At 76.9% G+C, this 57,514-nt stretch carries 53 protein-coding genes (1 of these 53 cut by a window edge); 30 read left to right on the forward strand and 23 right to left on the reverse strand.

The window, feature by feature from the left end; genetic code table 11:
- Positions 1 to 54: 54 nt before the first annotated feature.
- Positions 55 to 819, reverse strand: coding sequence for a class I SAM-dependent methyltransferase (locus ACRYM2_RS06035; protein ID WP_432520665.1), 765 nt, complete (start codon positions 817 to 819; stop codon positions 55 to 57).
- Positions 820 to 915: 96 nt separating this feature from the next.
- Here ACRYM2_RS06035 and ACRYM2_RS06040 point away from each other — a divergent pair, with 96 nt between their 5' ends.
- The 9 genes from ACRYM2_RS06040 (at position 916) to ACRYM2_RS06080 (ending at position 11,585) form a co-directional block, all read left to right on the forward strand.
- Positions 916 to 1,875 (forward strand): glycosyltransferase family 2 protein, encoded by a 960-nt coding sequence (locus ACRYM2_RS06040; protein ID WP_432520666.1) that lies wholly within the window; start codon positions 916 to 918, stop codon positions 1,873 to 1,875.
- Complete coding sequence (locus ACRYM2_RS06045; protein WP_432520668.1) at positions 1,872 to 3,875, forward strand: glycosyltransferase; 2,004 nt, start codon at positions 1,872 to 1,874, stop codon at positions 3,873 to 3,875. Before ACRYM2_RS06040 ends, ACRYM2_RS06045 begins: the two co-directional genes overlap by 4 nt.
- Positions 3,876 to 3,905: 30 nt before the next feature.
- The gene (locus ACRYM2_RS06050) at positions 3,906 to 4,874 is read left to right on the forward strand and encodes a lysylphosphatidylglycerol synthase domain-containing protein (RefSeq protein WP_432520669.1); all 969 of its coding nucleotides are present in this window, start codon (positions 3,906 to 3,908) and stop codon (positions 4,872 to 4,874) included.
- A gap of 130 nt (positions 4,875 to 5,004) precedes the next feature.
- Complete coding sequence (locus ACRYM2_RS06055; RefSeq protein WP_432520671.1) at positions 5,005 to 6,546, forward strand: ABC transporter substrate-binding protein; 1,542 nt, start codon at positions 5,005 to 5,007, stop codon at positions 6,544 to 6,546.
- A complete protein-coding gene (locus ACRYM2_RS06060; RefSeq protein ID WP_432520672.1) occupies positions 6,543 to 7,484 on the forward strand; it encodes an ABC transporter permease in 942 nt (313 codons plus the stop codon). Before ACRYM2_RS06055 ends, ACRYM2_RS06060 begins: the two co-directional genes overlap by 4 nt.
- 44 nt (positions 7,485 to 7,528) lie before the next feature.
- Positions 7,529 to 8,440 carry an ABC transporter permease gene (locus tag ACRYM2_RS06065; protein ID WP_432520747.1) on the forward strand — a complete coding sequence of 304 codons (912 nt, stop codon included), beginning with the start codon at positions 7,529 to 7,531 and terminating at the stop codon, positions 8,438 to 8,440.
- Positions 8,437 to 9,513 (forward strand): ABC transporter ATP-binding protein, encoded by a 1,077-nt coding sequence (locus tag ACRYM2_RS06070; protein ID WP_432520673.1) that lies wholly within the window; start codon positions 8,437 to 8,439, stop codon positions 9,511 to 9,513. Before ACRYM2_RS06065 ends, ACRYM2_RS06070 begins: the two co-directional genes overlap by 4 nt.
- An 83-nt stretch (positions 9,514 to 9,596) precedes the next feature.
- Positions 9,597 to 10,622 carry an ABC transporter ATP-binding protein gene (locus ACRYM2_RS06075; RefSeq protein WP_432520749.1) on the forward strand — a complete coding sequence of 342 codons (1,026 nt, stop codon included), beginning with the start codon at positions 9,597 to 9,599 and terminating at the stop codon, positions 10,620 to 10,622.
- Between the two features lie 51 nt (positions 10,623 to 10,673).
- On the forward strand, positions 10,674 to 11,585 hold the full coding sequence (locus ACRYM2_RS06080) for a hypothetical protein (protein ID WP_432520674.1): 912 nt from the start codon (positions 10,674 to 10,676) through the stop codon (positions 11,583 to 11,585).
- 28 nt (positions 11,586 to 11,613) lie between these two features.
- On the opposite strand, the gene ACRYM2_RS06085 is transcribed toward ACRYM2_RS06080, so the two are convergent.
- From ACRYM2_RS06085 to ACRYM2_RS06100, 4 genes are read right to left on the reverse strand one after another with little or no spacing between them, the layout of a single operon-like run.
- Positions 11,614 to 13,140: a Mur ligase family protein gene (locus ACRYM2_RS06085; RefSeq protein ID WP_432520675.1), complete on the reverse strand. Its 1,527-nt coding sequence runs from the start codon at positions 13,138 to 13,140 to the stop codon at positions 11,614 to 11,616.
- A 3-nt stretch (positions 13,141 to 13,143) separates the two neighbouring features.
- Positions 13,144 to 13,920, reverse strand: a complete 777-nt coding sequence (locus ACRYM2_RS06090; protein ID WP_432520676.1) for a prolyl oligopeptidase family serine peptidase — start codon at positions 13,918 to 13,920, stop codon at positions 13,144 to 13,146.
- Between the two features lie 48 nt (positions 13,921 to 13,968).
- Positions 13,969 to 14,481, reverse strand: a complete 513-nt coding sequence (locus tag ACRYM2_RS06095) for a hypothetical protein (protein ID WP_432520677.1) — start codon at positions 14,479 to 14,481, stop codon at positions 13,969 to 13,971.
- Positions 14,482 to 14,524: 43 nt separating this feature from the next.
- Positions 14,525 to 15,478: a LysR substrate-binding domain-containing protein gene (locus ACRYM2_RS06100; protein WP_432520678.1), complete on the reverse strand. Its 954-nt coding sequence runs from the start codon at positions 15,476 to 15,478 to the stop codon at positions 14,525 to 14,527.
- Positions 15,479 to 15,528: 50 nt separating this feature from the next.
- Between ACRYM2_RS06100 and ACRYM2_RS06105 the strand changes: the two genes are divergently transcribed.
- On the forward strand, positions 15,529 to 16,452 hold the full coding sequence (locus tag ACRYM2_RS06105; protein WP_432520680.1) for a DMT family transporter: 924 nt from the start codon (positions 15,529 to 15,531) through the stop codon (positions 16,450 to 16,452).
- Positions 16,449 to 17,459: a DNA-3-methyladenine glycosylase family protein gene (locus ACRYM2_RS06110; RefSeq protein ID WP_432520681.1), complete on the forward strand. Its 1,011-nt coding sequence runs from the start codon at positions 16,449 to 16,451 to the stop codon at positions 17,457 to 17,459. Before ACRYM2_RS06105 ends, ACRYM2_RS06110 begins: the two co-directional genes overlap by 4 nt.
- Here ACRYM2_RS06110 and ACRYM2_RS06115 read toward each other — a convergent pair.
- The 3 genes from ACRYM2_RS06115 to cofD are packed head-to-tail and all read right to left on the reverse strand — an operon-like array spanning position 17,424 to position 20,166.
- A complete protein-coding gene (locus ACRYM2_RS06115; protein WP_432520682.1) occupies positions 17,424 to 18,071 on the reverse strand; it encodes a cyclase family protein in 648 nt (215 codons plus the stop codon). The genes ACRYM2_RS06110 and ACRYM2_RS06115 overlap by 36 nt on opposite strands.
- Before the next feature lie 11 nt (positions 18,072 to 18,082).
- Positions 18,083 to 19,180, reverse strand: a complete 1,098-nt coding sequence (gene cofE, locus ACRYM2_RS06120) for a coenzyme F420-0:L-glutamate ligase (RefSeq protein ID WP_432520683.1) — start codon at positions 19,178 to 19,180, stop codon at positions 18,083 to 18,085.
- A complete protein-coding gene (gene cofD, locus ACRYM2_RS06125) occupies positions 19,177 to 20,166 on the reverse strand; it encodes a 2-phospho-L-lactate transferase (RefSeq protein ID WP_432520751.1) in 990 nt (329 codons plus the stop codon). The genes cofE and cofD overlap by 4 nt, the downstream gene beginning before the upstream one ends.
- Before the next feature lie 237 nt (positions 20,167 to 20,403).
- On the opposite strand from cofD, the gene ACRYM2_RS06130 reads away from it, so the two are divergent.
- Entirely contained in the window at positions 20,404 to 20,781 is a 378-nt protein-coding gene (locus ACRYM2_RS06130; protein WP_432520685.1) for a WhiB family transcriptional regulator, read from the forward strand.
- Positions 20,782 to 20,892: 111 nt separating this feature from the next.
- Here the strand turns inward: ACRYM2_RS06130 and ACRYM2_RS06135 are convergent, their stop codons facing one another.
- Positions 20,893 to 21,327, reverse strand: coding sequence for a metallopeptidase family protein (locus tag ACRYM2_RS06135; protein WP_166615152.1), 435 nt, complete (start codon positions 21,325 to 21,327; stop codon positions 20,893 to 20,895).
- Positions 21,328 to 21,446: 119 nt separating this feature from the next.
- On the opposite strand from ACRYM2_RS06135, the gene ACRYM2_RS06140 reads away from it, so the two are divergent.
- From ACRYM2_RS06140 to glgX, 8 genes are all read left to right on the forward strand, one after another.
- On the forward strand, positions 21,447 to 21,857 hold the full coding sequence (locus ACRYM2_RS06140) for a DUF3499 domain-containing protein (RefSeq protein WP_432520688.1): 411 nt from the start codon (positions 21,447 to 21,449) through the stop codon (positions 21,855 to 21,857).
- A 133-nt stretch (positions 21,858 to 21,990) separates the two neighbouring features.
- On the forward strand, positions 21,991 to 22,254 hold the full coding sequence (locus ACRYM2_RS06145) for a hypothetical protein (protein ID WP_432520689.1): 264 nt from the start codon (positions 21,991 to 21,993) through the stop codon (positions 22,252 to 22,254).
- A 98-nt stretch (positions 22,255 to 22,352) separates the two neighbouring features.
- On the forward strand, positions 22,353 to 23,813 hold the full coding sequence (locus ACRYM2_RS06150; protein ID WP_432520691.1) for a phosphomannomutase/phosphoglucomutase: 1,461 nt from the start codon (positions 22,353 to 22,355) through the stop codon (positions 23,811 to 23,813).
- Complete coding sequence (locus tag ACRYM2_RS06155) at positions 23,810 to 23,983, forward strand: Trm112 family protein (RefSeq protein ID WP_432520692.1); 174 nt, start codon at positions 23,810 to 23,812, stop codon at positions 23,981 to 23,983. The genes ACRYM2_RS06150 and ACRYM2_RS06155 overlap by 4 nt, the downstream gene beginning before the upstream one ends.
- Positions 23,980 to 25,137 (forward strand): SIS domain-containing protein, encoded by a 1,158-nt coding sequence (locus tag ACRYM2_RS06160; protein ID WP_432520693.1) that lies wholly within the window; start codon positions 23,980 to 23,982, stop codon positions 25,135 to 25,137. The genes ACRYM2_RS06155 and ACRYM2_RS06160 overlap by 4 nt, the downstream gene beginning before the upstream one ends.
- Positions 25,138 to 25,272: 135 nt before the next feature.
- Positions 25,273 to 26,736, forward strand: a complete 1,464-nt coding sequence (gene ahcY, locus ACRYM2_RS06165) for an adenosylhomocysteinase (RefSeq protein WP_432520694.1) — start codon at positions 25,273 to 25,275, stop codon at positions 26,734 to 26,736.
- A gap of 69 nt (positions 26,737 to 26,805) precedes the next feature.
- Positions 26,806 to 27,048 (forward strand): hypothetical protein, encoded by a 243-nt coding sequence (locus tag ACRYM2_RS06170; RefSeq protein ID WP_432520696.1) that lies wholly within the window; start codon positions 26,806 to 26,808, stop codon positions 27,046 to 27,048.
- A gap of 55 nt (positions 27,049 to 27,103) precedes the next feature.
- Complete coding sequence (gene glgX / locus ACRYM2_RS06175) at positions 27,104 to 29,146, forward strand: glycogen debranching protein GlgX (RefSeq protein ID WP_432520753.1); 2,043 nt, start codon at positions 27,104 to 27,106, stop codon at positions 29,144 to 29,146.
- Between the two features lie 117 nt (positions 29,147 to 29,263).
- Here glgX and ACRYM2_RS06180 read toward each other — a convergent pair whose 3' ends face one another.
- The 3 genes from ACRYM2_RS06180 to ACRYM2_RS06190 all read right to left on the reverse strand — a co-directional run bounded on the left by ACRYM2_RS06180 (position 29,264) and on the right by ACRYM2_RS06190 (position 31,644).
- On the reverse strand, positions 29,264 to 30,091 hold the full coding sequence (locus ACRYM2_RS06180; protein WP_432520698.1) for an alpha/beta fold hydrolase: 828 nt from the start codon (positions 30,089 to 30,091) through the stop codon (positions 29,264 to 29,266).
- Positions 30,092 to 30,104: 13 nt separating this feature from the next.
- Complete coding sequence (locus ACRYM2_RS06185) at positions 30,105 to 30,665, reverse strand: hypothetical protein (protein ID WP_432520700.1); 561 nt, start codon at positions 30,663 to 30,665, stop codon at positions 30,105 to 30,107.
- Positions 30,666 to 30,831: 166 nt separating this feature from the next.
- A complete protein-coding gene (locus tag ACRYM2_RS06190) occupies positions 30,832 to 31,644 on the reverse strand; it encodes an RDD family protein (protein WP_432520702.1) in 813 nt (270 codons plus the stop codon).
- 49 nt (positions 31,645 to 31,693) lie between these two features.
- Between ACRYM2_RS06190 and ACRYM2_RS06195 the strand changes: the two genes are divergently transcribed.
- Positions 31,694 to 32,692 (forward strand): stage II sporulation protein M, encoded by a 999-nt coding sequence (locus tag ACRYM2_RS06195; protein WP_432520703.1) that lies wholly within the window; start codon positions 31,694 to 31,696, stop codon positions 32,690 to 32,692.
- A 159-nt stretch (positions 32,693 to 32,851) separates the two neighbouring features.
- Here ACRYM2_RS06195 and ACRYM2_RS06200 read toward each other — a convergent pair whose 3' ends face one another.
- Positions 32,852 to 33,892 (reverse strand): LacI family DNA-binding transcriptional regulator, encoded by a 1,041-nt coding sequence (locus ACRYM2_RS06200; RefSeq protein WP_432520705.1) that lies wholly within the window; start codon positions 33,890 to 33,892, stop codon positions 32,852 to 32,854.
- Positions 33,893 to 34,031: 139 nt separating this feature from the next.
- On the opposite strand from ACRYM2_RS06200, the gene ACRYM2_RS06205 reads away from it, so the two are divergent.
- Positions 34,032 to 34,907, forward strand: coding sequence for a phytanoyl-CoA dioxygenase family protein (locus ACRYM2_RS06205; RefSeq protein WP_432520706.1), 876 nt, complete (start codon positions 34,032 to 34,034; stop codon positions 34,905 to 34,907).
- Positions 34,904 to 36,358 carry a sugar porter family MFS transporter gene (locus ACRYM2_RS06210; protein WP_432520708.1) on the forward strand — a complete coding sequence of 485 codons (1,455 nt, stop codon included), beginning with the start codon at positions 34,904 to 34,906 and terminating at the stop codon, positions 36,356 to 36,358. Before ACRYM2_RS06205 ends, ACRYM2_RS06210 begins: the two co-directional genes overlap by 4 nt.
- A gap of 46 nt (positions 36,359 to 36,404) precedes the next feature.
- Here the strand turns inward: ACRYM2_RS06210 and ACRYM2_RS06215 are convergent, their stop codons facing one another.
- The 10 genes from ACRYM2_RS06215 to ACRYM2_RS06260 form a co-directional block, all read right to left on the reverse strand.
- Positions 36,405 to 37,784, reverse strand: coding sequence for an AAA family ATPase (locus ACRYM2_RS06215; protein ID WP_432520710.1), 1,380 nt, complete (start codon positions 37,782 to 37,784; stop codon positions 36,405 to 36,407).
- A gap of 94 nt (positions 37,785 to 37,878) precedes the next feature.
- Positions 37,879 to 39,732 (reverse strand): ABC transporter ATP-binding protein, encoded by a 1,854-nt coding sequence (locus ACRYM2_RS06220; RefSeq protein WP_432520711.1) that lies wholly within the window; start codon positions 39,730 to 39,732, stop codon positions 37,879 to 37,881.
- Positions 39,729 to 41,270, reverse strand: coding sequence for an ABC transporter transmembrane domain-containing protein (locus tag ACRYM2_RS06225; protein WP_432520712.1), 1,542 nt, complete (start codon positions 41,268 to 41,270; stop codon positions 39,729 to 39,731). Before ACRYM2_RS06225 ends, ACRYM2_RS06220 begins: the two co-directional genes overlap by 4 nt.
- 48 nt (positions 41,271 to 41,318) lie before the next feature.
- On the reverse strand, positions 41,319 to 43,136 hold the full coding sequence (locus tag ACRYM2_RS06230; protein ID WP_432520714.1) for an ABC transporter ATP-binding protein: 1,818 nt from the start codon (positions 43,134 to 43,136) through the stop codon (positions 41,319 to 41,321).
- Positions 43,133 to 44,857 (reverse strand): ABC transporter ATP-binding protein, encoded by a 1,725-nt coding sequence (locus ACRYM2_RS06235; RefSeq protein WP_432520716.1) that lies wholly within the window; start codon positions 44,855 to 44,857, stop codon positions 43,133 to 43,135. Before ACRYM2_RS06235 ends, ACRYM2_RS06230 begins: the two co-directional genes overlap by 4 nt.
- Before the next feature lie 70 nt (positions 44,858 to 44,927).
- Positions 44,928 to 46,232, reverse strand: a complete 1,305-nt coding sequence (locus ACRYM2_RS06240; protein ID WP_432520718.1) for a DUF58 domain-containing protein — start codon at positions 46,230 to 46,232, stop codon at positions 44,928 to 44,930.
- Between the two features lie 58 nt (positions 46,233 to 46,290).
- Positions 46,291 to 47,289: an AAA family ATPase gene (locus tag ACRYM2_RS06245; protein ID WP_432520755.1), complete on the reverse strand. Its 999-nt coding sequence runs from the start codon at positions 47,287 to 47,289 to the stop codon at positions 46,291 to 46,293.
- Positions 47,290 to 47,348: 59 nt separating this feature from the next.
- Positions 47,349 to 48,542: a DUF4350 domain-containing protein gene (locus ACRYM2_RS06250; RefSeq protein WP_432520720.1), complete on the reverse strand. Its 1,194-nt coding sequence runs from the start codon at positions 48,540 to 48,542 to the stop codon at positions 47,349 to 47,351.
- Positions 48,539 to 49,162, reverse strand: a complete 624-nt coding sequence (locus ACRYM2_RS06255; RefSeq protein WP_432520722.1) for a DUF4129 domain-containing protein — start codon at positions 49,160 to 49,162, stop codon at positions 48,539 to 48,541. Before ACRYM2_RS06255 ends, ACRYM2_RS06250 begins: the two co-directional genes overlap by 4 nt.
- 10 nt (positions 49,163 to 49,172) lie before the next feature.
- Positions 49,173 to 50,300: a glycerophosphoryl diester phosphodiesterase membrane domain-containing protein gene (locus ACRYM2_RS06260; protein WP_432520724.1), complete on the reverse strand. Its 1,128-nt coding sequence runs from the start codon at positions 50,298 to 50,300 to the stop codon at positions 49,173 to 49,175.
- Positions 50,301 to 50,417: 117 nt separating this feature from the next.
- Here ACRYM2_RS06260 and mtrA point away from each other — a divergent pair, with 117 nt between their 5' ends.
- The 7 genes from mtrA to ACRYM2_RS06295 all read left to right on the forward strand — a co-directional run.
- The gene (gene mtrA, locus ACRYM2_RS06265; protein WP_166615844.1) at positions 50,418 to 51,095 is read left to right on the forward strand and encodes an MtrAB system response regulator MtrA; all 678 of its coding nucleotides are present in this window, start codon (positions 50,418 to 50,420) and stop codon (positions 51,093 to 51,095) included.
- The gene (mtrB, locus tag ACRYM2_RS06270) at positions 51,092 to 52,816 is read left to right on the forward strand and encodes an MtrAB system histidine kinase MtrB (protein WP_432520725.1); all 1,725 of its coding nucleotides are present in this window, start codon (positions 51,092 to 51,094) and stop codon (positions 52,814 to 52,816) included. The genes mtrA and mtrB overlap by 4 nt, the downstream gene beginning before the upstream one ends.
- Positions 52,813 to 54,597, forward strand: a complete 1,785-nt coding sequence (locus ACRYM2_RS06275) for an LpqB family beta-propeller domain-containing protein (protein ID WP_432520726.1) — start codon at positions 52,813 to 52,815, stop codon at positions 54,595 to 54,597. Before mtrB ends, ACRYM2_RS06275 begins: the two co-directional genes overlap by 4 nt.
- A gap of 131 nt (positions 54,598 to 54,728) precedes the next feature.
- Entirely contained in the window at positions 54,729 to 55,421 is a 693-nt protein-coding gene (locus ACRYM2_RS06280) for a ComF family protein (RefSeq protein ID WP_432520728.1), read from the forward strand.
- Positions 55,422 to 55,686: 265 nt separating this feature from the next.
- Positions 55,687 to 56,457 carry a ribosome hibernation-promoting factor, HPF/YfiA family gene (gene hpf / locus ACRYM2_RS06285; protein WP_432520730.1) on the forward strand — a complete coding sequence of 257 codons (771 nt, stop codon included), beginning with the start codon at positions 55,687 to 55,689 and terminating at the stop codon, positions 56,455 to 56,457.
- A 125-nt stretch (positions 56,458 to 56,582) separates the two neighbouring features.
- Positions 56,583 to 57,269, forward strand: coding sequence for a response regulator (locus ACRYM2_RS06290; RefSeq protein WP_432520731.1), 687 nt, complete (start codon positions 56,583 to 56,585; stop codon positions 57,267 to 57,269).
- A protein-coding gene (locus ACRYM2_RS06295; protein ID WP_432520732.1) for a winged helix-turn-helix domain-containing protein crosses the window boundary here: on the forward strand, positions 57,266 to 57,514 show its 5' portion. 1,011 nt of this gene lie beyond the right edge of the window; only the first 249 of its 1,260 coding nucleotides appear in the window; the start codon lies at positions 57,266 to 57,268; its stop codon lies off the right edge, out of view. Before ACRYM2_RS06290 ends, ACRYM2_RS06295 begins: the two co-directional genes overlap by 4 nt.

A 57,514-nucleotide genomic window follows, 5' to 3' on the forward strand; every position in this document is an offset into this window, starting at 1 on the left:
GTGATCTTCCACGGTGCACCGTGGAAGATCACGAGCTGTCCACAGGCGGGGCGCTCAGGCGGGGGCGGTGGCGCGCGAGCAGCGGGTGACGTAGTCGACCTCCAGGTGGCCGACGGCCTCCAGGCGGGCCTGCGCCTGCGCGCGCACGTCCTCCAGCACCTCGCGGCGGCGCTCCTCGTCGAGGGCGATGACCCAGCTGCGCGAGCGGGTCAGGTCCAGCAGCGAGTCCACGTCCACCGGCTGCGACCAGCGCACGTCGTAGCGCTCGACCGGCCCGAACGGCGGGCCCACCCGCGGGGCCAGGCTGCCCAGCTGCTCCTCGCCGGGGCCGGGCAGCAGCCGGTCCAGGCGGGCCAGCCACTCCACCCCGGCGTCGCGCACGTTCCACAGCAGCCCCAGCCGCCCGCCGGGGCGCAGCACCCGGGCCACCTCGGGGGCGGCGGTGGCGGGGTCGACCCAGTGCCAGGCCTGCGCCACGAGCACGGCGTCGACGTCGGCGTCGGGCAGCGGGATCGACTCGGCGCTGCCCTCCAGCAGCGCCACCCCGGGCAGCACGTCGCGGAACTGCGCGCGCATGCCGGGGGTCGGCTCGACGGCGACGACCTCCAGCCCGCGCGCCAGCAGGGCCCGCGTCAGCTTGCCGGTGCCGGCGCCCAGGTCCAGCACCCGGCGGGCGCCGGGCGGCAGCAGCCAGTCCAGGGCCTCGGCGGGGTAGCCGGGGCGGGCGCGCTCGTAGACGTCCGCGGCGGCGCCGAAGGAGCGGGCCTGCGCGCGCCGGCGCGCTGCGCGCTGCTGCTCGTCGTCGGGGGGCTGGGTCACGCCAGGCATGGTGCCGCCGCCGGGGCCCCGCCGACACGGCGGGTCCCCCCGCGCCGGGCCGGGCGGGCGACGCGGCGCGGGTAAGCTCGCCCCGCCATGCCTCCCGAACTCCCTGCCGATCCGGCGAGCGTCCCCGTCGCAGCAGACGCCCTCGCGCCCGTGGCCACCATCGTGCTGCCCTGCTACAACGAGGAAGCGCACGTCCTGCTGGAGATCCAGCGGATCACCAAGGCCATGGACGACGACGGCATGCCGTACGAGCTGCTGGCCATCGACGACGCCTCCACCGACGACACCCTCGCGGTGCTGCGCGGCGCCGAGGAGCAGTACCCGCACCTGCGCGTGGTGGGCTTCCGCCGCAACGGGGGCTCCGGCACCGTGCGCCGCATCGGCACCCAGATGGCCCGCGGGCAGATCGTGGTGTGGACCGACGCGGACATGACCTACGAGAACGACCGCATCCCCGAGCTGGTGCGGATCCTGCTCGAGGACGACTCCTACGACCAGGTCGTCGGTGCGCGCACCACCGAGGAGGGCACCCACAAGGTCCTGCGGGTGCCCGCGAAGTTCGTCATCCGCAAGGTCGCCGAGGTCCTGGCCAAGCAGCGCATCCCCGACCTGAACTCCGGTCTGCGCGCGTTCCGCAAGGAGGTGTCGCTGCCGTACCTGCGGCTGCTGCCGCCCGGGTTCTCCTGCGTCACCACGATCACGCTGGCGTTCCTGTGCAACCAGCACGACGTCAAGTACGTGCCGACCTCGTACGCCAAGCGCGCGGGCACCTCGAAGTTCCACTTCGTCAAGGACGCCTACCGCTACATCCTGCAGGTGCTGCGGATGGTCATGTACTTCGAGCCGCTGCGCGTGCTCATGCCGCTGGCGCTGTTCCTCTTCGGCCTGGGCTTCGTCAAGGCCGTCGTCGACATGGTCCGCCACCCGTTCTACTTCCCGGCCAACACCGTGCTGCTGCTGGTGTCCGGGCTGCTGGTGGGGGCGGTGGCGCTGCTGGCCGACCTCGTCGTGCGCTCGCGCGACGACGGGGCGGGGCAGCCCCGGTGACGCACCCGGAGCAGCAGCGCGGCCGCAGGGTCGTCGTCGTCGGCCCCGCGCACCCGGCCAAGGGCGGGACCGCGGTGCACACCACCGAGCTGGCCCGGCACCTGGCCGCCGAGTCGGACGCGCAGGTCAAGCTCGTCTCCTGGGACCGGCAGTACCCGGCCGCGCTGTACCCGGGGGAGCTGCAGGTGCCGCACGGGGTCCCCGAGGTCCCCGAGTTCACCCCGACCCTGCGCCCGCTCAGCTGGAGCTCCCCGGCGTCGTGGTGGCGCACCGGCCGGCGGGTCGCCGCCGCCGACCTCGTCGTCCTCACCCACGTCGTGCCGCTGCAGGTGCCCGCGCTGCTGGGGGTCCTCGCCGGGATGCGCTCGGCGCGCTCGGGCGCGCGCACCGTCGTGGTGGCCCACAACGTGCTGCCGCACGAGGCGCGGCCCGGCGACGCGCTGCTGGTGGGCCGGCTGCTGTCCGCCGTGGACGGCGTGCTCGTGCACTCCGACGAGCAGGCGCAGCTGGCCCACGCCCACGGCGCGCGCCGCGTCGAGGTCGCCGACCTGCCCCCGCACCTGCCCGGCGGGCCCCGCGTGCCGGCGCCCGCCGGCTCGCGCGTGCCGCGCGACGGCGGGGTGCGCCTGCTCAGCCTCGGCGTGGTCCGCGACTACAAGGGCGTGGACCTGCTGCTGCAGGCGCTGGGCGAGGTCCACCAGCGCGGCGTCGACGCCCGGCTGACCATCGCCGGGGAGCTGTGGGGCGAGGCCGGCCGGCGGGTGCGCGAGCTCGCGCAGGCCCCCGGGATGCGCGGGCACGTGGAGCTGCGCGAGGGCTACGTGCCGGCCGCGCAGCTGCCGGAGCTGCTCGCCGCGCACGACGCGCTCGTGCTGCCCTACCGCTCGGCGACGGCCTCGCAGAACGCGCTGCTGGCCTTCGCCCACGGCCTGCCCGTGCTGGCCACCCGGGTCGGCTCCTTCCCCGCCCAGGTGCGCGACGGCGTCGACGGCGTCCTCGTCGAGCCCGGCAGCGTGCCCGCGCTCGTCGAGGGGGTGCTGCGCCTGAGCGGCGGCCGGCTGCGGGAGCTGCGCGACGGCGTGCAGGCGCCGGACCTGGAGGAGCCCTGGGACCGCTACCTGGCCGCCCTCGAGGCCGCCGCGCAGGGCGGGACGGCCGCCGCCCCGCCCGGCGGGGCGCTGCTGGCGCTGGCCAAGCGCGGGGCCGAGCACGCCCTGTGGACGCGCGTGGGCGTGCAGCGCCGCGTCGGCGAGCAGCTGGCCGCCCGGCGCCTGGGCGCGGCCCCGGCCCGGCGCCCGGTGCCCAGCGGGGTGCCGCGCACGGGTGTCCTGCAGGACGCCGCGGAGGTCGCCGACGCGCTCGCGCAGACCCGGCGCCTGCGCCTGCCGGCGCACCCGGACGCCCCGAAGAACTGGGACGCCCTCGGCGCCGTGGCGGCCGTGCTCACCCTGGCCGACGACGGCTCGCGCACCGCGCGCGTGCTGGACGCCGGCAGCGCCCGCTACTCGCCGGTGCTGCCGTGGCTGCGCCTGTACGGCCTGGGGGGCACCAGGGGCTCCCTGGTCGGGATCAACCTGGAGTTCGGCGCGACCGTCACCCGCGACGGCGTGGAGTTCCGCCACGGCGACGTCACCGCCACGGGCCTGCCCGACGGCTGCCTGGACGCCGTGACGTGCATGTCGGTCATCGAGCACGGCGTGCCGGTGCCGGCCTTCCTCGCCGAGACGGCGCGCGTGCTGCGCCCGGGCGGGGTGCTGGCGCTGTCCACCGACTACGACGCCGACCCGCCGGACACCACGGGCGTCACCGCCTACGGCGCACCGGTGCGGATCTTCTCCCCGGCCGACCTGCGCGAGCTGGTCGCCACCGCCGCCGGCCTGGGCCTGGAGCTCGTGGGCGAGCTCACCGACGAGGTGCTCGCCCACCCGCAGCGGCCGGTGCACTGGGCGCGCACCGGGCTGGACTACACGTTCGTGCTGCTGACGTTCGTGCGGCGCTGATCCTCCGGTGATCCCCGCGGTGACCCGGCGGTGACCCGGCTGCCGGCCCTGCTGCGCTCGCCCGTGGTGCGGGGGGGCTTCCTGCTCCTCGCCCTCGCGCTGGCCGTGGCCTACGTCGTGCGCGACCGCGCCGCGATCGCCGACGCCGCCGCGCGCCTGGACGCGGGGGCGGTGCTGCTGGCCGCCGCGCTGTCGGTGGCCAACGTCGCGCTGTCGGGGGCCAGCTGGCGGGCGGTGCTGGCCGACCTGGGCTCGCCGCTGCCGCGGCGGGCGGCCGCGCGGGTCTTCTTCGTCGGCCAGCTCGGCCGCTACGTGCCCGGCACGGTCTTCCAGTTCGTCGCGCAGGCCGAGCTGGCCCGCGACCACGGGGTGCCGCGCCGGCGCACCGGCTCGGCGCTGGTGGTGGCGCTGCTGGTGTCGATGACGACCGCCTCGCTGCTGGTGGCGGCCGTGCTGCCGCTGGCCCTGCACGGGCGGCGGATCGAGGGCTGGGAGTGGACCGGCTGGCTGCGCTGGCTGACGGTGCCGCTGCTGGTGGTGCTCGTGCCCGCGGTCGTCAACCCGCTGCTGCGGCTGCTGCTGCGCCTGGCCCGCCAGGAGCCGCTGGAGCACGCCGTGAGCTGGCGCGGGGTGCTCGCCTCGGCCGCGTGGGCGCTGGCCTCGTGGGCGGCCGTCGGCCTGCAGGTGCTCGTGCTGGCGCGCGCGGTCGGGCTGGACTGGCCGGCCGGGTCGGCGCTGGCGCTCGCGCTGGGCGGGTACGCGCTCGCCTGGCTGGTCGGCTTCCTCGTCGTCCTGGCCCCCGCGGGCGCCGGCGCGCGCGAGCTGGTCCTCGGGGCGGTGCTGGCGCTGGCCACCGGCAGCGGGGGAGCGGCCGTCGTCGTCCTCGCCTCCCGGGTGCTGCTGACGCTGGCCGACCTGCTGCTGGCCGGTGCCGCGCTGCTCGGATCGCGCTCGGCGCTGGCGCGGGTGCGCGCGCAGGAGGCCGCCCGCGAGGGCTGAGCGCCCCGCGCCGGGTGTCGATCTGGTCACGAAGCCCGTCCGCGGGCGATCCCGGTTGGTGCTCGGGCGCACTTGTCGGCAGGGTGTGTCGGCGTCCGAGGAACGTCGACGACGCCCGCAGGAGGCCGCCGTGCGCCGCAGAACCGTCCTGACCTCGCTCGCCGCCTCGTCGATCGTGGTGGCCGGCTGCAGCACCGGGGAGGGCGTCGACACCGGCGGCTCCGGTGGGACCGGTGGCGGCGGTGGTGGGGACGCCGCGGCGTTCGTCGCCGCGATCAGCGCCCAGCCCGACCAGCTGGACCCGCACAAGACGACCGCCTACGCCAGCTTCCAGGTGCTGGAGAACGTCTACGACACCCTCGTCGTGCCCAGCGCCGACGACCTGTCGATGCAGCCGTCGCTGGCGACGGAGTGGACGACCAGCGACGACCAGCTCACCTGGACCTTCACCCTGCGCGAGGGCGTCGTCTTCCACGACGGGTCCCCGTTCACCGCCGACGACGTCGTCTTCTCCTACCGGCGGATCATCGACCAGCAGCTGGCCAACTCCGCCCGCTTCGCCAGCGTCGCCGACGTGGTCGCCCAGGACCCGACCCACGTCGTGCTCACCCTCAGCGCCCCCACGCCCAACCTGCTCTCCAACATCGGCGGGTTCAAGGGCATGGCGATCCTGCCGAAGTCGGTGGACGAGGCGTCGCTGACGACGAAGGCCGTCGGCACCGGGCCGTTCCGGCTGGAGAGCTCGGGCGCCAGCGAGATCGCGCTGACCCGCTTCGAGGACTACTGGGGCCAGGCGCCCTCGATCGGCGGGGTCACCTTCCAGTTCATCACCGAACCCGCCGCGGCCCTCACCGCGCTCACCGGCGACCAGGTGCAGTGGACCGACAACGTCCCCGCCCAGCAGGTCGCCTCGCTGGCCGACGACGACGCCGTCGAGCTCGGCCAGGTCGCCAGCGTCGACTACTGGTACCTGGCGATGAACTGCGCCAAGGCGCCCTTCGACTCCCGCGACGTCCGCCGCGCCGTCGCGTTCGCGCTGGACCGCGAGGCGATCACCGAGGCCGCGCGCTTCGACACCGCCCGGGTGAACCAGACGGCGATCCCCGAGGGCAGCGAGTGGCACCACGACTACGCGCCCTTCACCACCGACGTCGACCAGGCGAAGTCCCTGCTCGCCGGCGCCGGGGTGAGCGGGCCGCTGACGATGGGCCTCATGGTGACCTCCGAGTACCCCGAGACCGTCACCGCCGCCCAGGTCATCGCCAGCCAGCTGGAACCGCTGGGCATCACCGTGGACATCCAGACCGAGGACTTCGCCACCTGGCTGGACCGCCAGGGCCGCGGCGACTTCGACGCGTTCATGCTCGGCTGGCTGGGCAACATCGACCCGGCGGACTTCTACAACGAGCAGCACCGCACCGGCGGGCCGAACAACTACCAGAAGTACTCCAACCCCGTCACCGACGACCTGCTCGACCGCGCCGGGGTGGAGGGGGACCGGGCCACCCGCAAGTCGCTGTACGACCAGGCCGCGCAGCAGATCGTCGACGACGTGTCGTACCTGTACCTGTACAACCCGGACGCCATCCAGGCGTGGAAGCCGGGGATCACCGGCTACGAGACCCGCGCCGACAAGGCCGTCGACTTCGAGACGGTCACCCTGCCGTCGTGACCGGGCTGGCCGTGCGGCGCACCCTGCAGGCCGTCGTGGTCCTGCTGGGGGTGAGCGTCGTGACGTTCGCGCTGGTGCACCTGGTCCCGGGCGACCCGGTGCGCCTGGCGCTGGGCACCCGCTTCGACCAGGCGACCTACGACGCGCTGCGCGAGCGCGCCGGGCTGGACCAGCCGCTCGTGGTGCAGTACGTGCAGTGGATCGGCCACGCGGTGACCGGTGACCTCGGCGTCAGCTTCCGCTCCGGGGACCCGGTCACCGCGCTCATCCTGGAGCGGCTGCCCGCGACGCTGTCGCTGGCGCTCGCCTCGATCCTCGTCGCGCTGCTCATCGCGGTGCCGCTGGGCACGGCCTCGGCGCTGCGGCCGCGCTCGTTCGTCGACGGCGCCTCCACGGTGCTCAGCCAGATCGGCATCTCGGTGCCGGAGTTCTGGATGGGCATCATGCTCATCCTGCTGTTCGCCGGGACGCTGGGCTGGTTCCCCTCCAGCGGGTACGTGCCCTTCAGCCAGGACCCGGCGCTGTGGTTGCGCTCGCTGGTGCTGCCGGCCGTGACGACCGGGCTGGTCTCCGGCAGCGTGCTGACCCGCTTCACCCGCTCCAGCGTCCTGGAGGCCCTGGGCGCCGAGCACGTGCGCACCGCGCGCGCCAAGGGCCTGCCGCCGCGGGCGGTGCTGGACTGGCACGTGCTGCGCAACGCGCTGCTGCCGCTGGTCACCGTCACCGGCGTCCAGCTGGCCTACCTGCTCTCGGGGGTCGTGGTCGTGGAGATCGTCTTCGCCTGGCCGGGGCTGGGCCAGCTCGCGCTGCAGTCGGTGGAGGCGCGCGACTACCCCGTGCTGCAGGGCGCCGTGCTGCTGTTCGCGTTCGTGTTCCTGCTGCTGAACCTGGTGGTGGACCTGCTGTACTCCAAGCTCGACCCGAGGATCAGCGCGTGAGCGCCGCACCCGCCGCACCCGCCGGTGCCCCCGCGGCCACGTCGGTGCGCCCGCAGCGCAGCCGGTTCCTGGCCGGCGCCCGGCTGCTGCTCGGCTCCCCGCCGGCGCTGTTCGGCGCGCTCGTGCTCGTCGGGGTGGTGCTCCTGGCCCTGTTCGACGACCAGATCGCGCCCAGCGGCGCCAACGAGGTCGACGTGCAGCAGCGCCTGCAGCCCCCCGGGGCCGGGCACTGGTTCGGCACCGACGACCTCGGCCGCGACATCCTCAGCCGCGTCGTGCTCGGCGCGAGGGTCTCCCTGCAGGTGGGGGTCGTCGCCGTCGGGTTCTCGCTGGTCTGCGGCGTGCTCGTGGGGTTGTTCGCCGGCTTCTACGGCCGCTGGCTGGACACCGCGCTCATGCGCCTCATGGACGTGCTCTTCGCCTTCCCCGCCATGCTGCTGGCGATCGCCGTCATCGCCGTCCTCGGACCGGGCACGACGAACGCGATGATCGCGATCGGCATCACCTACACGCCGGTGTTCGCGCGCGTCACCCGCGCCGCCGTCCTCGGCGTCAAGGAGAGCGTGTTCGTGCGCGCCTCCCGCTCGGTGGGCGCCTCCGACCTGCGGCTGCTGTTCCGGCACGTGCTGCCGAACGCGCTGCCGCCGATCATCGTGCAGACCTCGGTGAGCCTGGCGTTCGCGGTGCTCGCCGAGGCCGCGCTGAGCTTCGTCGGCCTGGGCACCCAGCCGCCCGACCCCAGCTGGGGGCGGATGCTCGCGGAGGGGCGCGGCTACGTCGACCTGGCCTGGTGGATCGCGGTCTTCCCGGGCCTGGCCATCGTCGTCCTCGTCCTGGCCTTCAACCTGCTGGGCGACGGGCTGCGCGACGTGCTCGACCCGCAGCAGCGCAGCGCGCTGGAGGCGGCGCGCGCCCGGTCCGGCCGCCGTCGCCGCACCCCCCGGAGGACCTCGTGAACCAGCTCGTGGACGACGCCGCGACCAGCCCGGCCGGCGGCCGGCGGACGGTGCTCGACGTGCGCGACCTGCGGGTGCAGGTGGACACCGCCCGCGGCACCGCGGCCATCGTCAACGGCCTCAGCTACTCCGTGGCCGCGGGCGAGACCGTCGCCGTCGTGGGGGAGTCCGGCAGCGGCAAGAGCGTGTCGGTGATGGCGCTGCTGGGGCTGCTGCCCGGCCACGCCCGCGTCAGCGGCACCGCCGCCTTCCGCGGCCGCGACCTGCTGGCCATGTCCGAGGCCGAGCTGCGCACGGTGCGCGGCAACGGCATCGGCATGGTCTTCCAGGACCCCATGACCTCGCTGAACCCCGTGCTGACCGTGGGCCGCCAGCTCACCGAGGGGCTGCTCGCGCACGGCCGGGCCGGCGGGAGGAGGGCCGCCCGCGCCCGCGCCGCCGAGCTGCTCGCCGACGTCGGCCTGCCCGACCCGAAGGGTGCCCTGGACCGCTACCCGCACGAGCTGTCCGGCGGCATGCGCCAGCGCGTGGTCATCGCCATCGCCCTGTCCGGCGACCCCGCGCTGCTCATCGCCGACGAGGCGACGACGGCGCTGGACGTGACGGTGCAGGCGCAGATCCTGGAGCTGGTCGCGGGTCTGCAGCGCGAGCACGGCACCGGCGTGGTGTGGATCACCCACGACCTCGGCGTCGTCGCCGGCACCGCCGACCGCGTCCTGGTGATGTACGGCGGGCGCTGCGTGGAGGACGGCTCCGTCGACGACGTCTTCGAGACCCCGGCGCACCCGTACACCCGCGGCCTGCTCGGTGCGCTGCCCGCCCTGCACGACGACGACGGCGCGGACGGCGCCCCCGCCGAGCGCCCCGACCTCGTCGCGATCGGCGGGACCCCGCCGCCGCCGACGGACCTGCCGGCCGGGTGCGTGTTCTGGCCGCGCTGCCCGGTGCGCGGCGACGAGCGCTGCGCCACCGAGCAGCCGCCCCTGGTGCCCGTGCGCGGCGGCGGCCCGGTGCCGCACCGGGCCGCCACCTTCTACGGCGATCGGCTCCAGCAGGCGGAGGTGGGCGCGTGAACGGGTCCGGTGCGCAGGTCGCCGCGGGCGGTGCGGCGGGCGGTGCGGCGGGCGGGCCCGAGGTGCTCGTGCGGGCGCGCGGTCTGCAGGTGCACTTCCCGGTCCGCTCCAAGGGGGTGCGCCGCAGGCAGACCGGTGCCGTGCGCGCCGTCGACGGCGTCGACCTGGACGTGCGCCGCGGCGAGGTGCTCGGCCTGGTGGGGGAGTCCGGCTGCGGCAAGTCCACGCTGGGCAACGCGCTGCTGCGGCTGGTGGAGCCCACCGGCGGGAGCGTCGAGTTCGACGGCACCGACGTCACCGCCCTGAGCCGCCCGGCGCTGCGCGCGCTGCGGCGGCGGGCCGTCATGGTCTTCCAGGACCCCTACGCCTCCCTCGACCCGCGCCTGACGGTGGGGCAGACGATCGCCGAGCCGCTGCAGGTGCACGGCCTGCACCCGGGCGCCGCGGCGCGCGCGGCCCGGGTCGCCGAGCTGCTGGAGCTGGTGGGCATGGACCCCTCCGTGGCCTCCCGCTACCCGCACGAGTTCTCCGGCGGGCAGCGCCAGCGCGTGGGCATCGCCCGGGCGCTGGCCGGCGAGCCCGACTTCGTCGTCTGCGACGAGGCCATCGCCTCCCTCGACGTCAGCGTCCAGGCGCAGGTGCTGAACCTGCTGCGCTCGCTGCAGCGGCGGCTGGGGCTGACCCTGCTGTTCGTCTCCCACGACCTCGCCGCCGTGCGCCACCTGTCCGACCGCATCGCCGTCATGTACCTGGGCCGGGTCGTCGAGGTCGCCGACGCCGCCGAGCTCAGCCGCTCCCCGCAGCACCCGTACACGCAGGCGCTGCTGTCGGCGGTGCCGCTGCCCTCGCCGAAGCTGGAGCGCGCCCGCGAGCGCATCGTGCTCACCGGTGACGTCCCCTCCGCCGCGCGGGTGCCGTCGGGGTGCCGCTTCCGCACCCGCTGCCGGCACGCCTTCGCGCCCTGTCCCGACGTCGACCCCGCCCTGCAGGACGTGGGCGGCGGCCACACCGCCGCCTGCCACCTGCACGGGGTGGTGGCGGTCGGCGACCCGCGAGCGCTCCGCTCCCAGGTGGACACGCCGAGCAGCCGCACGCAGCCGGGCGGATGAAGGTGCAGGGGTCGGCGTGCCGCACCCGGACCCGTTGCCGATACTCCGGACATGGAGCACTCGACCGCCCGGGAGCGCCGCTGGCCCGAGCTGGCGCGCCCAGCGGGCCGCCGGGCCTCCGACGAGGCGCGCCTGGCCGCGTCGGCCGAGGTGCGCGCCAGCACCGAGGAGCAGCGGGCGCAGTGGCGTCGAGCGGCCGAGGAGGACGCGGACGCGGCGCGTCGGCTCGCGGCCTGGTGCCGGGCCCACGGCGACACCGCGGAGCACCGCCACCTGGAGGCGCTGGCCGAGCAGGCCGAGCGCGAGGCCGCGCACGAGGCCGTCCTGCTGCCGGTGCTGCAGCGGGCCGCCGTCGAGGGCCGCGACCCCGCCGCGGCCCTGGCGCTGGGCCAGGCGCTGTGCCGGCGCGGTGAGCCCGAGGCGGCCGCCCCCTGGCTCGAGCGCGCCGTGGCGCAGGACCCGCGCACGACGGTGACGGCCGCCCACGCCTACTGCTGCCTCAGCCGCCGGCGCGCTCCGCTGGCGCGGTCGCAGCGCTGGCTGCACCGCGCCCTGCGGCACGAGCTGGAGCGGAGCGGGGCGGGGGAGGGGGTGGTCCTGGCCGAGGACCTCTTCGGCCTCGCGGACGGTGACGACGGCCGCCCGCGCCAGGACTGGTCGGTCGCGGTGGCCGGCGACCACCCGGAACGGGCTGCGCGCGCCCTGGCCGCGACCGCCGCTCGCTCGCGGCTGGTCGGTGACGGCGGCCACGAGTTCGAGGCCTTCGAGCTGGACCCCGCCGACCTGGGAGGCGCGCCGCCGCAGGTGCACCCGGGGCCGGGCGGCCCGTGGGTGGACCTGGACCGCGGGGGCGCCGTGTCCGTCGTCGTCGCGGCCGCGCTGCTGCGAGTCCTGCTCGAGGAGCTGCGGGCCGCCGGCGTGGGCGCCGCCCGGCTGGGGAGCGCCCGCCCCGCGACGGGCTGAGCTGCGCGCCGCGGGCGGGCGGCGGCGCTCAGTCCCCGGCGTCCAGCTCCTCCAGCGCCGCCCGCAGCCGCGCGACGTCGTCGAAGGGGCGGCTGCGCCCGCCCGCGACCAGGTGCCCGTCGTGACCGCGGCCGCCGACGACGAGCACGTCGCCCGGTGCCGCCAGCGCCACGGCCAGCCGCAGCGCCCGGTCGCGGTCGGCCTCCACGTGCACCTGCGCGGCGCCGGCGCCGCGCGCCCCCGCGGCGACCGCCTCCCGCAGCAGCGCGGGGTCCTCGCCGTGCGGGCTCTCGTCGGTGACCACGACGACGTCGGCCAGCTGCGCGGCCGTGCGGCCCAGCGGGGCGCGCTTGCCGGGGTCCCGCTCGCCGGTCGCGCCCAGCACCACCACCAGGCGCCCGCGGGTGAGGGTGCGCAGGAAGGGCAGCAGCCGCTGCTGGGCCGCCACGTTGTGCACGTGGTCGACGAGCGCGAGGAACGGCTGACCGGCGTCGACCCGCTGCAGCCGCCCGGGCACCCCCGCCAGCTCCTCCACCCCGCGGGCGGCGGCCTCCACCTCGACCCCGCCGGCGTGCAGGGCGGCGAGCGCCCCGAGGGCGTTGTCGACCTGGTGGGCGCCCAGCAGCCGCGAGCGCACGCGCCGGTCGACCCCCGGCCCCAGCAGCCGGAAGGAGGTCCCGTGCGCGTCCGCCCGCACGTCGGCGGCGCGCCAGTCGGCACCGGGGCGCCCGGCCGCGGAGAACGTGACGAGCGGGGTGCGCACCTGCGCGGCCAGCCTGCGCCCGTGGGCGTCGTCGACGTTGACCACCGCGAGCGCGCAGCGCTGCGGCGCGAACAGCGAGGCCTTGGCGGCGAAGTAGGACTCCTCGTCGCCGTGCAGGTCCAGGTGGTCGCTGCCGAGGTTGGTGAACACCGCGGCGCGGAAGCACGTGCCGTCCACCCGGTGCAGCGCCAGGCCGTGGCTGGAGACCTCCACCGCCGCGCAGCTCGCGCCCTGCTCGCGCAGCGCGGCCAGCACCTCCTGCAGCTCCGGGGCCTCCGGCGTCGTGCGCTGCGCCGGGCGCGACCAGCGCGGGGTGCGCAGCTGCACCCCGCTCAGCAGGCCGGTGCGCCGGCCCGCGGCGCGCAGGCCCGCGTCGATGAGGTGGGTGGTGCTCGTCTTGCCGTTGGTGCCGGTGACCCCGTACACCTCCAGCTGCCGGCTGGGGTGCTCGTGCAGGTGGGCCGCCAGCTGCCCGAGCACCGCGCGCGGATCGGGCACGACGAGGGTCGGCAGCCCCGGCAGCGGGCGGTCGCTGAGCGCCGCGACCGCCCCGGCGGCCCGGGCCCCGTCCGCGAAGCGCGCACCGTGGTGGCGCGCCCCCGGCAGCGCGGCGTAGAGGTCGCCGGGCAGCACGCGCCGCGAGTCCAGCGTCAGCCCGCGCACCCCCACGAGGTCCTCGCCGGCCACCGCCGGCAGCGCCAGCAGCTGCCGCAGCTCGGCCAGCCCGACGGGGCGCACCAGCGCGGGGCGCCGGCGCCGCGGTCCACCCGGCACCGCCGGGGAGCCGGTCACCGGCTACCCGGCGGCCGGGGCCGCGGCGAGGCGGGTGCGGACGAAGCGCACGACGTCGTCCCGCCCGATCCACTCCCGCCACGCCCCGTGCCCGGCGTCGGGAACCTCGACGTGGGCGACCTCGACGCCCGCGCGCTCCAGCGCCTGCGCCAGCGAGCGGCTCTGCCCGGCGGGGACCAGCTCGTCGAGGGTGCCGTGCACGAGCAGGAACGGCGGTGCGCCGGGGTGCACGTGGGAGACCGGGGAGGCCTCGCGGGCCAGCTCCGGCACGGTCCGGATCGCGGCGCCCACCAGCTGCGACTCCGGGGAGCCGGCGTCGTCGTGCACGAGGGTGGCGCCGGGCGGCGCCTGCGCGTCCATGGCCAGGAAGTCCGTCGGCGGGTAGAACGCGACCGCACCCGCGACGAGGTCGGTGGTCAGCGCGCCCATCGCCGCGGCCCAGCCGCCGGAGGACTCCCCGGCGGTCACGACCCGGCGGCCGTCGAGGGACCAGCGCCGGCCCTGCTCGCGCAGGAAGCGCAGCGCGGCCGCGACGTCCTCGCGCTGGGCGGGGAAGAGCGCCTGCGCGCTGGAGCGGACCGCCACCCCCGCGACGGCGATGCCGAGGGGGTTGAACACCCCGGCCACGGCGTCGGCGCCCCGGCGGCCGTCGTCGCGGCGGAACGCCGAGCCGTGGGACCAGGTGAGCACCGGCCAGGGGCCGCTGCCGCTGCCCTGCCCCGGCAGGTGCAGGTCGAGCAGCGGGCCGCCCTCGGGACCGACGTCGTGGATCGCGGGCACGGCGGCATCCTCGCACCCGGGAGGGCGCTCAGCCGCTCGCGCGGTCGGTCACGCCGCCGGGCCGCCCGCGCGGGCGCGCTCGACGGCGGTGAGGGCCTCGCGCAGCTGCTCGATCCACTCCTCCTGGTGCCGGCCCACGAGCCGGACGCACCAGGCGAGCGCCTCCGAGCGGGTGCGGGCCACCCCGGCGTCGACGAGGGTGTCGAGCACCCGGCGCTGGGGCTGGCGCAGCCGGGTCATGACGGGCGTGGCGAGGTTGGTGAAGACCTCCTCGGTCTGCCCGCAGCGCGCGCCCCAGGCCGTCTTGCGGCCGAAGAGGGTCTCCGCCTCGTCGGCGATGCGCATGCGCGCGCCGCGCGTCTCCTCGCGGAAGCGGCCGATGCGGCCCTGCTCGCCCCGCCGGGCCGCGGCCTCGCCGGCCGCGGGGTCGGTCGCGGGCGGCGCCAGCGTCCCGACGACGACGATCTCCTCGCGGTCCACCGACACCGTCGGCGTCCCCTCGAACCACTCCCCGGGCAGCCGGCCGGTCAGCCAGGCGGTCACGTCGCTCTCATCGCTCATGCCGTGATTACACGCTTACGTCCTTACGGAGTCAACGGTCCGGTCACGCGGTGCGGGGGACGGCGGCGTCGGGGCGCTCGGCGGCGACCCGGCGCAGCTCCTCCAGGACCGCGGCCGTCGGGGCGTCGGTGCCCCGGCCGGCGCGGGTGGCGGCGTAGATCGAGCGGGCCGGCGGGGAGCCGGTGAGCGCGAGCACGCGCAGGCCCTCCTGGCGCAGCGGGTGGGCCAGCCGCGGCACGAGCGCCACCCCCGCACCGGCGGCCACGAGGGCGGCCAGGGCGTCGTACTCGGAGGTGTGGTGGCGCACGTCGGGGGAGAAGCCCGCCGCGGCGCAGGCGGCGGAGGTGATCTGCGCGCAGGCGTCGTCGGTGGCCGCCGCCACCCACTCCTCGCCGGCGAGGGCGGCCAGGTCCAGCTCGCCCGCCCCGGCCAGCGGGTGGTCGGCGGGCAGCAGCACGTCGAGGACGTCGGTGAGCAGGTCCACGCGCTGGTAGCGGGCGTCGTCGCGGGTGGGGCCGCCGGGGTGGTCGACGGACACGACCACGTCGAGGTCGCCGGCGTCCAGGCCGGCGACGGCCTCGCCGGGTTCGCGCTCGCGCACCAGCAGCCGCAGCCCCGGGCGCTCGCGGCGCAGCCGGCGCAGCGCGGGGCCGACGACGGCCGTGATCGCCGTGGCCAGCGAGCCGATGCGGACCTCGCCGACCACCCCCTCCTCGAAGGCCGCCAGGTCGGCGCGGGCCTTCTCCAGCTGCGCCGCCACCGCGTCGGCGTGGGTGAGCAGCACGCGCGCCTGCCCGGTCAGGCGCACCCCGCGCCCCTGCCGCTCCAGCAGCGGCGCACCCAGGTCGCGGGCCAGCCCGGCCAGCTGCTGGGAGACCGCGGACGGCGTCAGGTGCAGCGCGGCGGCCGTCGCGGCGACGGTGCCGCGGCGGTCGACCTCCCGCAGCAGCCGCAGCCGGCGCAGGTCGATCGTGAAGTCCGAGCTGTCGACGATCACGCGGAGATTATCGATGGACTGAACGGTCGGCGGCAAGCCACCATCGGGGCGTGACTCGCCGCGCCGCCCTCCTCTTCGCGGCCCTGGGCATCGCCTGGGGCGTCCCGTACCTGCTCATCAAGGTGGCCAACACCGAGCTCGTCCCCTCGGTCCTCGTGCTCGCGCGGACCGCCCTCGGCGCGCTCCTCCTGCTGCCCTTCGCGCTGGCGCGCCCGGAGGTCCGCCGCAGCCTGCCGGTGCTGGCCCGGCGCTGGCCCGCGCTGCTGGCGTACACGGTCACCGAGATCGTCGGCCCGTGGCTGTTCCTCACCCGCGCCGAGCACGACCTGCCCAGCTCGACGACGGCCGTGCTCGTCTCCGCCGTCCCCGTCGTCGGGGTGCTCGTGGCCTTCGCCACCGGGCGCGCCGAGCGCATGGGCGCCCTCGGCTGGAGCGGCCTCGGCCTCGGCACGGCCGGCGTCCTCGTGCTCGTCGGCCTCGACCTGGGGACGGGGCAGCTGGGCGCGGTGGCCGAGATGGCGCTCGTCGTCGTCGGCTACGCCGTCGGCCCGGCCGTGCTCGCCCGGTACCTGTCCGACCTGCCCGGCCCCGCGGTCGTCCTGGCCAGCCTGGCGCTCGCCGCCGCCGTCTACGTCCCGATCGTCGCGCTGGGGCCCGGGCTGCCCGCGCGGCTGCCGTCCGCCGGGGTGCTGGGGGCCGTGGCCGCGCTCGCCGTCGTCTGCACCACCGGCGCGTTCCTGCTGCTGTTCGCCCTGATCGGCGAGCTGGGCCCGGTCCGCGCCACGGCCATCGTCTACGTCAACCCGGTCGTCGCCGTCGCCGCGGGCGCCCTGCTGCTCGACGAGGCGGTGACCGCGGCCACCCTGGCCGGCTTCGTCCTCGTGCTGGCCGGCTCCTGGCTGGCCACCCGCCGCCCGCGGGTGCCCGCGGGGGCTCCCGGGCAGCGGCCCGCCCCGCTTACCGTGGAGGCGTGAGCGCCGCCGAGCAGCCCGAGCAGCCCCGGGAGCCGGGGCGCTGCGGGCAGCCGCGGACCCTGCGCTGGCGCCCGGGGCACCGCGTGGACGTGCGCGCTACCCTGGCCGTGCTGCGCCGCGGCGCCGGCGACCCGACCCACCGCCTGGAGGCCGACGGCTCGCTGTGGCGGGCCACCCGCACCCCCGCCGGGCCGGTGCTGCTGCACGTGGCCGCCCGCCCCGCCGACGGCGAGGTCGAGGCCAGCGCGTGGGGCCCGGGGGCGGAGTGGGCCCTCGACGGCGTCCCCGACCTGCTCGGCGCCGCCGACGACACCCACGCCGACTTCGTCCCGCGCCCCGAGCACCGCACCCTCGTGGACGCCTGGCGCCGCTACGGCGGCTGGCGGGTGCCGCGCACCCGCGCCGTGTTCGAGGCGGTCTCCGCCTCGGCGCTGGAGCAGGTCGTCGCCAGCGTCGAGGCGTTCGCGGCCTGGCGCCGGCTGGTGCACCGCCACGGCGAGCCGGCCCCCGGCCCGGCCGGGCTGCGGCTGCCGCCCACCCCGCAGCAGTGGATGCTCATCCCGTCCTGGGAGTGGCTGCAGGCGGGCGTGGAGCTGCGCCGGCGCAAGGTGACGATCCTCGCCGCCCCCCGCGCGAGCGGGCTGGAGCGCACCCTCGGCATGCCGCCCGAGCAGGCCGACGCCGCGCTGCGCTCGCTGCCCGGCATCGGGGTGTGGACGTCGGCGGAGGTGCGCCAGCGCGCCCACGGGCACGCCGACGCCTTCAGCTTCGGCGACCTGCACGTGCCGGGGGACGTCTCGTGGGCCCTGACCGGCGAGGTCCTCGACGACGCCGGTTGCGCGGAGGTCATCGAGTGCTACCGCGGCCACCGCTTCCGGGTGCAGCGGCTGCTGGCGCTGGCCGGGCACCACCGCCCCCGCCGCGGCCCCCGGCTGGCGCTGCCCACCCACACCCCGAACCGGGCGCTCGGCTCAGCCCGGTACGTGCGCCACCGCGCGCACGGGTGAGCCGTCGCCGCCGCGCAGCGCCCAGCCGAACGCGCTGAAGCCCACCTCGGCCGGCAGCCCCGCCAGGCCGCGCAGGTTCTCCACGAGGACGCCGGGGTCGGCGCGGGTCCCCAGCAGCACCCGGTGCGCCTCCAGGCGGCCGGGCGCGTCGACGCTGGCGGTGTCGATGCCCACCGTGCGCACGCCCGCGGCGCGCAGCGCCCGCGCGCCGGCCCCGGTCAGGAACGGGTGCGCGAACTCCTCGGCGGTCCCGGCGCGGGTGTCCCAGCCGGTGCGCAGCAGCACGGTGGCCGCCCCCGCGGCCGCCGCCAGGTGCTCGGGGCCGATGCGCTCGACGCCCTCGACGCCGATCACCGCGGCGGGCCCGCAGAACAGCTCCAGCGGCAGCTCGTCGAGGGTGGCGCCGTCGGGGTGGACGTGGGCGGGCGCGTCGACGTGGGTGCCGGTGTGGGTGCCCAGCACCAGCCGGGCCACCCGCACGCCCTCGCGCTCGAGCGTGAGCGCGGGCTCGGCGGCGAACGCGGGGTCGCCGGGCAGCACGGGCGTGCCGGGCCCGACGGGGCGGCTGAGGTCGACCAGGCGCCCGGCGCCCCCCGCCGCCCCGCTCCTCACCGCCCCGCTCCTCACCGCCCGGCGTCGGCCACCCGGACGAGGGTGCCCGCGCGGCCGCGCTCGACGCGGCCGGTGAGCCGCTCGGTCCACAGCGCCGCCAGCACCCGCTGGGCGAGCGCGCCCAGGGCGAAGTCGCCGTCGGCGGACAGGTGCAGCGCGGGGGAGCCGTCGTCCTTGACGAGGACGCTCCCGCCCGCGGCGGTGGCGACCTCGGCCGCCCGGGCCAGGCGGTCGGCGAAGGTGCCGGCCTCCACGGGCGGGGGCTCCACGCCCGCCGCGCCGACGGCGGCGCGCACGGCCTCCACGTGCCCGAGGCGGAACCAGTCCCCGGCGGCGGTGCGCACCAGCGAGCGCGCCCCCGGGCCGTCGCCGCCGACGAGGTCGCCCAGGCCCCGGATGAGGGCCGCCGGCACCCCGGCCGTCTTGCCCTTGACGAGGTCGGCGGCGGCCGCGACCTCGTCGGCGACGGCGCGGGCGGTCACGCTCAGCTCGCGCCCGGAGGTGTCGGTGGAGCCGCGCAGGTCCTCCAGCGGCTCGATCCCGGCGACGCCGAGCGCGAAGTCGGTCTGCCCGGCGCGCCACGGGCGCCCGGCGGTGTCGGTGACCACGACGCCGACGTCCGCGCCGGTCAGCTCCCGCAGCCGGGTGCGCAGCGCGCGGGCCTCGGCGTCGGGGTCGGCGGGCAGCAGCAGCACCGTGTCGCCGACGACGTTGGAGGCGTCGACGCCGGCCGCGGCCATCACCGGCCCGGCGACGGCCTCCACGACGCGGGCGGTGCCGGTGGGCGTGCGGCGGGCGGCGACCACCCGCACCGACTGCGCCAGCACGACGGCCTCGCGGTCGGCCGCCGGCGCCACGAGGCCGGCGGCCTTGGAGACGACCTTGCTGGAGACGGCGAGGACGTCGCCGTCGCTGAGCGAGGCCCGCTGGGCGTGCAGGGCGTCCACCAGCAGCCGGGCCAGGTCGTCGCCGGCGCGCACCTCGCCGATGCCGGGCAGCCCGACCACCTGCAGGCTCGCGGGGGTCGGCGCGTGGTCGGGGACGGCTGCGGGGACGGCTGCGGGGACGGCTGCGGGGACGGTCGCGGGGGTGGGGGCGGTGTCGCTCACGCGGCGCGGTCCTTCCGGTCGAGCTCGACGGCGAGGTCGAGGGCCGCCCCGGCGAGGGCGGCGGTCGCCCCGGGGTCGCTCATGAGCAGCGGGCGCCGCCGCACCTGCAACCCCGCGCGCACGGGCGGCTCGTCGCCCTCGGCGATCAGCCACCCGTCGAGGAAGTCGTCGTAGAGGCCGGCGACGGCCGCCGCGGTCGTCGGCACGCCGATGGCGGCCAGGCACGCGTCGGCCATGCCGCGCACGGGGGCGCCGGCGATGACGGGGGAGACGCCGACCACGGGGGCGCCGGTGCCCGCGAGGGCCTCGCGCACGCCCGGGACCTGCAGGATCGTGCCGATGGAGACGACCGGGTTGCTCGGCGGCAGCAGCACGACGTCGGCACCGGCGAGGGCCTCCAGCACGCCGGGGGCGGGGCGGGCGGCGGCGGCGCCGACGGCCTCGATGCGCACGGCCGGCACGGCGGCGTGCAGGCGCACCCACCACTCCTGGAAGTGCACCCGGCGGGTGCCGCCCGGGTCGTCGGGGTCGGCGAGGTCGACGTGGGTCTCGACCACGTCGTCGCTCATGGGCAGCAGCCGCACCCCGGGCCGCCAGCGCTCGCACAGCCGGGCCGTGACCTCCGAGAGCGTGCGGCCCTCGGCGAGCATCCGGGTGCGCACGAGGTGGGTGGCGACGTCCTTGTCGCCGAGGGTGAACCACGAGGGTTCCTCGCCGTAGGCGGCCAGCTCCCCGGCGACGCCGTAGCTCTCGTCGCTGCGGCCCCAGCCGCGGACCTCGTCGATGCCGCCGCCGAGGGTGTACATCACCGAGTCCAGGTCGGGGCAGATGCGCAGGCCGTGCAGGGTGGTGTCGTCGGCGGTGTTGCTGACGACCGTGACCTGCGCGTCGCGCCGCCGCGGGTCGGCGCTGGTGCGCAGGTGGGCCAGCAGGCCGCGCAGGAAGCGGGCGCCGCCGACGCCGCCGGCGAGGGCCGTGACCTGCAGGGGACGGGGATCGCTCACGGGCCCATCATCCCCCGCGCCCCGGCCCGTCACCCGGACGGGCGAACGTGGTCCCTGGGGTCGGTGGTGCTGGTGTGACGCTGCGTGGCGCACGAGACGGGCGAGATACCACGCCGGGCTTGACTCTCGCGGACGACACGCGTGTAATTCCACCAGTGGTAGTCACTCGGTGACTGGCACATCACCCGGAGTGACAGACCGAGGCTGTGGGGGCCACCGATGAACGAACGCGCCGTGGACGACCTGGACGAGCTCGAGCAGGACGTCGAGGTGGACGACACCGACGAGGCGGCCGGGGGCGGGAGCTCCCCGGCTCCCGGCGGGCGCCCCGAGCTGTTCCTGGTCCCGACGGGCGGCCACTCCGGCCTGACCCCGGAGGACCCGGGCTGGCAGGAGCTCGCGCTGTGCGCGCAGACCGACCCGGAGGCGTTCTTCCCCGAGAAGGGCGGCTCGACCCGGGAGGCCAAGCGCGTCTGCCAGTCCTGCGAGGTGCGCCAGGAGTGCCTGGAGTACGCCCTGTCCAACGACGAGCGGTTCGGCATCTGGGGCGGGCTCTCCGAGCGCGAGCGCCGTCGCCTCAAGCGGCAGATCGTCTGACCCGCACCCGCCGAGCCGCACCTCCGGTCCGCACCTCCGGTCCGCACCTCCGGTCCGCACCGTCTGAGTCGGAGCGTCCGGGCCCGTTCCCCCGGGCCCGGTCGCGTCGGTTCAGTCGTCGTAGCGGGGGTCGACCTCCTCGGGCGGCAGGTCGAGCAGGTGCGCGACCTGCTCGACGACCACGTCGGCGACGAGGTCGTCGAGCTCCTCGCCCTCCGCGCGCGTCTCCAGCGGCCGCCGGTACAGCACCACCCGCGCCGGCGCCGAGCCGTGGGCGGGGAAGAGCCGCCCCAGCGGCACGACGTCGTCCTCCCAGGGGGCGGGGTCGGACGGCGGCACGTCCTCGACCGCGAACTCCACCCCGGACAGCTGCTCGGCCCAGCGGCGCTCCAGCAGCTCCACGGCGTCGAGCACCAGGTCGTCGAAGCGCTCGGCGCGGGTGCGCGCGGCGGGCAGCGAGGCGGGCAGCAGCGGGCCCCGCAGCCCGCGGCCGTGCCGGTCGCGGCGTCTGCGCGGGCGCACCGGGGCGCGGCGTCGGAGGACCACCGCGGCAGCGTACCCACGCCCGCCCCCGTCCCGGCGCCCTCCCGCGGCGCGGGCGACACGGGGCGCGGGAGTCGGGCTCGTCCTGGGTGCTCGGCGGCGCCGGGCGGTAGCGTGCGGGGGTGAGCACCCGCACCCCTGGCACCAACGCCTCCCGCCCGGGAGCCGGCCGGTCCACCACGCCCAGCGCACGGCGCTGCTCGCGGACCGCGTGCCAGAAGCCCGCGGTGGCGACCCTCACGTACGTCTACTCCGACTCCACCGCGGTCCTCGGCCCGCTCGCGACGTACGCGGAACCCCACTGCTACGACCTGTGCGCCGACCACGCCGACCGCCTCACCGCCCCCCGCGGCTGGGAGGTCGTGCGCCTGGCCCCCGACCTGCTCGACGCGGCGCGCCACCACGACGACCTGCTCGCCGTCGCCGACGCCGTGCGCGACCGCCCCGGCGCGGGCCGGCGCGGCATCGACCCCGACGCCCCGGCCGTGCGCCGCGCGCACCTGCGGGTGCTGCGCGAGGACTCCAACGGCTGACGGCCGAGCCCCGGCGGCGGGCGGCCGGCGGCTGACCCGGACGGGTGGACCGGCCCGGGCGGCTCAAGCCGGCGCCCCGGTGTGCCGATGGAGGGGCGTCGCCCGTCCGTCGCACCGCCGGAGGTCCTGTCCCGTGCCGAACGCCCCCCGCGCCTCCCGCCGATCCCGCGCCGCGCGCACCGCCCCGCCCCTGGGGTCGCTGACGCAGGCCGCCCACCGCGAGACCGCCGCGTGCGGTTCCTGCGGCAGCGAGCGCGTCACCCAGCTGTCGATGTCGCTGACCGACGGCACGCCCGTGCGCTTCGTGTCCTGCCACGTCTGCGAGGAGCGCACCTGGACCTCCTCCAGCGGGGAGATGACCGTCGTCGACGTCCTGGACCGCACCCGCAAGCAGTGACCCCCGCGCCCCGCGCCCCGCGGCCGGGTGCCGGGGCTGCTCCGACCGGGTGGCCGAAGCCGTGATCCGCGGCGGTCCCCGCTTGTAGTGTCGGGCGGGTGAGCGTCGACCTGTCCTCCGTCATCAAGGCCTACGACGTGCGGGGGGTCGTGCCCGACCAGCTCGACGCCGGCGTCGTGCGCGCCATCGGCGCCGCCTTCGCCGAGGTCGTCGTGCTGCCCGAGGCGCCCGCGGGCGAGCGCCCGCGCGCCGTCGTCGGCCACGACATGCGCCCCTCCTCGCCGGAGCTGACCGCCGCCTTCGCCGACGGCGTGGCCTCGCGCGGCGTGGACGTCACCGTGGTCGGGCTGTGCTCCACCGACGGCCTGTACTTCGCCAGCGGTTCGCTCGGCGTCCCCGGGGCGATGTTCACCGCCAGCCACAACCCGGCGCAGTACAACGGCATCAAGCTGTGCCGCGCCGGCGCCCGGCCCGTCGGGCAGGACACCGGCCTGGCCGAGGTCCGCGACCTCGCCCAGCGCTGGCTGGACGCCGGCGAGGTGCCCGCCGGCGGCGGCGCGGTCGGCGCCGTCGACGAGCAGGACCTGCTGGCCGCCTACGCCGCGCACCTGCGCTCCCTGGTGGACCTGTCCGGCAACCGCCGCCTCAAGGTCGTCGTCGACGCCGGCAACGGCATGGGCGGCTTCACCGCCCCCGCGGTCCTGGGCGAGGGGGCCGGGCTGCCCGCGCTGCCGCTGGAGGTCGTCCCGCTCTACTTCGAGCTCGACGGCACCTTCCCCAACCACGAGGCCAACCCGCTGGACCCGGAGAACCTGCGCGACCTGCAGCGGGCCGTGCCCGAGCACGGCGCCGACGTCGGCCTGGCCTTCGACGGCGACGCCGACCGCTGCTTCGTCGTCGACGAGAACGGCGACCCGGTCAGCCCCAGCGCCGTCACCGCGATGGTCGCCCGCCGCGAGATCGCCAAGGAGCTGCGCGCGGGCCGCGAGCCGGTCGTCATCCACAACCTCATCACCTCCCGCGCGGTGCCGGAGCTGGTCGCCGCCGACGGCGGCCACCCCGTGCGCACCCGCGTGGGGCACTCCTTCATCAAGCAGCGCATGGCCGACGAGGGCGCCGTCTTCGGCGGCGAGCACTCCGCGCACTACTACTTCCGCGACTTCTGGTCCGCCGACACCGGCATGCTCGCCGCGATGCACGTCCTCGCCGCGCTCGCCGAGTCCGACCGGCCGCTGTCGCAGCTGGCCGCCGAGTACGAGAAGTACGTGGCCAGCGGCGAGATCAACTCCACCGTCGAGGACGCCGCCGCCACGACCGAGCGGGTCGTCGCGGCGATCACCGAGACCGTGCGGGCCGAGGGGGAGCGGGTCGAGGTCGACCGCCTCGACGGGGTCACGGTCTTCCACCCCGCCTCGGACGCGCAGCCGATGTGGTGGTTCAACCTGCGCGCCTCCAACACCGAGCCGCTGCTGCGGCTGAACGCCGAGGGCGCCGACGAGGCGACGATGGTCGTCGTCCGCGACCGCGTCCTCGGCCTGGTGCGCGGGGAGGGGCTGTGAGCGTCGAGGGCTGGGTCCTGGAGCTGCTGCGCTGCCCGCTGACCGGCGAGGGTCTGGAGGGCCCCGTGGAGGTGGACGGCGAGCAGTTCCTGCGCACCCCCTCGGGCGTGCGCTACCCCGTGGTCGACGGCATCCCCGTCCTGCTCGTGGACGCGGCGGTGCGGCCGTGACCGCGCTCGACGAGACGCTGCTCGGCGACGGCGACGCGCTCCTGGCCGCCGACGAGCACGGGGTGCTGCGGGCGCTGGCCAGCGCGGGCGCGCAGGTGCGCGAGGCCGTCGAGCTGTCCGCGGAGGCCGGGACCGCCCGGCTGGCCGGCGAGGAGCGCCCGCGCGCCCTCGTCATCGCCGCGCTGGCCGGCTCCTCGGTGGTCGCCGACGTCGTCACCGCCCTCGCCGGCCGCGGCTGCCCGGTGCCGGTCGTGGTCCGCCACGGCGGCCCGCTGCCCAGCTGGGTCGGCCCGCTGGACGCCGTCGTCGCCGTCTCGCTGTCCGGGCGCGCCCCCGGTCCGCTGGCGCTGGCCGTGGAGGCGGCGCGCAGGGGCGCGCGGGTCGTGACCGTGGCGGCCCCCGGCTCCCCGCTGGCCGAGGTCGGCTCCCGCGGCGGCAACGTCACCGTCCCGCCGGCCCGCGGGCTGCGCGCCGCCGGCGGCGACCCGCGCTCGTCGCGGGTGGCGGTGTGGTCGCTGGTGACCCCGGTGCTGCTGGCCTGCGACGCGCTGGGGCTGCTGGACAGCCCGCCGCAGGCCCTCGCGGCGGTCGCCGACCGCCTGGACGCCGAGGCCGACACCTGCAAGCCCTTCTCGGAGTCCTTCGTCAACCCCGCCAAGGCCCTGGCGCTGGAGCTCGACGGCGCCGTGCCCGTCGTCCTGGGCGACGGCGACCTGACGGCCGCCGCCGCGCGCCGCACCGCGGCGATGCTGGCCCGCACCGCCCGGGTGCCCGCCGTCAGCGGGGCGCTGCCCGACGACGCCAGCGAGGTCGTGGCCACCTTCGGCGGACCGTTCGCCGCCCGCGCCGACGACGTCTTCGCCGACCCGTTCCTCGACGCCCCCACCGGGCCGCGGCTGCAGCTGATCGTGCTGCGCGACGCGGTGGGCGCGCTGTCCGACGAGGCGCGCCGCCTGGCCGACGCGGTGGTGAGCACGGCCGCCGACGCCGGGGTGCGCGTCTCCGAGCTCGTCGCCGACGCCGGCTCCCCGCTGCAGCGCCTGGCCCAGCTGATCGCCCGCACCGACTTCGCGGCCGCCTACCTTGCGCTGGCGTCCGGGGTCGACCCCGCGCGCTCGCCGCAGGTGGCCGACCTCAAGGACCGCATCGGCTGACCGGCGGGGACGCTGCGCGGGGAGCCCGGGCACCGGGCCGGGCGTTACCCTGGGAGGGCTCCGGCGTCCGGTGATGCCGAGTGGCCCAGAGGGGCCGCGCCGGGAGAACGTCACAGACCGCACGAGAGGACACCCATGTCTTTCGAGTACCGGGTCCGGGACCTTTCCCTGGCCGAGGCCGGGCGCCACGAGCTGCGCCTGGCCGAGCACGAGATGCCCGGCCTGATGGCGCTGCGCGCCGAGTTCGGCGAGAGCCGGCCGCTGGCCGGCGCCCGCATCGCCGGTTCGCTGCACATGACCGTGCAGACCGCCGTCCTCATCGAGACCCTCGTCGCGCTCGGCGCGCAGGTCCGCTGGGCCAGCTGCAACATCTTCTCCACCCAGGACCAGGCGGCCGCGGCCGTCGTCGTCGGCTCCGGCACCCCCGAGCAGCCGGCCGGCGTGCCGGTCTTCGCCTGGAAGGGCGAGACCCTGCAGGAGTACTGGGAGCTCGCGGACCGCATCTTCGACTGGGGCACCGACGAGGAGGGCCACCGCGTCGGCCCGAACATGATCCTCGACGACGGCGGCGACGCCACGATGCTCGTGCTGGAGGGCAAGCGCTTCGAGGCCGCCGGTGCGGTGCCGGAGGCGACCGAGGAGGACTCCGAGGAGTACCGCGTCGTCCTGGAGCTGCTGCGGGCCTCGCTGGCGGAGGACCCGCAGCGCTGGACCCGGATCGCCGCGGGCGTCAAGGGCGTCACCGAGGAGACCACGACGGGCGTGCTGCGCCTGGCGGAGTACTTCCGCAACGGCGTCCTGCCCTTCCCGGCCGTCAACGTCAACGACTCGGTGACGAAGTCGAAGTTCGACAACAAGTACGGCACCCGCCACTCGCTCATCGACGGCATCAACCGCGGCACCGACGTCCTCATCGGCGGCAAGACCGCCGTCGTCTGCGGCTACGGCGACGTCGGCAAGGGGTGCGCGGAGTCGCTGCGCGGCCAGGGCGCGCGGGTCGTCGTCACCGAGGTCGACCCGATCAACGCGCTGCAGGCGGCGATGGACGGCTTCCAGGTGCTGCGCCTGGAGGACGTCGTCGAGAGCGCCGACATCGTCGTCACGGCCACCGGCAACCGCGACGTCGTCATGGCCGCGGACATCGCGCGGATGAAGCACCAGGCGATCCTGGGCAACATCGGCCACTTCGACAACGAGATCGACATGGCCGGCCTGGCCCGCATCCCGGGCGTGGAGAAGGTCCAGATCAAGCCGCAGGTGCACGAGTGGCGCATCCCGGCCGCCGACGGCCGCCCCGCGCACAGCGTCATCGTGCTCTCCGAGGGCCGGCTGCTGAACCTGGGCAACGCGACGGGCCACCCGAGCTTCGTCATGTCGAACTCGTTCACCAACCAGGTGCTCGCCCAGATCGAGGTGTTCACCAAGCAGGACTCCTACCCCGTCGGGGTGCACGTGCTGCCCAAGCACCTGGACGAGAAGGTGGCCCGGCTGCACCTGGACGCCCTCGGCGTGCGGCTCACCGAGCTCACCAAGACCCAGGCCGACTACCTGGGCGTGGACGTGGCGGGCCCGTACAAGCCGGACAACTACCGCTACTGATCCGCTGACGCGCACCGACGCCCGGCGCCCCTCGGGGTGCCGGGCGTCGGTGCGTCCGGGAGGGACGAGATGACGCTGGACGAGGCCGCCGCGTGGGCCACGGTCCTCGGCGGGGTCGCGGTGCTCGCCGCGTTCGCGCGCGGCTGCTTCCAGGTCGCCGAGCGCTACCACCGGCGCGAGGTGCAGCGCTGGCAGAAGACCGAGGCCGGGCTGGACTCCGGGCGGCTGGTGTGGTGGCGCTGGGTGCGGGCGCGCTGGCGGCTGCTGTGGGCCACCGGCCGGCTGCGCACCCGCCGGGAGGGGCAGGGCTGACCCGGTGCCGCCCCCGCCCGCTCGACGTGCGGGCGGGCGCCGCAAGCCCGAGGATCTGGAGGTGGGCAATCCTCCTGCTGCGCGCAGCACTCCGTACCCCCTCGGCGCCACCGTGCGCGGGGCGGGCCTGAACGTCGCCGTCTACTCCGAGACCGCCGAGGCGGTCGACGTCGCCGTCTTCGACGACGACGGGAAGGAGACGACGCACCGCCTGACCGAGCGCTCCGGGCACGTCTTCCACGGCACCGTGCCCGGCGGGGTCGGGACCCGCTACGGCCTGCGCGTGCACGGCGAGTGGGAACCGGCCGAGGGCCTTCGGCACAACAGCGCCAAGCTGCTGCTCGACCCGTACGCGCGCGCCGTCGAGGGCCAGTGGGGCTCCGGCGAGGAGACCTTCGGGCACCGCTTCGCCGACCCATTGCAGCGCAACGACGACGACTCGGCGCCGTCGGTCCCGCGCGGGGTCGTCGTCGAGGAGTCCTTCGACTGGGGCGACGACGCCGCACCGCGCACGCCGCTGGAGGACACCGTCGTCTACGAGGTGCACGTCAAGGGGTTCACCAAGACCCACCCGGACGTGCCCGAGGAGATCCGCGGCACCTACGCCGGCCTCGCGCACCCCGCCGCGATCGAGCACCTGACGAACCTCGGCGTCACCGCCGTCGAGCTGCTGCCCGTGCACCAGTTCGTGCAGGACTCGCACCTGGCCGAGAAGGGCCTGCGCAACTACTGGGGCTACAACTCCATCGGGTTCTTCGCCCCGCACAACGAGTACAGCGCCTCCGGCGACGACGGCTCGCAGGTCGCCGAGTTCAAGCAGATGGTCAAGGCCCTGCACGCGGCGGGGCTGGAGGTCATCCTCGACGTCGTCTACAACCACACCGCCGAGGGCAACCACATGGGCCCGACGCTGTCGCTGAAGGGCATCGACAACGGCTCCTACTACCGCGTGGTGGAGGAGGAGCCGGAGAACTACTTCGACACCACCGGCACCGGCAACAGCCTCAACGTCTCCCACCCGGCGGCGCTGCAGCTGATCCTGGACTCGCTGCGGTACTGGGTGACCGAGATGCACGTCGACGGCTTCCGCTTCGACCTGGCCACCACGCTGACCCGCCAGTGGGGCGAGGCGCAGGTGCACAGCGCCTTCCTCGACATCGTCCACCAGGACCCGGTGCTGGCGCCGGTCAAGCTCATCGCCGAGCCGTGGGACACCCAGGGCTACCAGGTGGGCGGGTTCCCCGCCCGCTGGTCGGAGTGGAACGGCAAGTACCGCGACGACGTGCGCGACTTCTGGCGCGGCCAGGGGACCCTGGGGGCGCTCACCCAGCGCCTCACCGGCAGCCCGGACGTCTACGAGGCCGACCGCCGCTCCCCGCTGTGCAGCGTCAACTTCATCACCGCCCACGACGGGTTCACCCTGGCGGACCTGACGGCCTACGACGAGAAGCACAACGAGGCCAACGGCGAGGGCAACAACGACGGCGAGAGCGACAACCGCTCCTGGAACTGCGGCGCGGAGGGCCCCACCGACGACGAGGGCGTCACCGCGCTGCGCGAGCGCCAGCGGCGCAACCTGCTCACCACGCTGCTGCTGAGCCAGGGCGTGCCGATGATCCTCGGCGGTGACGAGCTCGGGCGCACCCAGGGCGGCAACAACAACGCCTACTGCCAGGACGACGAGATCTCCTGGTTCGACTGGGCCGCGGCCGACACCGCTCTGCTGGAGTACACCCGCGACCTGCTGCGGCTGCGGCGCGAGACGCCGGCGCTGCGCGGCAGGTGGTACCGCGGCAACGGCGAGGACGGCAGCGAGGACATGGTCCTGTCGCTGCGCGCCGACGGGCAGCCGATGAGCGAGGAGGACTGGGCCGACCCGGTCGCCAAGGCGTACGCGCTGCAGTTCGGCGCCGCCGCCTCCACGGCGGTGCTGCTGCTCGTCAACGCGGCCGAGACGCCGGTCGAGTTCGGCGTGCCCGCGGCCCCGCGCAGCCCGTGGCGGCTGGCGATGTCCTCCGACCCCGACCAGGAGGTCGGCCGCGACGTGGAGACGCTGCTCGTGGGGCCGCACTCGACGACGGTGCTGCGCTCGGCCTGAGGTCCGGCCGCCGGCAGCCGAGCGCCCGGTCACCCCCGCGCGGTGCGGGGGGTGACCGGGCGCTCGTGCAAGCCCGGGGGCGCGCGGTCGGTTCCGCGGCAGCGGTCCCCGCAGCGGTCAGGAGTGCGCGTCGACGGCCTCGAGGACGGCGTCGGCGACGGCCTGCGGCGCCAGCTCCGGCACCCAGTGGCCGATGCCGAGGGCCTGCCGGCGGAAGCTGCTCCCGCGCACGTGCGCGGCCGTGCCGAGCACGGCCGCGGGTGCGTAGAACGGGTCCTGCCGCCCGTGCAGGTAGGTGACGGGCACGTCGACGGGCCCGACGCGGCCGGCGTGCGGCAGCGCCCGGTACCAGTCCAGCGCCGCCGTCAGCCGTCCCGGCTCGCCCATCCGGTGCGCGTACCCGCGGGCCAGGTCGGCGGGCAGCCCGCTGCGCTGCAGGCTCGCCGACAGCAGGCGGCCGCCACCGGCCAGCAGCAGCCGCTCGGGCAGCAGGGGCAGCTGGAAGGCGGCGACGTAGGTGGAGCGCACGGCCTGCGTGGAGGTCAGCACCGCCGACTGGAAGGCGGCCGGGTGCGGCTGCGACAGGGCCGTCAGCGCGCTGACGCGCTCGGGGAACCAGGCCGCCAGGGCCCAGGCCACCACCCCGCCCCAGTCGTGGCCCACGACGTGCGCCCGCGGTGCCCCCGCCGCGTCGAGCAGGGCCACCGCGTCCGCGACGAGCTCGCGCAGCGCGTAGTCGCGCCGCTGCGCGGGGCGGGCGCCGGGGGAGTAGCCGCGCTGGTCGGGCACGAGCACCCGCAGCCCCCGCGCGGTCAGCAGCGGGAGCACCCCCGCGTAGGCCGCGGAGTCCTGCGGGAAGCCGTGCAGGCACAGCACGACCTCGCCGTCGGCGGGGCCGGCGTCGACGACGTCGAAGCGCAGCCCGCCGCGGGCGAAGGCGTCCACCGGCGCCGCCGGGTCAGCGCCCGAGCGTGGGCAGCGAGGGCAGCAGGCCCTTGACGACCTCGGAGGCCTTCTGCTGCTCGCCCTGCTGCGCGCCCAGGACCAGCAGCGTGCCGGTGAGGACGGGGATGGCCCACTGCAGCAGCTTCAGCTGCTTCATGGCCTTGGCCTGCTCCGCGGGGGTCTCCGGGGCCGGGTCGACGCCGGAGTTCGCGGGGGCCTTGGAGTCCTTGCCCAGGCGGGCCCCCTGCGAGCCCGAGTACGCCGTGACGCCCATGGCGGCCAGCGTGAGGGCGCCCTTGACGAGCGTGTTGCCGCGGGTGCCGGACTGCCCGACGACGCGGCCCTTGTTGCCGGCGATGAGGGCGATGCCGCCGACGGCGTGCACGGCGATCGCGGCGGCGTTGACCGGGGCCCACTTCGCCCAGCCGACCGTCGCGACGTGCGTGCGGTCGGAGGGGTCGGCGACGGCGGCGGAGGCGCCGTTGAGGCCGACGGCGCCGAACAGCGAGCCGCCGAACCAGGCGGCCAGGCCCAGGTCGTGCATGGAGCGGATGACGGTCTGACGTTCTGCCACGGCGGGGTTCTCCTCGTGATCGTGCCGATCGGTGTCCCGGAGTCCTACCCGCTCCGCGCGCCTCCAACCGTCGGCGTCCCGGACGTGGTCGGCGTCACTCCCGGGTCACGTCCGGGGTCGCGTCCGGGGTCGCGTCCGGGTCGCGCCGGGACGGTGGCGGGCGGTGTCAGCCCCGCCCGATCGAGCGCTGCAGCTCGGCGGTGCGCGCCTGCCGGCGCTCCAGGCGCACGAGCTCGCGGTCGCGCCGCTCGGCGAGGACGGCGGTGAGGAAGCGCTCGGGGTCGGTGCCGGCCGGTGGTGGCGGGGACACCCGCGTGGAGAGGGCGTCGGCCAGCGAGAGGCCGAGCGCGGTGCGCGAGGCGGGGTTGAGCGAGGAGCGCCGCGCGAGGAACTGCCGGGCCGCCACGACCGTCGCGTCCGGCAGCCGGCCGATGTCGGCGGTGCGCGCCCAGCCCGCCAGCTCCGGCGGCACCGGCGGCAGCGGCACGTGCCGGGCCGCCGTGCGCTCGCGCACCACGTAGGTGCCGGCCAGCAGGTCGCCGATCCGCTTGCCGCGGGCGGTGACCAGCGCGCAGAGGATGGCCGGGCTGCCGAAGGTGCCCCACAGCTCGAAGAGGCCGGCGAGGCCGCGGGCCAGGGAGTGCCGGAAGCGCACCGGCCCGCCGTCGTCGCGCACGACCCGCACGCCCATGACGAGCTTGCCGACCGTGCGCCCGCGGGTGGCGGTCTCCACCGCCACCGGCAGGCCCACCAGGCACAGGACCGTGATCGCCGTCAGCACGGCCGTGCGGGCGGCCTCGTCGGTCTGCGACAGCAGCGCCGAGGCGCCCCACAGGGCCGCTCCCAGCACGAGCCCGACGATGACCGCGTCGAGGACCGCGGCGAGCATGCGCGAGGCGAACGAGGCCGCCCGCAGGCCGAGGACGACGGCCTCGCCGGTGACGACGTCGCCGACCGGCTCACCCGCGGGAACGCTCACCCGCCCACGGTACCGACGGCCGCCGCCCCCGGGCCCCTACCCTGGGCCGGTGGACGTCGACGCCTTCCGGGCCGTGCACGAGCAGGAGTGGGCGCGGCTGCGGGCCCTGGTGGCCACCCGGCACCTGTCCGGCGCGCAGGCCGACGAGCTCGTCGTCCTCTACCAGCGCACCGCCACGCACCTGTCCTCGCTGCGCTCGGCGCAGTCGGAGCCGGTGCTGCTCGACGAGCTGTCGACGCTGCTCGTGCGCGCCCGCGCCCGGCTCACCGGCTCCCGCTACACCGCCTGGCGCCAGGTGCGGCACTTCGCGGTGCGGGGGCTGCCGGCCGCGCTGTGGCGGGTGCGGTGGTGGGCGCTGGGCGCGGCCGCGGCGAGCACGCTGCTGGCCGTCGCCGCGGGCGTGTGGATGGCCGGCAACCCGGCCGCCCAGGCCAGCCTCTTCGGGTCCGACGAGGACGTCCGCCGCCTCGTCGAGTCCGACTTCGCGGGCTACTACACCGAGTACGGCAACGCCTCGTTCGCCGGGCGGGTGTGGACCAACAACGCCCTCGTGGCGGCCACCTGCATCGTGCTGGGCGTCACCGGGGTGTTCGTCGTGTACGCCCTGGCGCAGAACGCGCTCAACGTCGGCCTGCAGGGCGGGCTGCTCATCGAGCACGGGCGCGGGGAGCTGTTCTTCGGGCTCATCCTGCCGCACGGCCTGCTGGAGCTGACCGCCGTCTTCGTCGCCGCCGGCGCCGGCCTGAAGCTGTTCTGGTCGTGGGTGGCGCCCGGTGCGCGCAGCCGCGCCCAGGCGCTGGCCACCGAGGGGCGCGCGATGGTCGGCGTCGCCCTCGGGCTGGTGTTCGTGCTCTTCGTCTCCGGCCTCGTCGAGGGCTTCGTGACGCCCTCGCCGCTGCCCACGTGGGCGCGCATCGGCATCGGCGCCCTCGCGCTGGCCGCCTTCCTGGCCTACGTGGTGCTGCTGGGCCGCCCGGCGGCCAGGGCGGGCGAGACCGGTGACCTGGAGGCCCGCTACGCCGGGGACGCCGTGCCCGTCAGCGGCTGACGGCGCCCGCGCCGCAGGTGCGGCGTCCGGTGGCCAGCCCCCCGGCCACCGGACGCGACACCGCGTTCCCCCCTGCGCGTCCGGCCGCGCTCGGTAGCCCCCCGGCTCGAGCGCGTCCCCCCGGACGCACACACCACATCGCGCGCACCCGTGCGGGCGTTACACGTGGTCCGCGAGGGAGCTGCGGGACCGCCCGGGCGGGGCGGTGCTCTCGCGCACCACGAGCCGGTGCGGGACGACGATCCGCTGGGCGGGGGCGCTGCTGCGCCTCTCGATCCGGTCGGCCAGGCACTGCAGGGCGCGCTCGGCGATCTGCTCCTTGTCCGGTGCCACCGTCGTCAGCGAGGGCGTGGCGTAGCGGCCGTCCTCGACGTCGTCGAAGCCGGCGACCGCGAGGTCCTGCGGCACCCGCAGCCCCCGCACCCAGGCGGCGCGCTGCACGCCCAGGGCCAGCTGGTCGCTGAAGCAGAAGACCGCGTCGGGCCGCTGCGGGCGCTCCAGCAGCACCTCCAGGGCGCGGGCCCCCGCGGCGCGGTGCAGCGTCGCGGTGGGCACCTCCAGGCCGGGGTCGGCCGGCAGCCCGGCCTCGGCCAGCGCGCGGCGGTGGCCGAGCAGGCGCTGGGCGGCGGTGCCGTTGGACAGGTGCGGCTGCACGCCGACGGCGGCGATGCGGGTGCGCCCGGTGGCCAGCAGGTGCGAGGTCACCGCGTGGGCGGCGGCGACGTTGTCGACCGTGACGTGGTCGGCGGCGCCGCCGGCCTCGCGCTCGCCGAGGACGACGAGCGGGCGCTCGCCGGCGTGGTGGGTCAGCTCCTCGGGCGGCAGCGCCCACGGGCTGACGACGAGGCCGTCGAGGACGCGGCCGCCGCTGCCGGACAGCAGCCGGCGCTCGCCCTCGGCGGTGCCGCCGGTCTGGTCGATGAGGACGGTCCAGGAGCGGGGGGCCGCGGCCCGCACGAGCAGCCCGGCCAGCTCGGCGAAGTAGGGGGAGTCCAGCTCGGGGACGAGCAGGCCGACGACGCCCGTGCGCCCGCCGCGCAGCTGGCGGGCGGCCAGGTTGGGGCGGTACTGCACCTCGTCGAGGACCTGCTGCACGCGCGCGCGGGTGGCCGGGGCGACGGGGCCGGTGCCGCTGACGACGTTGGAGACCGTCCGCACGGAGACGCCCGCCCGCGCTGCGATCTCCCGCAGGTTCGCCACCGCGCCGCTCCTCCCGTCCGTGCCGGCCGCTGCGGCGATCGTGCCACGGGCGGTGGCGCGGGATCCGCACCGGGGGTTGCCACGTGGCATGCCACGTTGCAACATGGAGGTCCGAGCACTCGACGAGGAGGCCCCAGCGATGACGACGAACACCGACCCCACCACCGCGAGCACCACCAGCACGGGCACCGGCGCGGGCGACGGCGCCCCCGGCGTGCAGGAGCTGGTCGAGACCCTCTACCGGGACGGGATCGTGGCCCGCAAGGGCGCCTTCACCCCCGAGTGGGCCGACCGGATGCGCGAGGACGTCGAGGCCGCCTTCGAGGAGGCGCGCTCGCGCCCCGACGGCGCGGTGGGCCGCGGCCCGAACCGCTACTACGTGGAGATCCACCCCGAGCAGCTGCGCGGGTTCGTCGACCTCGTCGACCACCCGTGGGTGCGCGAGCTGTGCACCGCCGTCCTGGGGGAGGACTACGAGATCGTCGAGCTCGGCTTCGACATCCCCTTCGCCGGCGCCGTCAACCAGCCCTGGCACCGCGACTTCCCCGCCCCGCGGGAGACCCGCGAGGAGCGGCGCCTGACCTCCCTGGCCTTCAACCTCACCGCGGTGGACACCGAGGAGGACATGGGCCCCTTCGAGGTCGCCCCCGGGACCCAGTTCGACGACGGCACCGGCTTCGACCACGGGATGTTCCCGCCCAAGTCGCTGTACCCGCGCTTCGAGGAGCGCGCCGTGCGCAAGTACCCCCGCCGCGGCGACATCTCCGCCCGCTCCGCGCTGACCATCCACCGCGGCACGAAGAACTTCTCCGACAAGCCCCGCCCCGTGCTCGTCCTCGGCGTCGACGCCCCCGGCGCCGGCAACGCCGAGCACCACGACATGGCGGTGACGAAGGGGTACTGGAACTCCCTGCCCGAGCGGGTCAAGGCGCACCTGAAGTGCCCCGTCGTCGACGAGCTGACGCCCATCACGCAGAAGCACACCATCGAAGGCCTCGTGATGGGGGAGGCGTGAGCCGCAGCACCCCGGTCACCCGCACCCCGGCGCCCGCCACCGCGGGCGCCGGGGCGCGCCAGCCCCGCCTCGTGCACGCCGTGGCCGCGGTCTCCGCCCTCGGCGGTCTGCTGTTCGGCTACGACACCGGGATCATCTCCAGCGCGCTGCTGTTCCTGGCCCGCGACTTCGACCTGTCCGCGCGGGCGCAGGAGGTCGTCGTCAGCGCCATCCTCGTCGGCGCCATGGCCGGCGCCGTCGGCGGCGGCGCCCTCTCCAACAGGTTCGGGCGCCGGCGCGTCGTCATGGTCGTCGCCGTCGTCTTCGGCGTCGGCGCGGTCGCCGCCGCCCTCGCGCCGGGCACGGCCTCGCTCGTGGCGGCCCGCTTCGTCCTCGGCCTCGCCGTGGGCGGCGCCTCGGCGATGGTCCCCGTCTACATCGCGGAGATGGCGCCGCCGGGCATCCGCGGCCGGCTCATGGTGCTCTTCCAGCTCATGGTCGCCATCGGCCAGCTCATCGCCTACGTCACGGGGTACCTGCTCGCCGGCAGCGGCGGGTGGCGCTGGATGTTCGCGATCGCCGTCGTCCCGGCGGTGGTGCTGCTCGTCGGCATGACCCGCCTGCCGGAGAGCCCGCGCTGGCTCGTCGAGGCCGGCCGGGTCGAGCAGGCGCGGGCGGTGCTCGCCCGGCTGCGCCGCCCCGAGGACGACGTGGACGCGGAGGTCGCGGAGATCCGCGGCGTCCAGGACCGGCTGCCCGGCAACCCCTGGCGCGAGCTGCGCCGGGCCTGGATCCGCCCCGCCCTGGTGGCCGCGCTCGGGATCGCGATGTTCTCCCAGCTCACCGGCATCAACGCCGTCGTCTACTACGCCCCGACCGTGCTGACGGACGCGGGTTTCGGCGACTCCGTCGCCCTGCTCACCGGCATCGGCATCGGGGTGATGCTCGTGGCCGCCGGGATCACCGGCGCGCTGCTCGTCGACCGCATCGGCCGCCGCCGCATCCTGCTGCTGCTCATGCCGGGCTCGGCGCTGGCGATGGGCGTGCTGGCCCTGGCCTTCCTGCCGCAGCAGGTCTCGCCGACCCAGCAGTGGGTCATCGTCGCCGCGCTGTTCGCCTACATCGGGCTCAACGGCGTCAGCATGCAGTCGGTCGTCTGGCTGCTCGGCCCGGAGATCCTGCCGCTGGCGGTGCGGGGGCCGGCCACCAGCCTCGCGGCCGTCACGCTGTGGGGCTTCGACCTGCTCATCGCCGTCACGGCCCTCACCGCCGTGGACACCATCGGGCGCACCGCCACGTTCGGTGTCTACGCGCTGATGAACGTGCTGTGCATCGCCTTCGTCGTGCGGTGGGTCCCCGAGCCCAAGGGCCGCAGCCTCGAGCAGATCGAGCGGGCGCTGCGCCGGCCGGGCCGCTTCCCCGCCGAGCTCGCGGCGATCGAGGCCGAGGACGCGCACCCGCGCGTGCGCTGAGCCGCCGCGGGCGCCCGGCCGGACCCACCGCCCGGCCGGGCGCCTGTCACCCGCCGGCGCTGCCCAGCAGGCTGCGCGTCAGCGCCTCCGCGTCCGAGAGCAGCTCGTCGAGGGCCGCGCGGACGTCGTCGTCACCCACCTCGTGCCCGGCCTCGGCGGCCACCAGCACGGCCCGGCGCAGCAGCTCCTTGGCGAAGCTGGCCGTGACGCCCGCCGTGCGGGCGGCCGCCTCGTCGAGCACGGCGCCGGAGACGGGCAGCCCGCGCGCGTAGAGGCGGAACAGCGCCCGGCGGGCCGGCTCGTCCGGCAGCGGCACCTCGACCGCCAGGTCCACCCGGCCCGGGCGCTGCGCCAGCGCCCGCTCCAGCAGGTCCACGCGGTTGGTCGTCAGCAGGAACGCCACGTCCGCGTCGCCGTCCAGGCCGTCCATCGCGTCCAGCAGCTGGAACAGCAGCGGCCGCTCCCCGGGGTGCACCCCGCGGTCCTCGGCCACGAGGTCGCAGTCCTCCAGCACGACGATCGCCGGCTGCATGGCCCGGGCCAGGTGCGCCGCGACCGTCACCAGCCCCAGCGCCTGCCCGGACAGCAGGACGACCGTGCTGCCCTCGGCGCGCCCGACGAGGTGGCGCACGGTGAGCGTCTTGCCGGTGCCGGGCGGGCCGTACAGCAGCACCCCGCGCTTGAGGTGCTGCCCCGCGCCGGCCAGCCGCCCGGCGTGCGCGCCGACGCCGACGACGTGCCGGGCGATGCGCTCCAGCGACCCCTCGGGCAGGACGACGTCCTCGGCCGCCACCGCGGGCCGGCGCAGGAAGGTGATGCCGGAGTTGCTGTGGTGCTCGAAGGGCGAGCCGGAGAAGGAGAGCACCTGCCCGCGCAGCACGCTGCGCTCGACCATGAGCCGGCGGACCTCGGCGATGAAGGCGGCGACGACCTCCTCCTGCGCGCCCGCGACCTCGGCGCCGGAGGGGTAGGAGCTGTGCAGGTGCGCCCGGCGCTGCAGCACGGCCAGCGGGTGGCCGTCCCAGCGCAGCAGCCGCACCCCGAAGCCGACGGCCCGGCGCGTGCTGTCCGGCCCGGTCGGCAGGTTCACCCGGTCGACGGCGCCGAGGCCGAAGCGCGCGAACTGCCCGGCCAGCAGGTCGGAGAAGCCGTGGTGGCCGCGCTGCTCGCCGCCGCCGACGCCGACGACCTCCTCGCCGCCGCCGGCCTCGGCGAGCAGCGCCAGCGCGGTGTCGAGGTCCACGAACTGGTGGTCGGGCACCTCCTCGCGCACGACGGGCACCTGCGCCGCCGGCACGCCCAGGTGCGCGCTGACCACGTCGGCGATCTGCGGGGCGTCCGCCTCGGCGTCCGCGGCGGCCGAGTGCACGACGTCCTCGAGGAAGCGGCGCACGGAACGGGCGAGCCCGCGGGTCTCGGGATCCATGCCGTGATCGTGGCGGGGCGCGGGCCGCCGCGCCAGGGGGTTCCGGGACCGCGCGGCCGGCCGGGCACCGGCAGGGGCGAGGGGGCGCGCCGGGTCAGCGGTCCCGGCCGGTGAGCTCCTGCGCAGCGGCAGCGCCCTGCGGGAGGCCCGCCGGACGGGACCACGCCTGCCACAGCCGGGCGTAGCGCCCGCCCAGGGCCAGCAGCTCGGCGTGCGTGCCGAGCTCGGCGATCCGCCCCTCGGCCATCACCGCGATCCGGTCGCAGGCCGCGGCCTGGCTGAGCCGGTGCGCCACGACGAGGGCGGTGCGGCCGCGCACGACGGCCCCGGCGGCCTGCTCCAGCTCGCGGGCCCCGGCGCTGCCGGCCTCGGCGGTGGCCTCGTCCAGGACGACGACGGGCGGGTCGCGCAGCACCAGCCGGGCCAGCGCCAGCTGCTGGGCGCGGGCCGGGGACAGCGCCAGCTCGCCGGGGCCGACGCGCGTGCCGAGCCCGTCGGGCAGGGCGCTGACCCAGTCGTCGGCGCCGACGGCGCGCAGCGCGTGGTGCACCTGCTCGTCGGTGGCGCCGGGCCGGGCCAGGGTGAGGTCCTCGCGCAGGGTCCCGGTGAACACGTGCGACTCCTGGGCGATGACCCCGATCCGCTCGCGCACCGACTCGGCGTCCAGGGCGCTCAGCGGCACGCCGCCCGCCGGGCCGGTCAGCTCCACGGTGCCGGCGGTCGCGGGCAGGACCCCGCCGACGATCGCGGCCAGCGTCGTCTTGCCGGCCCCGCTCTCCCCGACGACGGCCAGCGAGGTGCCCGCCGGCACCTCGACGTCGATCCCGCGCAGCACCAGCGGCGCGTCGGGGCCGTCGGCGTAGGAGTGCCGCACACCGCGCACCACGATCCCCGCGCCGGTGCGCGGGGCGGCGGCCAGCGCGACCGGGTCGGCGGGCGGCTGCGCGGGCAGGTCGACGACCCCGACGAGCCGGTTCAGCGCCGCCGCGGCCCGGGAGACCTCGTCGAAGGAGAGCAGCAGCACGCCCAGCGGCCCGAAGAGGCGGTGGAAGAGCAGGGCGGCCGCCGTGACGGCCCCGACGGTGACGGCGTCGGCGCGCACGAGCTGGAAGCCGGTGAGCAGCAGCGCCGACAGCCCGAGCGCCTCGGCGCCGTTCATCGACATCGAGAACCGCGCGAACGTGCCCAGCGCGGCCCGCGAGGCGCCGACGGTGCGGGCCGAGGCGGCCCGCACGCGCTCGCCCTGCAGGTCGGACATGCCGTACGCGTGGACGGTGGAGGCCCCGTGCAGCGACTGCAGGAGGACCTGCGAGCGCTGCGCGGCCACGGCCCGCTCGCGCGCGTACAGCGGTCCCGCCTTCGGCAGGTACCAGCGCAGGCTCGTGGCGTAGACCGGGAAGACGACGCAGAAGGCCAGCGCCAGCCGCCAGTCCAGCGACAGGAAGCCGACCGCGGACAGCACCACCGTGACCAGCGAGGTCAGCACGTTCGCGCCGAGCTGGACCGAGCCGGTGAACAGCTCGACGTCCTCGGTGACCCGGGAGGCCACGTCGCCGGAACCGGCCCGCTCCAGCAGGCGCGGGTCCATCCGCAGCGAGCGGTCGACGACGCGCTCGCGCAGGTCCGCGGCCACGCTCGCCCCGAGCCGCTCGGCGTCCCGGCGGGCCAGCGCCGTGGTGAGCGCTGTCAGCACCGCGACCACCGAGAGCTGGACGAGCAGCGGCGCCAGCGGCTGCCCGGCCCGCACCACGTCGACGGCCCGGCCCAGCAGCAGCGGGAGCACGACCGTCCCGGCGCTGGAGGCGGTGGTCGTGGTCAGGGCGAGCGCCAGCTCCCCGGGGTGGGCCGCGGCCGTGCGCCACAGCACCGCGGCGCTGCGCCGGCCCGGCGCGACGGGCAGCGCGGTGGACGCGGGGGTGGGTGGGGTGGTGGGCGGGGTGGTGCTCACCGGGCCACCGCCGCGGCGTAGTCGGGGTCGGCGAGCAGCTCGGCGTGGGTGCCGGTGGCGTGCCGGCCCGCACCGGTCAGCAGCACGACGCGGTCGCAGCGCGAGAGCAGCAGCGGCGAGGAGGTGATGAGCACCGTGGTGCCGTGCCCGGCGCGCAGCCGGCGCACGCCGGCCGCGACGCGGTCCTCGGTGACGGCGTCCAGCGCCGTCGTGGGGTCGCGCAGCACGAGGAGCTCCCGGTCGGCGGCCAGGGCGCGGGCCAGGCCGATGCGCTGGCGCTGGCCGCCGGAGAAGTTGCCGCCGCCGTCGGCCAGCGCGGTGCCCAGCTCCGTCGGGGCGGCCGCGGCCTCCAGCGCGTCGGCCAGCGCGACGCCGCGGCCGGGCGGGACGGGCCCGGAGGCCAGCGCGTCGGCGAGGGTGTCGCCCAGCAGGTGGGTCTCGGCGGGCTCGACCAGCGTGCCGCCGGCCCCGCCGGCGCCCTCGAAGGCCTGCGTGAGCGCGTCGGCGGTGGCGGTGTCGGTCGTGACGACCCCCAGGACCTCACCGGGGACCGGCTGCGGCTGCCCGGGGTGCGGGCGGGCCTCGGCGCGGGGCCGGGCCGGCGGCGCCAGCAGGGTGACGATCCGGCGCGCGCTGGCGCGCGAGACGGCCAGCTGCTGCACGCAGGCGCTGACGTTGCGGACGGGGTCGGCCAGGAAGCTGGCCATCCCGACGACGGTGACGAACTCGCCGACGTCCAGCCGCCCGCGCGCCACGAACGCCCCCGCGACGCCGGCCGTCGCGACGAGGACGGCCCCGGTGGCCAGGGTGCTCACCCCGACGACGACGGAGGTGGCACCGGCCGCCCCCACCGCGGCCCGGCGCGAGAGGGCGCTGGCCAGGTGGTAGCGGCGGACGGCCTCCGGCACGCCCCCGAAGCCGCGCAGCGGGCGCAGCCCGGCGAGCAGGTCGGCCGCGACGGCCGCGGCCAGGCCCGCGCTGCGCTGGCGGTCGTGCACGCGGGCCTCCAGGCGCGGGGCGAGGGCCTGCAGCCCCAGGACGAGCACGGGGACGGCCACCAGCAGCCCCAGCCCGAGCGCGACGTCGATGCGCAGCAGCACGACGGCGGCCACGACCATCCCGAAGCAGCCCGAGGCCAGGAAGCTCACCAGGCCCAGCGCCTCGGCCGCGTGCCGGGTGTCGGAGGTCGCCACCGACAGCGCGTCCCCCACCTGCCGCTCGCGCAGGACGGCGGGGTCGCGCAGGACCGCGCGGGCCACCGCGGTGCGCAGGGAGTGGGCCTCCTCGAACTCGGCGCGGTCGACCACCAGGAACGCGTACGTCCCGGCGCTGGTCAGCAGGGCGAACAGGACCAGGACGCCCACCACGGAGACGGCGATCGCCCGGACGTCACCGGTGGACACGGCCCGGTCCACGGCCAGGCCGATCGCGACGGGCACCAGGGCCTCGCAGGTCTGGTGGACCATCGAGGACCCGCAGCCGACGGCGACCGGGCGGCGGTGTCGACGCAGGACGTCGAGGACGGGGCGGGAGGACACGTGAGGGGAGCCTAATCGGGGGTCGCGGTGCGCGGGGACGGGTCCGGCTCAGTCGACCTCGGCCGCGGCCCCGGTGAACTGGGCCGCGTGCAGGCGCGCGTACGCGCCGCCGGCGGCCACCAGCTCCGCGTGCCGCCCCTGCTCCACGACCCGGCCGGCCTCCATGACGAGGATGAGGTCGGCGTCGCGGACCGTCGAGAGCCGGTGCGCGATGACCAGGCTCGTGCGGTCCCGGCGCAGGGCCGCCATCGCCTGCTGCACCACCCGCTCGGTGCGGGTGTCCACCGAGCTGGTCGCCTCGTCCAGCACCAGCACCTGCGGTCGGGCCAGGTACGCGCGGGCGATGGTCACCAGCTGCTTCTCCCCGGCGCTGATGCGCCCGGCGTCGTCGTCCACGAGCGTCTCGCAGCCGTCGGGCAGGGTGGCCACGACGGTGTCGACCGAGGCGGCCCGCGCGGCCTCGCGGACCTCCTCCGGCGTCGCCGAGGGCCGCGAGTAGGCGATGTTCTCCGCGATCGTGCCCGCGAACAGCCACGTGTCCTGCAGCACGATCGCCGCCCGCGAGCGCAGCGCCTGCCGCGACATCGTCGCGGTGTCCACCCCGTCGAGCAGGATGCGGCCGGAGTCCAGCTCGTAGTACCGCAGCAGCAGGTTCACCAGCGTCGTCTTGCCCGCCCCCGTCGGCCCCACGATCGCCACCGTGTGACCGGGTTCGGCGACGAACGACAGGTCCTCGATGAGCGGGACGTCGGGGGAGTAGCGGAACGACACGTGCTGGAACTCGATCCGCCCCGGGCCGGAGGGTTCCGGGCCGTCGACCGGGTCCGGCGTCATCTCCGGGGCGTCGAGGACCTCGAACACCCGCTCGGCCGAGGCGACCCCGGACTGCAGCAGGTTCGCCATCGACCCCAGCTGCGCCAGCGGCTGGGTGAACTGCCGGGAGTACTGCACGAACGCCTGCACCCCACCGATGGTGATCGACCCGCTCGTCACCATGGTCGCGCCCACCACGGCGATCGCGACGTACACGAGGTTCCCGATGAGCATCGTCGAGGGCATGATCGTCCCGGACAGGAACTGCGCCCCGGCGCTGGCCTCGTACAGCTCGGCGTTCTTCGCCGCGAACCGGGCCCGGACCTCCTCGCGGCGGCCGAATGCGGTGACGACGTCGTGGCCGGTGAAGGCCTCCTCGATCTGCGCGTTCAGCGCCCCCGTCTGGCGCCACTGGCCGGCGAACAGCGGCTGCGACCGCTTCGCGATGAGCGCGACGACGACCAGCGTCAACGGCACCGCGACCAGCGCCAGCAGCGCCAGCCGCCCGTCGATGGTGAACATCATGACGACGACGCCGACCACGGTCAGCGCCGACACCAGCGCCTGCGACACCGTCTGCTGCAGGCTCTGGGAGATGTTGTCGATGTCGTTCGTCACGCGCGAGAGCAGCTCCCCGCGCGGGGTGGAGTCGACGTGCGACAGCGGCAGGCGGTGGATCTTCGCCTCGACGTCGGCGCGCAGCCGGAACACCGTGCGCTGCACGATGCGGTTCAGCAGAAGCCCCTGCAGGAACGAGCCGAGCGCGGAGGCCACGCAGACGACCACGACCAGCAGGACGGTGCGTTCCAGCCCGCCGCGGTCCAGGGGCTGCCCGCCGAACGCGGCCCGCACCACGTAGTCCGTCGCGTCGCCCAGCAGCCGCGGGACCAGGACGGTCAGCACGACGCTGGCGACCGCCAGCACCAGGACCACGGCCAGCCGGGCCGCGTCGGGCCCCATCCGCCCCAGCAGCCGCTTCGCCGACGGCCCGAACGTCACCGCCTGCTGCGGGGGCGCCCCGCCCATCCGCATCGGCCCGCCGCGCCCGCTCACGCGTCCACCTCCAGCTGGCTCGAGGCGATCTCCTGGTACGTCGGGCACGTCTCGAGCAGTTCGGCGTGGGTGCCGCGGCCGACGACCCGCCCGCCCTCCAGGACGACGATGTCGTCGGCGCCGACGATGGTCGAGACCCGCTGCGCGACCACGAGGACCCCCGAGGAGGGCAGGTCCCGCGCCAGCGCCGCCCGCAGCCGGGCGTCGGTGGCGGTGTCCAGCGCCGAGAACGCGTCGTCGAACACGAGCACCGCCGGGTCCTGCACCAGCAGCCGCGCGATCGACAGCCGCTGCCGCTGCCCGCCGGAGACGTTCGTCCCGCCCTGGGAGATCGGCGCCTGCAGGCCCTCGGGCCGCTCGGCCACGAAGTCCGCGGCCTGCGCGGTGCGCAGCGCGGCCCACAGCTCCTCGTCGGTGGCGCCGGGCCGGCCGAACCGCAGGTTGGAGGCGACGGTGCCGGCGAACAGGTACGGCCGCTGCGGGACCAGGCCGACGCGGCGGCGCAGGTCCGCGTCGGCGAGGCGGCGCACGTCGACGCCGTCGAGCAGGACCGCGCCCGAGGTCGCGTCCGCCAGTCGCGCCGCCAGGCCCACCACGGTCGTCTTGCCCGAACCGGTCGAGCCGATGAGGGCCGTCGTGCGGCCGGGGACCACCTCGAAGCTGACCCGGTCCAGCACGGGGCGGTCCGCACCGGGGTAGCTGAAGGAGACCTCGCGGAACTCCAGGCGCCCCGGCCCGGCCGGGACCGCGGGGACCTCCGGCTCGTGCACGCTGGAGGGGGTCCGCAGGACCTCCTGGATGCGGCCGGCCGAGACGGCCGCGCGCGGGCCCACGACGGCCAGGAACGTCGTCATCATCACGCCCGTGAGGATCTGCACGAGGTAGGTCAGGAACGCGGTGAGCGAGCCGACCCCCAGTTCGCCGCTCTCGACCCGGCCGGCCCCGAACCACACCACCGCCGCGCTGGCGAGGTTCATCACCAGCAGCACGAACGGGAAGACGAGCGCGAACAGCCGCCCGGCCCGCAGGGCGACGTCGGTCAGGTCCTCGTTGGCCTGCGCGAACCGCGCCTGCTCGGCCTCCTCGCGCACGAAGCCGCGCACGACGCGCAGACCCGTCAGCTGCTCGCGCAGCACCCGGTTCACGGTGTCGATCCGCTGCTGCAGCTGCCCGAACAGCGGGCCGAGGCGGACCATGACCAGGGCCGTCCCGGCCACCAGCACCGGCACCGCGACGACGACGAGCCAGCTGAGCCCGACGTCCTCGCGCAGCGCCATGACCACGCCGCCCACGCACAGGAGCGGCGCCGAGACGATCATCGTGCAGGTCATCAGGACGAGCACCTGCACCTGCTGGACGTCGTTGGTCGCGCGGGTGATGAGCGAGGCGGCGCCGAAGCGCCCCACCTCGGCCCTGGAGAAGGACAGGACGTGCTCGAAGACGGCCGCGCGCACGTCGCGGCCCAGCGCCATCGCCGCCCGGGCCCCGCACCAGACGGCGGCGATGGTGGCGACGACCTGGAGCAGCGTGACCGCCAGCATCAGCGCGCCCAGGCGCCGGATGAGCGCGGTGTCCCCGGTGGCGACGCCCTCGTCGATGACGTCGGCGTTCAGCCGCGGCAGGTGCAGCGAGGCTGTCGTCTGCAGGACCTGCAGCACGAGGACCGCGACCAGCAGCCGGCGGTGCGGGCGCAGGTGCTCGCGCAGGAGGGTGGACAGCACGGGAGCCAGGTCTAGCAGCCCGGCCGCGCGGGGTCACCGGACTTTCGTGTCCCGACCGAACCGCTCGCGCTCACAACCTCCCGGCGGCCTTCAGCGCCAGGTACCGGTCGGCCAGCGCGGGCGCCAGCCCCTCCGGCTCGGCGTGCACGACCTCCACGCCCAGGCGGGCCAGCAGCTGCGCGGTGCGGTCGCGCTCGGCCGTGGCCGCCTCGGCCGCGGCCGCCGCGTACACCTGCTCGGCGTCCGCGCGCCCGTGCGCCAGCGCCTGCAGCGCCGGGTCGTCCACGGCCGCCAGGACCACGGTGTGCCGCGTCACCAGCTGCTCCAGCGCCGTCAGCAGCCCGGAGTCCAGCACGGAGGTGTCCAGCGCCGTCAGCAGCACCACCAGCGAGCGCTGGCGGGCGCTCGTGCGCACCTCGGTGGCCACCGCGTCCCAGTCGGCCTCCACCAGCGAGGGCTCCAGCGGCGCCAGCGCCTCCACCAGCGCCGGCAGCAGGTCCCCGCGGGTGCTGCCGCGCACCCGGGCCCGCACCCGCCGGTCGTGGGCGATGAGGTCGACCCGGTCGCCGGCGCGCGCCGCGAGCGCCGCGGTCAGCAGCGCCGCCTCGATCTGCGCGTCCAGGCGCACCGCGATCAGCCCGGCGTCCTCCAGCCGCGCCGCGGAGGTGCGGGAGGTGTCGACGACCAGCAGCACCCGCCGGTCGCGCTCCGGCCGCCAGGTGCGCACGACGACGGCCTGCCGGCGCGCGGTCGCCCGCCAGTCGATGGAGCGCACGTCGTCGCCGTCGACGTAGTCGCGCAGCGCGTCGAACTCCGTGCCCTGGCCGCGGTGCAGCACCGCGCTGCGCCCGTCCAGCTCGCGCAGCCGCGCCAGCCGCGAGGGCAGGTGGCGGCGCGAGGTGAACGGCGGCAGCACCCGCAGCCGCCCCGGCAGCGGCACCGAGCGCTGGCGGGCCACCAGCCCCAGCGGCCCCAGCGAGCGCACCGTGACCCGGTCCGCCGAGCGGTTCCCGCGCCGCGTGGGCACGAGCACCGTCGTCAGCCGCCGCCGCTCCCCGGCGGGCAGGTCCAGCGCGTGCCGCTCCCCGCGCGCACCCGCCGACGGCTGCCAGGCGTCGCGCAGCACCCCGCGCACCCGCCGGGTGCCGGCGTTCTGCACGACGAGCTCGCTCTCGCGCGGCTCGCCCAGGCGCACCGCCGGCAGCGGCGCGCGCTGCAGGCGCAGCGCGCGGGGGGAGGGGGCCAGCAGCAGGTCCGCCGTGAGGAGCACGAGGCACAGCGCCAGCCACGTCCACAGCGCGGCCCACCCCGGCCAGGCGAGCAGGAGCACCAGGCCGGCCGCCACGAGCACCGGCGCCCGCCAGGTCAGCGCCACGGCACCGGCCCCCGCGCCGCCGCCCGCCGACCGGCCCGCGCGGCTCCTCCCGTGGTGCTCACCGCGGGACGGGCACGGAGCCGAGCACGGAGTCCAGCACGGCGTCCACGCTCACCCCGTCCAGCTCCGCCTCCGGCCGCAGCTGCACCCGGTGCCGCAGCGTGGGGCGCGCCAGCGCCTTGACGTCGTCGGGGGAGACGTAGTCGCGCCCGGACAGCCACGCCCACGCCCGCGCCGCCGCCAGCAGCGAGGTGGCACCGCGCGGGGAGACCCCCAGCGCCAGCGACGGCGAGCTGCGCGTGGCCCGGCACACGTCGACGACGTAGCCGATGACCTCCCGCGAGCACTGCACGCGGCGCACCGCGGCGCTGGCGATCGCCAGCTGCTCGGGGGTGGCCACCGCCCGCACCCCCGCGGCCGCCAGGTCGCGCGGGTCGAAGCCGCCGGCGTGGCGGGCCAGCACCTCCACCTCGTCCTCGCGCGGCGGCAGCGGCAGCGTCAGCTTGAGCAGGAACCGGTCCAGCTGCGCCTCCGGCAGCGGGTAGGTGCCCTCGTACTCCACCGGGTTCTGCGTGGCGGCGACGATGAACGGGCTCGGCAGCGCCCGCGGCTCGCCCTCGACGGAGACCTGCTTCTCCTCCATGGCCTCCAGCAGCGAGGCCTGCGTCTTCGGCGGCGTCCGGTTGATCTCGTCGGCCAGCAGCAGGTTGGTGAAGACCGGCCCCTCCCGGAAGCTGAAGCGCGCCGTCTGCGCGTCGTAGACCAGCGAGCCGGTCACGTCACCGGGCATGAGGTCGGGGGTGAACTGCACGCGCTTGGTGTCCAGGCGCAGGGTCGCCGCCAGCGTGCGCACCAGCAGCGTCTTGGCGACCCCGGGCACGCCCTCCAGCAGCACGTGCCCGCGGCACAGCACCGCGATGACGAGCCCGGTGACCGCCGCGTCCTGGCCGACGACGGCCTTGGCGACCTCCTGGCGCACCGCGCGCAGCGCCTGCCGCGCCTGCTCCACGGCCTCCTCGCCGTCCACCGGGGCGGCCTGCCCGCGCCGGTCCTCCAGCTGCCCGTCCAGCTGCCCGTCCAGCTGCTGGTCCGCCTGCCCTTGCACCTGCTCGTCCACTACTGGATCGCCTTCCTGGGGGAGTCGCCTCGCACGGAGCGTTCGAGGGCGTCGAGGTCGCCGGCCAGCCGCACCAGGGCGGCGTCGTCGCGCGGGGCCGGGCCGGCCAGCAGCTCGCGCACCTGCGCGGGCGCGCGCCCGGTCAGCCACGCGACCTGGTCGGCCACGTCGGTCACGGGAGCGGTGGCGTCCAGGCGGACCACGGCGCGCAGCCGCCGCACGGCCGCCCCGCGCAGCAGGTCGGCGGCGCGCCCGGCCGCACCGGCCGTCGCGTACAGCCGCCCGTGCCCCTCCACCGTCTCCGCGGCCCGCACCACCACGGGCAGCGGCTCGGGCACCAGCCGGCCCAGCCGCCGCCCCCGCCACAGCGCCGCGGTGAGCGCCGCCAGCAGCAGCAGCAGCGTCGCGGGCGCCACCCAGCCCGGCACCAGCTGCCCCAGCGGCACGGGTGCGCTCTCGGTGTCCAGCGGGTCGGGCAGGTACCACACGAGCTCCTCGCGCCCGCCGAGGACGTGCAGCGCGAGCGCCGCGTTGCCCTCCTGCGCGACCCACCGGTTGGTGAGCAGGCCCGGCTGCCCCAGCACCACCAGCCGGCCGCCACCGGGCTCCAGGGGCTGCACCTGCACGTACGAGCCGCCGTAGCAGGAGAGCGCGGGCGCACCGGGCGCCACCGCGTACGCGGTGCCGCCCGCGCGGGCCCGTCCCGCCGCCACCGCCGCGGGCACCGCGCAGCCGGGGTCGCGGTCGGCGGCCGCGGAGGTGGGGCCGACGCCCACCCCGTCGGCGAGGGCCTCCAGCGCCGCGGCCCGCGGGCGCAGCAGCACCAGGTCGGCGCCGGAGGCGGCCAGCGCCCGCAACCGGTCCGCCGAGAGCAGCTCCGGGGCGGTGACCAGCACCGTCGCCCCCTCGCCCGCCCCCGCGCCCGCCCCGCCGAGCGCGTCCTGCACCGCGGCCCAGGAGCGCTCCTCGCGCACGCGGACGCCCTGCTCGCCGAGGACCTGCGCGAGCGCGCGGGCACCGGCCGGTGCGACCGAGGACGGCGACATCGACTCGCGGTTGGTGCGCGGGGACAGCAGCGCCACCAGGAGCAGGACCGCCAGCACCAGCGCGCCCACGAGCACGCCCGCGCGCCGGCGCTGCCGGCGCGTCCCCGGCGGCTGCGCGGCGGTCACCGGGACCTCGAGCAGGCTCACGCGCCGCTGCCCACCAGCACCGGACGGGCGGCGGCGACGTCGGCCACGACGCGCCGCAGGTCCTCGTCGGTGTCCGCGGCGGCCGGGCGCCCGCCGTAGCGCACGTCCTCGAAGGTGCGGGCGGCGCGGGCCAGGCAGGCCGCGCAGCCGGGCAGCGCCGCGCCGGCCTGCCGGGCGACCTCGGAGGCGGTGCGCCCCGGGCGGCGGTCGATGAGGTCGCGCTCCTCCAGCGAGCGCACCAGGCCGCGGAAGCGCTCGGCGACCGCCACGTCCCAGCGGCCGGCCGCGGCCGCCTCGTCGGCGCGGCGCAGGTGGGTGGCCGAGGGTTCCGGCCCGGCCTCGAAGACCGCGTCGGGGCCGGCCCGGCGGGCGCTGCGGCGCACGGGCCCGGACACCAGCAGCACGACGGTCACCAGGACCGCCAGCAGCAGGACCACCACGACCACGGCCGTCCAGCTGGTGCCCAGCCCGGGCACCGCCACGCCCTCCAGCCGATCCTGCAGCCACTCCCACGCGCGCTGCAGCCAGGAGCCGCGGGCCTCGCGGTACTCCGCGCCGGCCAGCTCGCCGGCGAGCCACTCGCGCGCGGTGGCGCGGTCGGGCTGCACGGGGACGCTCACGGGTGCGCCCTCACGCGCCGGCGGCGCGGTGCAGCTCGACGTCGAGCCCTTCCCGCCGCATGCGCAGGTCGACGTAGAGCAGCGCCGTGACCGAGGCCAGGAACGGGTAGCCCACGACGCTGCCGATCACCGACCCCACGGTCGAGACGGTCTGCGAGAGCACCATCCCCAGCCCCTGGGGGTCGGTGCCGGAGACGGCGCCGAGCGCACCGCCGACCACCGTGAAGGGCACGGCGACCGCGGTCACGACGGCGTAGACGACGGCCGTCGTCAGCAGCAGGATGCCCAGCAGGCGCCAGAAGGAGCCCCGGGTCAGCCGCCAGGAGCGCTTCAGCGAGGCGCCCACGCCCAGGCCCTCCAGCAGCATCGCCGGGGTCGCCATCGACCACTTCACCCACAGGTAGGCGCCGCCGGCCAGCCAGCCCAGCAGCCCCAGCAGCAGCAGCAGGACGCCCACGCCGGTGACGGCCTCGGAGTCGGCCAGGCCCACCAGCAGCCCGCCGGGCAGCAGGGTGAGCACGCCCACGGCCCCCGAGGCCACGGTGATGACCAGCGAGAGGCCGACCAGCGCGAGCAGCCGGGGCCGGCAGGTGCGCCACAGCTCGCCGAAGCCGACGCCGCGCCCGAGCACGGCGCGGCTGACGCTGACGATGAGCATCCCGTTGAGCACGAGCACCGCCACGGCCTGCAGCAGCGCGCCGAGCACCACCAGCGGCACCGAGCCCTGCACCGCGGAGAAGAGGTCGTCCACACCGCCCTCGCCGCCGGTCTCCAGGCGGTTCAGCGCCCCGACGAGGTCGCGGGTGCTGACGATCGTGGCGACGAGGGTGACCGCCGAGGTGACGACGACGACGATCGCCGACAGCCCGACCATCACCTTGGGGTTGAAGCGGAAGGCGCGGAAGGCGCCGTCCCAGATCTCGCCCAGGCCCAGCGGCCGCAGCGGGACGATGCCCGGCCGCGGTGCCGGCGGCCGGTCCCAGCCGCCCCGCCCCGGCGCCTGCCCCGGGCCCTGCCCGGGGAGGGGCCCCTGCCCGGGCGCCGGTCCCGGCTCGCCCCAGCCGCCCGGCTGCGGGCTCGCCCAGCCCTGCCCGGCGCCCTCGCGGGCGCCCTCGTCCGGGCGCTCCCACTGGCTCATCGCCGTCCCCCCTGCGCCACCGAGATCCGCACGTCGCTGGCTGCCCATCGTGCCAGAGGCCGACCCGCCCGCCGCGCCGCGCGCGGCAGCGGGCACCGCGGGCGGCATAGTGATCCCATGAGGGGACGCGTCCTCGTGGTGGACGACGACACCGCGCTCGCCGAGATGCTGGGGATCGTGCTGCAGGGGGAGGGGCTGGAGACCCGCTTCTGCGCCGACGGCGACGAGGCGCTGGCCGCCTTCCGCGCCACCCGCCCGGACGTGGTCCTGCTGGACCTGATGCTGCCGGGCACCGACGGCATGGAGGTGTGCCGGCAGATCCGCGCCGAGTCCGGCGTGCCGATCGTCATGCTCACCGCCAAGAGCGACACGGTCGACGTCGTGCTCGGCCTCGAGGCCGGCGCCGACGACTACGTCGTCAAGCCGTTCAAGCCCAAGGAGCTCGTCGCGCGCGTGCGGGCCCGGCTGCGCTCGGCGGGGGACCGCCCGCCGGAGACGCTGCGCATCGGCGACCTCACGATCGACGTCGCCGGGCACTCGGTGCGCCGCGACGGGCGCTCGCTGCCGCTGACGCCGCTGGAGTTCGAGCTGCTGGTCACCCTGGCCCGCAAGCCCTGGCAGGCCTTCACCCGCGAGCTGCTGCTGGAGCAGGTGTGGGGCTACCGGCACGCCGCCGACACCCGGCTGGTCAACGTCCACGTGCAGCGGCTGCGCTCGAAGATCGAGCGCGACCCCGAGCACCCGGAGATCGTCGTCACCGTCCGCGGAGTGGGGTACCGCGCGGGGCCGTTGTGAGCGGGCCGTCGCGAGGTGCCCGCCGGGCCGGTCGCCGGCCCGGTCCGGCGGGGGCGCCCCTGCTCGCGCGCGCGCTGCGCTGGCCGCTGCGGAGCCTGGGGCACGGCGCGCTGGGCGCGCTGGGCCGCTGGCGGGCCTCCCTGCAGACCCGCGTCGTCGTGCTCACCACCCTGCTCGGCCTGGCCGTGGTCGTCGGGGTGGGCTCCTTCCTGCTGGACGGCATCGCCGACGGCCTGGTCGCCGAGCGCCAGCAGGTCGCGCTCGCCGACGCCGCGCGCGGCGCCCAGACCGCCCAGCAGCAGTTCGACGCCGCCACCACGACGACGTCGGCGGAGGTCGAGCAGCTCGCGGGCGACGTCGTCTCCTCCCTGGAGGGCGCCGGGCCCGACCGGGCCCGCGGGGTCGTGCTGCTGCGCGCCACCGGCGCCCCGGACACCGCCGGCAGCGGGCAGGTCGTCGTGCGCGACGTCGCCTCCGAGGGCCTGGACGCCGCCGACGTGCCGCCGGCGCTGCGCCAGGCCGTCGTGGACTCCGACGTGCAGCAGCTGCAGATCGTCGACCTGACGCGCGGGCGGGGCGCCCCCTCGCTCGTCGTCGGCTCCACGGTGACGCTGCCGCGGGCGGGGGAGTACGAGCTGTACTTCGTGTACTCGCTGGCCAGCGAGGAGCAGACCCTGTCGCTGGTGCGCACGACGTTCGTCGGCGGCGGCATCGCGCTCGTCCTGCTCGTCGGCGCGGTCGCCTGGGTGGTCACGCGCCTGGTGGTGCAACCCGTGCGCGAGGCCGCGGGCACCGCCGAGCGCCTCACCGGCGGCCACCTCGACGAGCGGATGCGGGTGCGCGGCAGCGACGACCTGGCCCGCCTGGCGCGCGCCTTCAACGAGATGGCCGCCGGCATGCAGCAGCACATCGAGCAGCTGGAGGAGCTCTCGCGGGTGCAGCGCCGCTTCGTCTCCGACGTCAGCCACGAGCTGCGCACCCCGCTGACGACCATCCGGATGGCCGGAGAGGTCCTGCACGACGCCCGCGACGGCTTCGACCCCGTCTCGGCGCGCTCGGCGGAGCTGCTGCTCACCCAGCTGGAGCGCTTCGACACGCTGCTGTCGGACCTGCTGGAGATCTCCCGCTTCGACGCCGGCGCCGCCGCCCTCGAACCCGACCCGCAGGACGTGCGGGTGCTCGTGCACCGCGTCGTGGAGCTCACCGCGGCGCTGGCCGAGCGCCGCGGCAGCGAGGTCCGCGTCCTGGAGCCCTCCGGCCCGTGCACCGCCGAGGTCGACTCCCGGCGCATCGAGCGCGTCCTGCGCAACCTCGTCGGCAACGCCATCGAGCACGGCGAGGCCCGCCCCATCGAGGTCACGATCGCCTGCGACGAGTCCGCGGTCGCCGTCGGGGTGCGCGACCACGGCGTCGGGCTGGGGCCGGCGCAGCTGCCGCGGGTCTTCGACCGCTTCTGGCGCGCGGACCCCGCCCGGGCGCGCACGACGGGCGGCAGCGGGCTGGGCCTGGCGATCGCGCTGGAGGACACCCGCCTGCACGGCGGGTGGTTGGAGGTGTGGGGCCGGCCCGGCCAGGGCTGCCACTTCGTGCTCACCGTGCCGCGCGTGGCCGGCCGCGCGCTGCGCTCCTCGCCGCTGCCGGTCGTGCCGCTGGGCTGGCGCCAGCCGGTCGCCGCGCTGCCCGCGGGCCGCGCGCCCGCCGGTCCGGCGGAGCAGCCGTGAGGCCCGCTCGCGCACCCGGCCGCGCTCCCGGTCGCGCCGGCGCCGCGCTGCTGGTGTGCGCGCTGCTGGCCGGCTGCGGCGGCATCCCGCGCTCCAGCGAGGTCGTCGGCGGTGCGCGCCCCGCCGACGACCCCCGCACCGGGCTGCTGCAGGTGATCCCCGAGCGCCCCGCGCGGGGGGCCAGCGCCGTGGAGGTCGTCCGCGGCTTCCTGCTGGCCGGGGCCAGCTCCGACGACGACCACGCCGTGGCCCGGGAGTTCCTCAGCGCCCCGGTGGCGCAGACGTGGCGGCCGGACACCGCCACGACGCTCGTGGAGACCACGCCCGAGCTGAGCCTGCTGGCCCAGGACGCCACCGGCGCCACCGTCGAGGTCAGCGCCCGGGTCACCGCCGTCGTCGACGAGGCCGGCCACTACGCGGCGCAGGCGCCCGGCACGCCGCTGCGCCGGCAGCTGCACCTGGTCCGCGAGGGCGGCCAGTGGCGCCTGACCGACCCCGGTGACGGGGTGGTGCTCACCGGCCTGGACGCCTCCCGCACCCTGCGCCCCTTCCCCGTGTGGTTCGCGACCCCGGCGAGCCCCCAGGCCGCGCAGGTGCCGGCGCTGCTGGTGCCCGACGTGCGCTGGTTCGGCTACGACTCCTCGACCGCCACCCGCATCGTGCGCGCGCTGCTGGAGGGCCCCGCGCCGTGGCTGGCGCCGGGGGTGCGGACCGGCGCCCCGGCCGGCACCCGGCTGCGGGTGGGCACCGTCCCGGTCGCCGCCGGCACGGCCACCGTCGAGCTGACCGGCGCCGCGCTGGACGCCGGCCCCGACGCGCGCGGCCTGCTGCTCGCGCAGCTGCGCGCCAGCCTCACCGGCCTGCCCGAGGTGGACGAGGTGCGCGTCACCGTCGGCGGTGCGGACCTGACGCGCACCTCCGAGCAGGACCCCGGGCCCCCCGTGCTGCCGCGCGCGGCGACCGCCGCCGACGCACGCCTGGTGCTGCTGGGCGAGCGGGGCCTGGAGCGCTGGGACCGCACGGGCGCGCGCGAGGTGACCGGCACCGGCCCGGGGCTGTCGCCCGCTGCCGCGGCGCACCCGGCGGCGGCCCTGGACGGCAGCGCCTACGCCGTGCTCACCGACGCCGGGCGCGTGCTGCGGGTGCAGCAGCCGGGCGGTCCGCTGCAGGCCGCCGTCACCGGGCAGGGCCCGCTGGCACCGCCGAGCGTGGACCGCTTCGGCTGGGCGTGGACGGCGCCGGCCGCCCCCGCGGCGGCGCCCGCGGCCGCCGCGGCGCCGCTCGCCGTCCCGGTCGCGCGCCCGGACGCGCCGGCGGTCCGCGTGCAGCCGCCCGCCGACGGCCTGGCCGGCACCGTGCTGCGGCTGCGGGTCTCCCGCGACGGCACCCGGGTGCTCGTGGTGTCGCAGGACGCCGCGGGCGCCACCTCGGTGCACGTGCACGCCGTGGTGCGCGACGGGGCCGGCGCACCGCTGCGGCTGTCGGGGCCCGGGGGCGACCTCGTCCCCGGTGCGGGCACCGTCCTGGACGCCGCCTGGCTGCCCGACGACGAGTTCGTCGTGCTGGCCCGCCCGGCCGGCCAGGCCGACCCGGTGCCCCTGCTGGCCCGGGTCTCGGGGCCCGTCGCGGCGCTGCCCGCGGTGCCGGGCGCGGTGTCGGTGGCCGCGGGCTGGAGCGAGCGCGACGTCGTCGTAGGCACCGCCGACGGCCGCCTGTTGGCCCGCAGCGGCGCGGGCTGGGTGCCCGTCGCCGAGGGCCGCGACCCCGCCTACCCCGGCTGAGACCCCGCCTACCCCGGCTGAACCGCCTGCACGCGACCGCCGCGGTCCGCACGGCCGCCGGTGGCGCCGCTGCGGCCGGCCGCGCTGTGGAGGGGCGCCCGCGCGCCCGCTCCGGTGCGCACGATCGCCCGGTGGACCCCGCCCCGACCACCCCGACCACCCCGACCGCCCTCACCGGTCCGGCCCGCGCGCTGCGCGCCGCCTGCGACCTCGTCTGGCCCCTGGAGTGCGCCGGGTGCGCGCGGGCCGGCCTGCTCTGCTGCCGCGGCTGCGCCCGCTCGCTGCGCCGGCCGCCCCCGCCCGCCGCGCTGGCCGACGGCACGCCCGTGCTCGCCTGCGCCGCGCACGCGGGCGCCGCCCGGCAGGTGCTGCTGTCGGTCAAGGAGCGCGGGCGCGCCGACGCCCGCCCGGTGCTGGCCGCGGCGCTGGCCCGCGCGCTGGAGCGGCTGCCGGCGCCCGCCGGGCGGGGCGTGGACCTGGTGCCGGTGCCCACCCGGGCCGCCAGCCGCCGCGCGCGCGGCGGGGACCTCGTGGCCGACCTCGCGGCCCGCACGGCCGCGCTGGCCCGGGCGCGCGGGCGCGACGTGCGGGCCGCCCGGGTGCTGCGGGTGGCCCGCCGGGTGGCCGACCAGACCGGGCTGGACGCCGCCGGGCGGCGCGCCAACCTGGCCGGGGCCTTCGCGGTCCGCGGTCCGCTGCCGCCCGGTCCCTGCGTCGTCGTCGACGACGTCGTGACGACCACCGCGACCGCGGCGGAGGCCGTGCGGGCGCTGCGCGCCGCCGGCGCGCGGGTGGCCGGTGTGCTCTGCGTGACGCTGGCGTGAGCCGTCCGCGCGGACCCGCGCCCTCGCCTGGGCACCTCGCGCCCGGCTGGTCTAGCGTTGGTGCATGGCAGCCGAGACCGGCGTCAGGTCGGGTCGATCCCCGGCGGTGTCCGAGGGTGGACCCGTCATCCGGGGGAGCGACCCCTGCCGGTCGTGCGCTGCCTCTCACCGTGCCCTCCCCGCGGGGGTGGTGCGCGGCACGAGGTGACGGTCCGAGGCGGGCCGGCCCCGGCCGCGCCCGCCATCCGAACGAGGGAGGCATCCCGTGGAAGTTGTGGTCACCGGACGGCACGTCGAGGTCAAGGAGAGGTTCCGGCACCACGTCGAGGCCAAGCTGGAGAAGGTCCCCCAGTTCGCGCCGCGCGTCCAGCGCATCGACGTCGAGATCTCCCACGAGAACAACCGGCGCCAGGCCGACATGTGCGAGCGCGTGGAGATCACGCTGCGCGACAAGGGGCCGGTGGTGCGCGCGGAGGCCTGCGCCGACGACCCCTACGCCGCGCTCGACCTCGCCACCACCAAGCTGTACGAGCGACTGCGCCGCTCCCGCGACCGGCTGAAGGTCCACCGGGGGCGCCGCCGGCCCACCTCCGTCGCCCAGGCCACCGCGGGGCTGTCCGACGAGGCGCTCACCGCCTCCACGGCCGCGGGCCAGCCGCTGCTGGCGGACGCCGAGGACCACGCCCCCACGCCCGCGGTCATGGCCTCCTCCAAGCCGCCGACGGCGGACCAGGTGGACTCCTGGGCCGAGGTCGGGGCCGAGGACGCCTCCCCGGTGGTCATCCGGGAGAAGACGCACGCGGCCGAGCCGATGACGCTGGACCAGGCGCTGTACGAGATGGAGCTCGTCGGCCACGACTTCTACCTCTTCGTCGACGCCGCCAGCGGCACGCCGAGCGTGGTCTACCGCCGCCGCGGCTGGGACTACGGGGTCATCCACCTCGACGTCCAGCCGGCCGATGGCTCGACCGGCGCCGACGCGCGCGGCGCCTCCGACGCGGCGCTGTCGGCCGTCGTGGCGGCCGCCGTGCGCTGAGCCGCCCGGCCGCGCTGCCGGCCGCCCCACCGGGCGGCGCCGGGCGCCGCTCCCCGCGCGGGGAGTGGCGCCCGGTGCGCGTCGTGCCAAGATCGGCTGACCGTCCGGTGAGGGAGGAAGTGCCGATGAGCGACGCGCAGGCAGGCGAGGCGATCCGGGTCGTCGTCGTCGACGACCACTCCCTCTTCCGGCGCGGGCTGCAGATGGTCCTGTCCACCGAGGACGACATCGACGTCGTCGGCGAGGCCGGTGACGGCGCCGAGGCCGTGCAGCGGGTGGAGGAGCTGCTGCCCGACGTCGTCCTGATGGACGTGTGGATGCCGCGGCGCTCCGGCATCGACGCGTGCGCGCAGATCAAGGCCGTCGCCCCCTCCACCCGGATCCTCATGCTCACCTCCTCCGAGGAGGAGGACGACCTCTTCGGCGCGGTCCGGGCCGGCGCCAGCGGCTACCTGCTCAAGGACGTGCCGGCCGAGGAGGTCGCCGACTCCATCCGCGCCGTCGTCTCCGGCCAGTCCCTCATCACCCCCAAGATGGCCGGGCTGCTGCTGGGGGAGTTCAACGCCATGCGCCGGCGCGACGAGGAGCGCGCGCTCGGCCTGCCCGGCAGCCCGCGGCTGTCCCCGCGCGAGCTGGACGTGCTGCGGCTGCTCGCGCGCGGCATGGCCAACCGCGAGATCGCCGGCGCGCTCGGCATCAGCGAGAACACCGTCAAGAACCACGTCCGCAACCTCCTGGAGAAGCTGCAGCTGCACTCGCGCATGGAGGCCGTCGTCTACGCGGTGCGGGAGAAGATCGTGGAACTGTCGTGAGCCCCGCCGCGCCCGGGCCCGTGGAGGAGATCAGCGCGGCGCAGGCGCGCCGGACGGCGCTGGCGGCCCAGGGCTTCAGCCGGCGGCGGCCGCCGGTGGTGGGCCCCCAGCACCTGGCGCGGGTGCTGGACCGCCTCGGCGTCGTGCAGATCGACAGCGTCAACGTGCTGTGCCGCAGCCACTACCTGCCCTTCTTCAGCCGCCTGGGCCCCTACCCGGCGCAGCTGCTCGACCGCGCCGCCTCC

The sequence above is a fragment of the Kineococcus aridisoli genome, from assembly GCF_050871885.1.
Taxonomy (GTDB): Bacteria; Actinomycetota; Actinomycetes; order Actinomycetales; family Kineococcaceae; genus Kineococcus.

Bases quoted from the DNA above. Each gene is read 5' to 3' on its own strand.
- mtrA (WP_166615844.1), top strand. From the start codon at position 50,418: ATGAGGGGACGCGTCCTCGTGGTGGACGACGACACCGCGCTCGCCGAG.
- ACRYM2_RS06080 (WP_432520674.1), top strand. From the start codon at position 10,674: ATGGAGCACTCGACCGCCCGGGAGCGCCGCTGGCCCGAGCTGGCGCGC.
- ACRYM2_RS06260 (WP_432520724.1), bottom strand. From the start codon at position 50,300: ATGAGCCAGTGGGAGCGCCCGGACGAGGGCGCCCGCGAGGGCGCCGGG.
- ACRYM2_RS06290 (WP_432520731.1), top strand. From the start codon at position 56,583: ATGAGCGACGCGCAGGCAGGCGAGGCGATCCGGGTCGTCGTCGTCGAC.
- ACRYM2_RS06215 (WP_432520710.1), bottom strand. From the start codon at position 37,784: ATGGATCCCGAGACCCGCGGGCTCGCCCGTTCCGTGCGCCGCTTCCTC.
- ahcY (WP_432520694.1), top strand. From the start codon at position 25,273: ATGTCTTTCGAGTACCGGGTCCGGGACCTTTCCCTGGCCGAGGCCGGG.
- ACRYM2_RS06205 (WP_432520706.1), top strand. From the start codon at position 34,032: ATGACGACGAACACCGACCCCACCACCGCGAGCACCACCAGCACGGGC.
- ACRYM2_RS06040 (WP_432520666.1), top strand. From the start codon at position 916: ATGCCTCCCGAACTCCCTGCCGATCCGGCGAGCGTCCCCGTCGCAGCA.
- ACRYM2_RS06095 (WP_432520677.1), bottom strand. From the start codon at position 14,481: ATGAGCGATGAGAGCGACGTGACCGCCTGGCTGACCGGCCGGCTGCCC.
- ACRYM2_RS06170 (WP_432520696.1), top strand. From the start codon at position 26,806: ATGACGCTGGACGAGGCCGCCGCGTGGGCCACGGTCCTCGGCGGGGTC.
- ACRYM2_RS06130 (WP_432520685.1), top strand. From the start codon at position 20,404: ATGAACGAACGCGCCGTGGACGACCTGGACGAGCTCGAGCAGGACGTC.